General features: G+C 72.9%; 46 protein-coding genes, 1 tRNA gene, 2 pseudogenes and 1 riboswitch (1 of these 50 cut by a window edge). Of the genes and pseudogenes, 21 read left to right on the forward strand and 28 right to left on the reverse strand.

The genetic code is table 11. The features are described 5' to 3' along the window. A riboswitch (ZMP/ZTP riboswitch) is annotated at nt 1-72 on the forward strand; it begins 22 nt to the left of the window's first position. A 78-nt stretch (nt 73-150) separates the two neighbouring features. Beyond that, on the forward strand, nt 151-996 hold the full coding sequence (locus ACFYZL_RS08115) for a bifunctional 5,10-methylenetetrahydrofolate dehydrogenase/5,10-methenyltetrahydrofolate cyclohydrolase (protein WP_384755218.1): 846 nt from the start codon (nt 151-153) through the stop codon (nt 994-996). A gap of 142 nt (nt 997-1138) precedes the next feature. On the opposite strand, the gene ACFYZL_RS08120 is transcribed toward ACFYZL_RS08115, so the two are convergent. Next, entirely contained in the window at nt 1139-2563 is a 1425-nt protein-coding gene (locus ACFYZL_RS08120) for an NAD(P)/FAD-dependent oxidoreductase (protein ID WP_388677147.1), read from the reverse strand. 308 nt (nt 2564-2871) lie between these two features. Here ACFYZL_RS08120 and ACFYZL_RS08125 point away from each other — a divergent pair, with 308 nt between their 5' ends. Continuing rightward, a complete protein-coding gene (locus tag ACFYZL_RS08125; protein WP_388677150.1) occupies nt 2872-3288 on the forward strand; it encodes a hypothetical protein in 417 nt (138 codons plus the stop codon). Here ACFYZL_RS08125 and ACFYZL_RS08130 read toward each other — a convergent pair. Both ACFYZL_RS08130 and ACFYZL_RS08135 read right to left on the reverse strand, forming a co-directional pair. Next, nucleotides 3274-4068: a helix-turn-helix domain-containing protein gene (locus ACFYZL_RS08130; protein WP_384751528.1), complete on the reverse strand. Its 795-nt coding sequence runs from the start codon at nt 4066-4068 to the stop codon at nt 3274-3276. The two genes, ACFYZL_RS08125 and ACFYZL_RS08130, sit on opposite strands and share 15 nt — an antisense overlap. A 43-nt stretch (nt 4069-4111) precedes the next feature. Further along, on the reverse strand, nt 4112-5908 hold the full coding sequence (locus ACFYZL_RS08135; RefSeq protein WP_384751531.1) for an FAD-dependent oxidoreductase: 1797 nt from the start codon (nt 5906-5908) through the stop codon (nt 4112-4114). Nucleotides 5909-6117: 209 nt separating this feature from the next. Between ACFYZL_RS08135 and ACFYZL_RS08140 the strand changes: the two genes are divergently transcribed. Together ACFYZL_RS08140 and ACFYZL_RS08145 are read left to right on the forward strand one after the other, a co-directional pair. After that, entirely contained in the window at nt 6118-6423 is a 306-nt protein-coding gene (locus ACFYZL_RS08140) for a 4a-hydroxytetrahydrobiopterin dehydratase (protein WP_384735172.1), read from the forward strand. A gap of 29 nt (nt 6424-6452) precedes the next feature. Continuing rightward, a complete protein-coding gene (locus ACFYZL_RS08145) occupies nt 6453-7187 on the forward strand; it encodes a class I SAM-dependent methyltransferase (RefSeq protein ID WP_388677608.1) in 735 nt (244 codons plus the stop codon). Between the two features lie 16 nt (nt 7188-7203). Here the strand turns inward: ACFYZL_RS08145 and ACFYZL_RS08150 are convergent, their stop codons facing one another. From ACFYZL_RS08150 to ACFYZL_RS08180, 7 genes are all read right to left on the reverse strand, one after another. After that, entirely contained in the window at nt 7204-7629 is a 426-nt protein-coding gene (locus tag ACFYZL_RS08150) for an RICIN domain-containing protein (protein WP_384751533.1), read from the reverse strand. Between the two features lie 10 nt (nt 7630-7639). Next, entirely contained in the window at nt 7640-8488 is an 849-nt protein-coding gene (locus tag ACFYZL_RS08155) for an aldo/keto reductase (protein WP_384751536.1), read from the reverse strand. 113 nt (nt 8489-8601) lie between these two features. Further along, nucleotides 8602-9384, reverse strand: a complete 783-nt coding sequence (locus ACFYZL_RS08160; protein WP_388677156.1) for an ABC transporter ATP-binding protein — start codon at nt 9382-9384, stop codon at nt 8602-8604. Next, a complete protein-coding gene (locus ACFYZL_RS08165; protein ID WP_388677159.1) occupies nt 9381-12287 on the reverse strand; it encodes an ATP-binding cassette domain-containing protein in 2907 nt (968 codons plus the stop codon). The genes ACFYZL_RS08160 and ACFYZL_RS08165 overlap by 4 nt, the downstream gene beginning before the upstream one ends. 16 nt (nt 12288-12303) lie before the next feature. Beyond that, complete coding sequence (locus tag ACFYZL_RS08170; RefSeq protein ID WP_384751546.1) at nt 12304-13572, reverse strand: ABC transporter substrate-binding protein; 1269 nt, start codon at nt 13570-13572, stop codon at nt 12304-12306. 133 nt (nt 13573-13705) lie between these two features. Next, on the reverse strand, nt 13706-15529 hold the full coding sequence (locus tag ACFYZL_RS08175) for an AMP-dependent synthetase/ligase (protein WP_388677163.1): 1824 nt from the start codon (nt 15527-15529) through the stop codon (nt 13706-13708). Nucleotides 15530-15805: 276 nt separating this feature from the next. Then, nucleotides 15806-16657, reverse strand: coding sequence for a LysR family transcriptional regulator (locus ACFYZL_RS08180; protein ID WP_384751552.1), 852 nt, complete (start codon nt 16655-16657; stop codon nt 15806-15808). A 301-nt stretch (nt 16658-16958) separates the two neighbouring features. Here ACFYZL_RS08180 and ACFYZL_RS08185 point away from each other — a divergent pair. Further along, a pseudogene (locus ACFYZL_RS08185) lies at nt 16959-18003 on the forward strand (bile acid:sodium symporter family protein). A 9-nt stretch (nt 18004-18012) separates the two neighbouring features. Next, nucleotides 18013-18447: a (2Fe-2S) ferredoxin domain-containing protein gene (locus tag ACFYZL_RS08190; protein ID WP_384751557.1), complete on the forward strand. Its 435-nt coding sequence runs from the start codon at nt 18013-18015 to the stop codon at nt 18445-18447. Between the two features lie 35 nt (nt 18448-18482). Here the strand turns inward: ACFYZL_RS08190 and fdhD are convergent, their stop codons facing one another. Continuing rightward, complete coding sequence (gene fdhD, locus ACFYZL_RS08195) at nt 18483-19310, reverse strand: formate dehydrogenase accessory sulfurtransferase FdhD (protein WP_384751560.1); 828 nt, start codon at nt 19308-19310, stop codon at nt 18483-18485. A 206-nt stretch (nt 19311-19516) separates the two neighbouring features. Here fdhD and ACFYZL_RS08200 point away from each other — a divergent pair, with 206 nt between their 5' ends. Beyond that, entirely contained in the window at nt 19517-20458 is a 942-nt protein-coding gene (locus tag ACFYZL_RS08200) for a beta-ketoacyl-ACP synthase III (protein WP_384751563.1), read from the forward strand. On the opposite strand, the gene ACFYZL_RS08205 is transcribed toward ACFYZL_RS08200, so the two are convergent. After that, a complete protein-coding gene (locus tag ACFYZL_RS08205) occupies nt 20442-21611 on the reverse strand; it encodes a low temperature requirement protein A (protein WP_388677169.1) in 1170 nt (389 codons plus the stop codon). The genes ACFYZL_RS08200 and ACFYZL_RS08205 overlap by 17 nt on opposite strands. A 210-nt stretch (nt 21612-21821) precedes the next feature. On the opposite strand from ACFYZL_RS08205, the gene ACFYZL_RS08210 reads away from it, so the two are divergent. Beyond that, a tRNA-Leu gene (locus ACFYZL_RS08210) sits at nt 21822-21906 on the forward strand. Nucleotides 21907-22286: 380 nt separating this feature from the next. Here the strand turns inward: ACFYZL_RS08210 and ACFYZL_RS08215 are convergent. Then, nucleotides 22287-23033, reverse strand: a pseudogene (locus ACFYZL_RS08215) (IclR family transcriptional regulator C-terminal domain-containing protein); the annotation flags it as partial. Nucleotides 23034-23914: 881 nt separating this feature from the next. Next, the gene (locus tag ACFYZL_RS08220) at nt 23915-24490 is read right to left on the reverse strand and encodes a sigma factor-like helix-turn-helix DNA-binding protein (RefSeq protein WP_388677172.1); all 576 of its coding nucleotides are present in this window, start codon (nt 24488-24490) and stop codon (nt 23915-23917) included. A 344-nt stretch (nt 24491-24834) separates the two neighbouring features. Between ACFYZL_RS08220 and metG the strand changes: the two genes are divergently transcribed. Beyond that, nucleotides 24835-26550 (forward strand): methionine--tRNA ligase, encoded by a 1716-nt coding sequence (gene metG, locus ACFYZL_RS08225; RefSeq protein WP_384751571.1) that lies wholly within the window; start codon nt 24835-24837, stop codon nt 26548-26550. A 105-nt stretch (nt 26551-26655) separates the two neighbouring features. On the opposite strand, the gene ACFYZL_RS08230 is transcribed toward metG, so the two are convergent. The 4 genes from ACFYZL_RS08230 to ACFYZL_RS08245 form a co-directional block, all read right to left on the reverse strand. Continuing rightward, on the reverse strand, nt 26656-27489 hold the full coding sequence (locus ACFYZL_RS08230; RefSeq protein ID WP_388677176.1) for a hypothetical protein: 834 nt from the start codon (nt 27487-27489) through the stop codon (nt 26656-26658). A 195-nt stretch (nt 27490-27684) separates the two neighbouring features. Continuing rightward, a complete protein-coding gene (locus ACFYZL_RS08235) occupies nt 27685-29217 on the reverse strand; it encodes a YfcC family protein (protein WP_384747830.1) in 1533 nt (510 codons plus the stop codon). Then, nucleotides 29214-30572, reverse strand: a complete 1359-nt coding sequence (locus ACFYZL_RS08240) for a M20/M25/M40 family metallo-hydrolase (protein ID WP_384747827.1) — start codon at nt 30570-30572, stop codon at nt 29214-29216. The genes ACFYZL_RS08235 and ACFYZL_RS08240 overlap by 4 nt, the downstream gene beginning before the upstream one ends. Before the next feature lie 99 nt (nt 30573-30671). Next, entirely contained in the window at nt 30672-31607 is a 936-nt protein-coding gene (locus ACFYZL_RS08245; protein WP_388677179.1) for an alpha/beta hydrolase, read from the reverse strand. 416 nt (nt 31608-32023) lie between these two features. Between ACFYZL_RS08245 and ACFYZL_RS08250 the strand changes: the two genes are divergently transcribed. Both ACFYZL_RS08250 and ACFYZL_RS08255 read left to right on the forward strand, forming a co-directional pair. After that, complete coding sequence (locus tag ACFYZL_RS08250; RefSeq protein ID WP_388677182.1) at nt 32024-32593, forward strand: hypothetical protein; 570 nt, start codon at nt 32024-32026, stop codon at nt 32591-32593. 64 nt (nt 32594-32657) lie between these two features. Continuing rightward, nucleotides 32658-33434, forward strand: coding sequence for a hypothetical protein (locus ACFYZL_RS08255; protein WP_384747818.1), 777 nt, complete (start codon nt 32658-32660; stop codon nt 33432-33434). A gap of 12 nt (nt 33435-33446) precedes the next feature. Here the strand turns inward: ACFYZL_RS08255 and ACFYZL_RS08260 are convergent, their stop codons facing one another. From ACFYZL_RS08260 to ACFYZL_RS08270, 3 genes are all read right to left on the reverse strand, one after another. Next, entirely contained in the window at nt 33447-34625 is a 1179-nt protein-coding gene (locus ACFYZL_RS08260; RefSeq protein ID WP_384747815.1) for an MAB_1171c family putative transporter, read from the reverse strand. Continuing rightward, nucleotides 34622-35179 carry a toxin-antitoxin system, toxin component gene (locus ACFYZL_RS08265; protein ID WP_384590119.1) on the reverse strand — a complete coding sequence of 186 codons (558 nt, stop codon included), beginning with the start codon at nt 35177-35179 and terminating at the stop codon, nt 34622-34624. Before ACFYZL_RS08265 ends, ACFYZL_RS08260 begins: the two co-directional genes overlap by 4 nt. Before the next feature lie 64 nt (nt 35180-35243). Next, on the reverse strand, nt 35244-35912 hold the full coding sequence (locus ACFYZL_RS08270; RefSeq protein WP_384747812.1) for a helix-turn-helix domain-containing protein: 669 nt from the start codon (nt 35910-35912) through the stop codon (nt 35244-35246). Nucleotides 35913-36095: 183 nt separating this feature from the next. Between ACFYZL_RS08270 and ACFYZL_RS08275 the strand changes: the two genes are divergently transcribed. The 3 genes from ACFYZL_RS08275 (at nt 36096) to ACFYZL_RS08285 (ending at nt 40832) form a co-directional block, all read left to right on the forward strand. Then, nucleotides 36096-37118 carry a helix-turn-helix domain-containing protein gene (locus tag ACFYZL_RS08275; protein ID WP_384747809.1) on the forward strand — a complete coding sequence of 341 codons (1023 nt, stop codon included), beginning with the start codon at nt 36096-36098 and terminating at the stop codon, nt 37116-37118. Between the two features lie 225 nt (nt 37119-37343). Continuing rightward, nucleotides 37344-38699 (forward strand): 6-phospho-beta-glucosidase, encoded by a 1356-nt coding sequence (locus ACFYZL_RS08280; protein ID WP_388677187.1) that lies wholly within the window; start codon nt 37344-37346, stop codon nt 38697-38699. Between the two features lie 36 nt (nt 38700-38735). Next, entirely contained in the window at nt 38736-40832 is a 2097-nt protein-coding gene (locus ACFYZL_RS08285) for an MDR family MFS transporter (RefSeq protein WP_384747803.1), read from the forward strand. Nucleotides 40833-40896: 64 nt separating this feature from the next. Here the strand turns inward: ACFYZL_RS08285 and ACFYZL_RS08290 are convergent, their stop codons facing one another. Together ACFYZL_RS08290 and ACFYZL_RS08295 are read right to left on the reverse strand one after the other, a co-directional pair. After that, complete coding sequence (locus ACFYZL_RS08290; protein ID WP_384747800.1) at nt 40897-41412, reverse strand: NUDIX hydrolase; 516 nt, start codon at nt 41410-41412, stop codon at nt 40897-40899. Then, nucleotides 41409-42032 (reverse strand): helix-turn-helix domain-containing protein, encoded by a 624-nt coding sequence (locus tag ACFYZL_RS08295; protein ID WP_388677192.1) that lies wholly within the window; start codon nt 42030-42032, stop codon nt 41409-41411. The genes ACFYZL_RS08290 and ACFYZL_RS08295 overlap by 4 nt, the downstream gene beginning before the upstream one ends. Nucleotides 42033-42097: 65 nt before the next feature. On the opposite strand from ACFYZL_RS08295, the gene ACFYZL_RS08300 reads away from it, so the two are divergent. Both ACFYZL_RS08300 and ACFYZL_RS08305 read left to right on the forward strand, forming a co-directional pair. After that, complete coding sequence (locus ACFYZL_RS08300; RefSeq protein WP_388677195.1) at nt 42098-43081, forward strand: NAD(P)/FAD-dependent oxidoreductase; 984 nt, start codon at nt 42098-42100, stop codon at nt 43079-43081. 109 nt (nt 43082-43190) lie between these two features. Next, nucleotides 43191-44573 carry an NAD(P)/FAD-dependent oxidoreductase gene (locus ACFYZL_RS08305; RefSeq protein WP_384747791.1) on the forward strand — a complete coding sequence of 461 codons (1383 nt, stop codon included), beginning with the start codon at nt 43191-43193 and terminating at the stop codon, nt 44571-44573. A 17-nt stretch (nt 44574-44590) separates the two neighbouring features. On the opposite strand, the gene ACFYZL_RS08310 is transcribed toward ACFYZL_RS08305, so the two are convergent. The 3 genes from ACFYZL_RS08310 to ACFYZL_RS08320 form a co-directional block, all read right to left on the reverse strand. Beyond that, nucleotides 44591-46252, reverse strand: a complete 1662-nt coding sequence (locus ACFYZL_RS08310) for a TROVE domain-containing protein (RefSeq protein ID WP_388677198.1) — start codon at nt 46250-46252, stop codon at nt 44591-44593. 312 nt (nt 46253-46564) lie between these two features. Then, nucleotides 46565-47095, reverse strand: a complete 531-nt coding sequence (locus tag ACFYZL_RS08315) for a hypothetical protein (RefSeq protein ID WP_384747786.1) — start codon at nt 47093-47095, stop codon at nt 46565-46567. 179 nt (nt 47096-47274) lie between these two features. Further along, nucleotides 47275-48357, reverse strand: a complete 1083-nt coding sequence (locus ACFYZL_RS08320; protein WP_388677201.1) for an ATP-dependent DNA ligase — start codon at nt 48355-48357, stop codon at nt 47275-47277. A 75-nt stretch (nt 48358-48432) separates the two neighbouring features. Between ACFYZL_RS08320 and ligD the strand changes: the two genes are divergently transcribed. Beyond that, nucleotides 48433-49452: a non-homologous end-joining DNA ligase gene (gene ligD, locus ACFYZL_RS08325; RefSeq protein ID WP_384747780.1), complete on the forward strand. Its 1020-nt coding sequence runs from the start codon at nt 48433-48435 to the stop codon at nt 49450-49452. Nucleotides 49453-49515: 63 nt separating this feature from the next. On the opposite strand, the gene ACFYZL_RS08330 is transcribed toward ligD, so the two are convergent. Continuing rightward, entirely contained in the window at nt 49516-51012 is a 1497-nt protein-coding gene (locus tag ACFYZL_RS08330; protein ID WP_384747777.1) for a methyltransferase domain-containing protein, read from the reverse strand. 209 nt (nt 51013-51221) lie between these two features. Here ACFYZL_RS08330 and ACFYZL_RS08335 point away from each other — a divergent pair, with 209 nt between their 5' ends. Beyond that, nucleotides 51222-52106 carry an alpha/beta fold hydrolase gene (locus ACFYZL_RS08335; protein WP_384747774.1) on the forward strand — a complete coding sequence of 295 codons (885 nt, stop codon included), beginning with the start codon at nt 51222-51224 and terminating at the stop codon, nt 52104-52106. Beyond that, nucleotides 52103-53542, forward strand: a complete 1440-nt coding sequence (locus tag ACFYZL_RS08340; protein ID WP_388677206.1) for a DHA2 family efflux MFS transporter permease subunit — start codon at nt 52103-52105, stop codon at nt 53540-53542. The genes ACFYZL_RS08335 and ACFYZL_RS08340 overlap by 4 nt, the downstream gene beginning before the upstream one ends. On the opposite strand, the gene ACFYZL_RS08345 is transcribed toward ACFYZL_RS08340, so the two are convergent. After that, nucleotides 53514-54212 (reverse strand): TetR/AcrR family transcriptional regulator, encoded by a 699-nt coding sequence (locus tag ACFYZL_RS08345; RefSeq protein WP_384747769.1) that lies wholly within the window; start codon nt 54210-54212, stop codon nt 53514-53516. The two genes, ACFYZL_RS08340 and ACFYZL_RS08345, sit on opposite strands and share 29 nt — an antisense overlap. A gap of 147 nt (nt 54213-54359) precedes the next feature. Between ACFYZL_RS08345 and ACFYZL_RS08350 the strand changes: the two genes are divergently transcribed. Next, nucleotides 54360-55154 carry a VOC family protein gene (locus tag ACFYZL_RS08350; protein ID WP_388677209.1) on the forward strand — a complete coding sequence of 265 codons (795 nt, stop codon included), beginning with the start codon at nt 54360-54362 and terminating at the stop codon, nt 55152-55154. A gap of 57 nt (nt 55155-55211) precedes the next feature. Further along, nucleotides 55212-55490, forward strand: a complete 279-nt coding sequence (locus tag ACFYZL_RS08355; RefSeq protein WP_388677212.1) for a WhiB family transcriptional regulator — start codon at nt 55212-55214, stop codon at nt 55488-55490. Nucleotides 55491-55657 lie beyond the last annotated feature (167 nt).

A 55657-nucleotide genomic window follows, 5' to 3' on the forward strand; every position in this document is an offset into this window, starting at 1 on the left:
CGGGTGGATCACCACCGGGGAGCGGCCCGGCGTACTCCGGTACGTCGTCTGCCGCGCGCCTGGGCGAACCGCGATCCGCAGCGACGTTCAGGAGACCCCGTGACGACTGCCCAGACTGCCACCGACACCACCACCGCCACTGCCCGGCTGATGGACGGCACGGCCCTCGCCCGCCGCATCTCGGAGCAGACGGCCGCCCTCGCGGCGAAGATCACCGAGCGCACCGGCACCGCGCCCTGCCTCGCGACCGTGCTGGTCGGCGAGGACCCCGCCTCCGTGACCTACGTCCGCATGAAGCAGAACCGTTGCGCCAAGGCCGGGATCACCTCCCGCCACGTGGAGCTGCCGGCCGAGACCACCACCGAGGAACTCGTCGCCGCGATCACCGCGCTCTCCGAGGACCCGGAGATCAGCGGCATCCTGCTCCAGCACCCCGTCCCGCACCACATCGACGAGCGCGCCGCCTTCGAGGCCATCGCCCCCGGCAAGGACGTCGACGGGGTCACCATGCACTCCTTCGCCGCCATGGGCTTCGGACTGCCCGGCTTCGTCTCCTGCACCCCCGGCGGCATCATGCGGCTGCTGGAGGAGTACGACGTGGACCTGACCGGTAAGCACGCCGTGGTCGTCGGCCGCAGCGCGATCCTGGGCAAGCCGGCCGGGATGCTGCTGCTGGAGCAGAACGCCACCGTCACCTACTGCCACTCCCGCACCCGGGACCTCCCCTCGATCGTGCGCCAGGCGGACGTGCTGGTCGCCGCCGTCGGCAAGGCCGAGTTCATCCGGGGCGAGGACATCAAGCCGGGCGCGGTCGTCCTGGACGCCGGGTACAACGAGGGCAACGTCGGCGACGTCCACTTCGAGTCGGCCGCCGCCCGCGCCTCGCTGATCACCCCGGTCCCCGGCGGTGTCGGCCCGATGACCATCGCGGTCCTGCTGGAGCAGACCGTCCGGGCGGCCGCCGCCCAGGCCGGTCTGGACCTCGCGGAGCTCTGACCCTCCCCCCGGCCCCAGGGGCTGGGAGGTACCCCCTGCCGAGCGGGATGTCGTACGGCGTACTCCGTACGACGGACGCCCCGGGCCTTCGGGCCCGGGGCGTCGGCGTTTCCCGGGATCTTCGCCCGCCGCCCGAGGCTCGTCAGCGGCGCAGTCCGGGCGCCGGCTGCCCGAGCCCGGCGACGGCCAGTTCCGCGGGGCTGAGCGGGGGTGCCTGCGGTGCGCCGCGGTCCGAGGCGCGCAGGACGTGCCAGACGATCGCCGGAGTGAACCAGTGCGTGGGCGCGCTGCTCATGGTGATCACGTTGAACAGGGCCGCCGCGAGCGCCTCGTCGGTGGTGGCACCCCTCATCAGCCGGTCGACGTACCGGTCGATCGGGCCGGACCCGGCGGCCTCCTTCACCCCGGTGGAGGTGGCCCCGGGATACAGCATGTCCTGGGTGGTGGCGAGCTCCCAGGCGGTGCCCACCCGGGGGGCGATCGCGCGCTGCGCCGCACGGCCGAAGCCGGGGTGGTCCAGTCCCTTCCCGCGGAGCAGGGAGCGGACGGCCAGGATCCCCTGGGCGGCGACCGTCATGCCCTGCCCGTACAGCGGGTTGAAGGTGGCCACCGAGTCGCCGACGGCGAAGAAGCCGTCGGGCAGGGCGGCCTTCTCGAAGTAGATCCGGCGGTTGGCGGTCCCCTGGGTGACGGCGACGTCCGTCAGGGGCTTCCTGCCTTCGAGGAGTTCGCCGACGATCGGGTCCCTGACGCCCTTGGCGAAGGGGATGAACGCGTCGGGGTCCCCGGTGGGCTGGCCGCCGCGGGTCCCGGAGAGGGTGGCCTGCCACTGGCCGTTCTCGATGGGCACGACGGTGGCCGTCTGCCCGGGGACGGGCACCCGGGGGTCGGACTGCACGTTGACGATGGGGAAGCCCATCTCGTGGGCTCCGGCGGGGGCTTCGAAGATCCGGGTCGCGTAGACGAGACCGGAGTCGACCTCCGACTGCCGTATGCCGCTCACGCCCAGCGCGTCCAGCCAGGTCCGGGCGCGCGAGCCGCGCCCGCTCGCGTCGACCACGAGGTCGGCGGCCAGCAGCAGCCCCTCCTCCTCGGGGGTGTCGACCCGGACGCCGGTGACCCGGGACGCCGTACCCTCCAGGCCCCGGACCCGGCTCTGGAGGAGCGTGGTGACCCCCTTCAGGGCGGTGACCCGGGCGCGCACCACCGAGTCGAGGAGGTCGCGGCTGCAGGAGATGTTGAACTGCTTCTCCGGGACGCGGGGGATCCAGCCCTGCGCGGTCATGGTGACCAGATCGGTGGGCAGGCTGCGCCGGATGGCGCCCGCACGAGTCCAGTCGTCGGTGATGCCCGGCAGGATCTCCTCTATGGCACGGGCGCCGCCCGACCACAGGAGGTGGGTGTGCCTGCCCTGCGGGAGACCGCGCCGGGGCGCCGGGCCTTCGGGCAGCGGATCGGCGTCGATCACGGTGACCGCGGCGTGTTCGGCGAGGACGGCGGCCGCGAGCAGTCCGGCCAGGCTGCCGCCGATCACGACGGCGTGGCGGGGCGGGGAGGTACGGGTCATCGTGTCGCGCTCTCTGTCGGGCCGGTGGGTGACCCTCCACGCGCCGATTCTCCACAAGTCGACATAGCGCTCGTGTGGCCTGGGCCGGATGCAGCGTATCCGGCCGCACCCTGGCGAACCAGCGGCAACCCATTGGTTCTTGAGGTCCACGCGGGGTCGCGGTCGTCGCTCCGGCATGACCTCGGAGGTAATCGACCCGGCCGTGCCGGCGCGGCAAGGTTGGGGCATCGGGTTCCGGAGCTGCGCACTCAGAGCCGGAACCCGGTACCCCCAACCCGCCGTTCGACCTCGATGGAGGCTGATTCCCCATGTCCGCAACCCTGATCGGCACCCTCGCGCGCACCACCGAGCCGCAGACCGCGCTGCGCCGCTTCCTCGCCCTCGACTCCGTGGTCACCACCGGAAACGGGCTGGCGTACGTGGCCTTCTCCGCCCCGCTCGGGCGGCTCCTCGGGGTCGGGCAGGGGCTGCTGCTGGAACTGGGTCTCTTCCTGGCCGTCTTCGGCGCCGGGGTCGGCTGGCTCGCCTCGCGCCGTCGGCCGCACGCCTTCCCGGTCAGGTTCGTCATCGAGGCGAACTACGCCTGGGCCGTGCTCAGCCTGGTGTCCCTGCTCGTCTGGTTCACGCCCACCACCGCCGGCCTGGTGTGGATCCCGGCGCAGGCCCTCACCGTGGCCTCGTTCGCCCTGTTCCAGCAGCTCGCCCTGCGCTCAGTCGCCGAGTGAGCGCAGGTACTTCACCGTCGCCGGGTCGGCCGGGAGCATCGTCTCGATGGCCAGCTCGGCGACGGTCACGTCCATCGGCGTGTTGAAGGTCGCGATCGAGGAGACGAAGGACAGCAGGTGCCCGTCGTGTTCGATGACCAACGGCAGGGCGATGTAGGGGACGGCTTCCTCCGGTTCGGCGTCGCCCGGCCGCTCCGGCACGGGGTAGGCCGACACCTCCTCGTACAGCGCGCGCAGCGGTTCGGAGCGGGCCAGCGCGATCTGCCGCTCCATCTGGGCCAGCAGGTGGCCGCGCCATTCCTTCAGGTTGTGGATCCGCGGCGCCAGGCCCTCGGGATGCAGGGTGATCCGCATGGCGTTCAGCGGCGGAGTCAGCAGGTGCTCCGGCAGCCCCTCCATCAGCATCATGATGCCCCGGTTGGCGGCGATCACGTTGTACGTGGCGTCCACGACCAGCGCCGGATACGGCTCGTAGCCGGTCAGCAGCCGCTGCATGCCCTCGCGCAGCGTCTCCATCGACGGGTCGTCCAGGGCCGTCTGCGCGTAGTGCGGGGCGTACCCCGCCGCCAGGAGCAGCGCGTTGCGCTCCCGTACGGGCACGTCGAGGCGGTCGGCGAGCCTCAGGACCATCTCCTCGCTCGGCCGGGACCGTCCGGTCTCGATGAAGCTGATGTGCCGGGACGAGGAGTCGGCGCGGCCCGCCAGCTCCAGCTGACTGATTCCGCGCCGCTCCCGCCAGGTTCGGAGCAGGGCGCCGACCGTGGGTGTCATCGTGGTCATGTTCACGACGTTAGCCGAGAAGTTCGCCCCGAGTCGGGCCGGTTCAGCCCACGTCGAGGACGTTCCGCAGGCCGAGACGGTAGCGCCACAGGTCGTGCCGCTTGGCGGACTCGACCTCCGGAGCCCGGTACAGGGGCCGGATCGTGCACCGTGCGCTCGGGGAGCCGTCGCGGTCCAGGAGCGAGTTGACGGCCGCCCGGGCCGAGGCGTTCGCGCCCTCCATCGTCGCGAGGTCGATGTCCACCGCCACGTAGTCCCCGCTGAGGAAGAAGTTCGGTACGCGGGTGGCGGCGCTCGGCCGGTTGTGGAGGGTGCCGACCGGATGGATCAGCAGCTGGTCCTGGTTGGTGGGGTTGGGGGTGCCGAGCCCGTCCACCCCCGGATCCAGGTGCCAGGAGTGCAGCCTGGAGTCGCTGAGGAGGGTCTTGCCGGTGTCGTTGAGGGAGGCCTTCAGCTGGGCCCACACCTCGCGGGCCACCTCCTCGCGCGTGCACTGTTTGGCCGTCTTCCCGTACAGGATCCCGGGCTTGTCCCACTCCGAGATGTCCACCGACAGGCAGTCCACCGCCGACCCGTCGCCGTAGTCGGCGGGGAAGTCGCGCGAGGGCCAGTGCTCCGCCTGTTGGATCGCCGTCAACGACCAAGGGGAGTCGATGCAGTTGAGATGGCCGTGCACCAGCGCGGCGCGTTCGGTGAGGTAGAACTGGATGCCGGTCATCCAGTCGGTCTCCAGCTTGTCGCAGCGCCCCAGCATCGGGTCGGCCGCCCGCAGTTCGGCGCTCCAGGTGCGGCGGGCGTGCTCCACGGGCAGTGCGCTGACGTAGTGGTCGGCGGTGACGGTCCGCCGGGCGCCGTCCGGGCCCTCGACGACGACCCCGCTCACCCCGCCGCCCCCGTACCGGACCTCGCGCACGGTCCAGCCGATCCTGAACTCCACGCCGAGGGAACGCAGATGGGCCTCCCAGGGGTCGATCCACGCCTCGTTGGTCGGCAGGTTCAGGATCCGGTCCGGCGGGCCGTCGGCGCCGCGCCCCAGCAGGTTGAAGACGAAGGCCTCGCCGAGGGTGCCGACCGTACGGGTGGAGGCCTCCTCGGCCTTGGTCGCCACGATGTTGCGGGTGATGCCGACGGCGAGGATGCGCTGGTACTCGCTCGACATCTGCTCCGCGCGCACGAACTCCCACCAGGGGGTCCGCTCCCAGACGTCGCCCCGGCGCTCGTCGCAGCTGGTCAGGAAGACGAGCACGCGGTTCACGAAGTAGGCCGTCTCGTGCAGGGGCAGCCGGACCAGGGACTGCAGGATCCCGGTGAGGGCCCGGCGCAGCTCGTCGGGCGTGAGCTCGGCGGGGGAGTGCTCCGGCCACGGGATGGGCCCGCGCAGGTCCTCGCGGCCGCCCGACCGGGCGAACATCATCTCGCGCGGGGCGACGAGGTTGTCCCAGACGCCGTTCGCGTTCCCGGGGAAGGGGATGCGCCGCATGGTGTCGGGCAGGTTGTGGTAGATGCCGGGGATGAAGCGGAAGCCGTGCTCGGCGGGGAGCGGCCGGCGGCCACCGCGCGCGCTGTCCGGTACGTCCATGCTGCGGGCCTTGCCGCCGAGCGCCCGGCGCTCGTACACGGTGACGGCGTAGCCCCGCTCGGCGAGTTCGTGCGCGGCGGTCAGTCCGGCCACCCCGCCGCCCAGTACGGCGACCCTGCGGCCGGTGGCCGCCGCCCGGGCCGGGGAGGCCGTGGCGGCCGCCGCGGGAGTCGCGCCCGCGGCGGTGGACAGGGCCCCCGCGGTGGCCGCCGCGCCCGCGCCCGCGATGAACGTACGCCTGGAACTTCCTGTGCCGGTCATGTCGATGCCGCCCCTTCGTCCCGTGCCGCCGTATGGCTCTCGACACGACTGTTACCGGTGGTAACAGCTGTGTCGGCGCAGGAGCATATGGGGGGCGGGGCGGGCGGGGAAGGCGCAGGAGCACCCGAGCGCACTATGGCGCGAAAGGATTGCCCGGGCGTGCGCTGTGGGAACCTTGACTACACGTCACGGGGAAAAGGAGCCGGTGCATGCCGAGTGAGCCGCTGTCGCAGAAGGAGATCGAGGACCGGTTGCGGGAACTTCCCGGCTGGGCCTTCGAGGACGACCACATCCTCCGTACCTACCGGCTGGACACGCACTTCGCGGCGAGCGCCCTCGTCGCCCACATCGCCTCGGTGCAACAGGAGTTGAACCACCACTCCGACCTGACCCTCGGCTACAACACGGTCCGGCTCTCCGTGAACAGCCACGACGCCGGCGGCGTGGTGACGGCCACCGACTTCGCGCTCGCCGAGCGCGTGGAAGCCCTCGCCCCGGCACACGGCGCCAACTGATGACCACGCACATACCGGATCTGAAGCCGCTGCTCGACTACGACGCGGAGGCCGAACTCTACGACGCCACCCGCGGCGGCGCCCCGCGCGCCGAGGCCGCCGCCGCGGCGGTACTCGACCTGCTCCCCGCCGACACGCGCACGCTGCTCGACCTCGGCTGCGGCACCGGCATCGTCACCACCCGGCTGAAGCGCCCCGGCCTGCGCGTCCTGGGCGCGGACGCCTCCCACGGCATGGCCGGAGTCGCCCTGCGGCGCGGGGTGCCCGTGGCCCTCGCCGACGCGGCCAGGCTGCCCGTCCGCTCCGGCTCCCTCGACGCCGTCAGCGCGGTGTGGCTGCTGCACCTGCTGCGCGCCCCCGGCCTGGTGCCGGCCGTGATCGCCGAGGCCGCGCGGGTCCTGCGGCCCGGCGGGGTCTTCGTCACCACCGTGGACAAGGACTCCGCCCACGACGTGGGCAGCGACATCGACGCCGTCTTCGCCGCGCACCTGACCCCGACCCCGGCGGACTCCTCCGGGGAGGTCGAGGGCCACGCGGCGCGCGCGGGCCTGCGCCCCGCCGGAGAGGCCCTCTTCCGGGGCCACGGCCAGGGCCGCAGCCCCCGCGCCTCCGCCGAGGCACTGCTGGCGGGCCGGTACGCCTCACGCGTGGTCCCCCGCGGCATCACCGCGGCGGACCTCGCCGCCCGGCTGGAACTGCTGCCCGACCAGGACGTGCCGCGCGCGGAGCCGACGTACCGGCTGCGCAGTTTCGTACGACTCTGAGCCCGGTGGAACCGGGTCAGACGGGTTCCAGCCGCCACCACTGGGCCGGCGAGTCGGTGTCCTCGCCCTGACGGGCGCGGCCCTCCTCGTCGGCCTCCAGCAGCAGGTCGCTGATGCACGCCACCAACGAGACCACCCCCGGATCGTCCAGGTGCCGCTCGACGAGCCACTCCTGGGCGCCGAAGGCGTTGGCCCGCCACACCTGCACGCGGGCGCCGCTCTCCGTCGAGGCGTTCGCGACGTCCAGACGCCGCTCGTTGTCCTCGCTCACCACGTGGAAGACCCCGCCGCCCCTGTGCACCGGCGCGATCCGCCAGCGGCGGGCCGCCTCCGGAGCGGGCGGCCCGTCCGGACCCACCCGCACCCGGGAGGCGCCCTCCAGCTGGAGCACCAGCCCGCTCTCCACGTTGCGGATCCGGTACAGCCCCTCGGGAAGATTCACCCGACCGGCCTCACACGTCGAATTCGGCCGGGTCCGGACCGATCCGCCGGCCCGCCGGGCCCGCCCCCAGCGCCTCCAGCGCGGCGACGTCGCCGTCCTCCAGCTCGAAGCCGAAGACGTCCAGGTTCTCCCGAATGCGCGACGGGGTCACGGACTTCGGGATCACGATGTTCCCGAGCTGCAGGTGCCAGCGCAGCACGATCTGCGCGGCGCTGCGCCCGTACTTCTCGGCGAGCGCGGTCACGGCCGGCAGCGTGAGCAGCTCCTGGCCCTGGCCCAGCGGGGACCAGGCCTCGGTGGCGATCCCGCGCCGCGCGTGCTCGGCACGCAGCTCGGCCTGCGGGAACAGCGGGTGCAGCTCGATCTGGTTCACCGCCGGGACCAGCGGGCTCTCGGCGGCGAGCCGTTCCAGGTCCTCGGCGCGGAAGTTCGACACGCCGACGGCCTTGGCGCGGCCGCTCGCGGCGATCTCCTCGAAGGTCTTCCAGATGGTGACGAAGTCGTCGCGCATCGGGCGCGGCCAGTGGATCAGGTACAGGTCCAGGTGGTCGAGGCCCAGCCGGGTGAGGGACTCGTCGAAGGCGCGCAGCACCGCGTCCCGGTCCCACGTCTGCGAAGGCCCGTTCCACAGCTTGGTGGTGACGAACAGCTCCTCGCGCGGGATCCCGGAAGCGGCGATGCCCTTGCCCGTGCCGGCCTCGTTGCCGTAGATGGAGGCGGTGTCGACGCTGCGGTAGCCCGCCTCCAGCGCGGTGCCGACGGCCCGCTCCGCCTCCGCGTCCGCGACCTGCCAGACGCCGTAACCGAGCTGGGGCATGAGCGTGCCGTTGTTGAGCTTGATGGTGGGGACCTGGTTCACGTGTCCTGATTCCTCGCGTTGGCGGTACGTCCTCGTACGAGGGGCGACAACCGGCCCTCCATACGACGTATTCCCCCCCACCCCGCCCGGGCCCGCCCCACCACCCGGTCGGGTCACCGAGTCCCCAGGTAGGCCTCCCGCACGGACGGATCGGCCCGCACCTCGGCCGGGGTGCCCTCCGCGAGCACCGAGCCGAGGTCCAGTACGACCACACGAGCGCAGAGGTCCATCACGAAGGCCACGTTGTGCTCGACCAGCAGCACCGCGCAGCCCTCCTCCTCGGCCAGCCTCCGCACCACCCGCGCGAGCTGCTCCCGCTCGGGCGCCGACATGCCCGACGCCGGTTCGTCCAGCAGGAGCACGCGCGGCGGATCGGCCACCGCGCGGGCCAGCTCCACCATCCGGGCCTGCCCGACCGGCAGACCGCCGGCGTACGAGGCGCCGAGCGCGCCGATCCCGCAGTCCGCCAGCACCCGCTCGCCGCGGGCCCGGCGCTCGCGCTCCCGGCGGCGCCGGGAGGGAGCGGCCAGCAGATCGGCGGCCGGCCCGCCCCCGCCGCCCCGCCACTCCTGCGCGACCAGCACGTTGTCGGCCACGCTGAGCTGCCCGAAGAGCTGCTGTCGCTGGAAGGTCCGGCGCATGCCGTGCCGGGCCCGCCAGACGGGGGAGCGGCGGGTGATGTCGGCCCCGTCGAGGAGCAGCCTGCCCTGGTCGGGGCGTCGGATGCCGGACAGGACGTCGAACAGGGTGGTCTTCCCGGCCCCGTTCGGCCCGATCAGCCCGCACACCTCGCCCGCCCGGATCCCGAGGTCCACCCCGGCCAGGGCCTTGACCCCGCCGAAGCGCACGCCGACGCCGCGGGCCCGGAGCACGTATCCGTCGCTGTCGCCGTTCATGTCCCCATCCCCAGGTAGGCCTCGGCGAGCCGGTCCGCCTCCACCTCGGTGCGCGGACCGCACCAGGAGACCCGGCCCTGCGAGAGGTAGGCCACGGTGTCGGCGATCCCGAGGATCTCGGCGGCCTTCTCCTCCACCAGCAGCAGTGCCGTACCGGCGTCGCGGAGCTCGGCGAGCAGCGCGTACACCTCGTCCACGACGCGGGGAGCGAGGCCGAGCGAGGGCTCGTCGGCGATGAGCACCCGTGGTGGCCGCTGCAACAGCGGCGCCAGCGCCAGCATCTGCTGCTCCCCGCCGGACAGCGCCCCGGCGGGCACCCCGCGCCGCTCGCCGAGCCGCGGGAAGCGGTCGTACACGGCGGCGCGGGCGTCCGGCTCCCGGAGGTACAGGGCCAGGTTCTCCTCGATGCTGAGCGCGGGGAAGATCCCCCGGCCCTCGGGGGCGAGGAGCACGCCGGCGCGGGCCCGGAGCACGGGGCCGTCGCGGGTGGCGTCGCGGCCGTCCGCGTACACCGTGCCCGTGGTGACGGGCAGGGCGCCGGCCGCCACCCGGCAGGCGGTGCTCTTGCCGGCCCCGTTGGGCCCCAGCACGGCGAGGATCTCCCCGGCCCGGACGCTCAGGTCCACCCCGTGGAGCGCCAGCCCCCCGTCATACCCGGCCGTGACGCCGCGCAGCTCCAGGGCGGGGCTGGTGTCCCCTGCGGGGGGCTTGTCCCCCACCCCGCCCCTTCCCGAACTGGGGCTCCGCCCCAGACCCCGCTCCTCAATCGCCGGAGGGGCTTGATCGTGGCTGCTGTCGTCCGCCAGGCGCAGCCGGTTTGCCCGCAGGGCACCCCCAGACTCGACGGAGGCAGATCCAGCCTCGCCGGCGTTTGAGGCGCGGGGGTCCGGGGGCGGAGCCCCCGTCGGGGCGGAGCCCCGGGGCGGGGGTCCGGGGGCGGAGCCCACGGTTTCGGGAAGGGGCGGGGTGGGGGAGAGCCCCGCAGGGACCAGGGCGGCCGCCCGACGCTTCGCCAGCCGCACCGGGACCGCCGCGCAGTACCCGTCGGGATCATTGGCGAGGGCCAGCCCAGCGAGGCCGAACAGGATCACCGGTAGGTGCGCCGACGAGGTCACGTAATCCGCCAGCACCCGCGGAGCAACGGCGAAGACCAGCCCCGCCACCACCGCGTACACCGGCCGCCGAACCCCCGCCGCCACCACCACCGCGAGCCACACCAGCCCCGTCATCGCCGTGAAGTCCGTCGCCGTGATCCTGGTGTTGTACGAGGCGTACAGGACGCCCCCGAAGCCCGCCAACCCCGCCGACAGCGTGAACAGCAGCAGCTTCGTGCGCAGGACGGACACCCCCGAGGCCGCCGCCGCCGCGGGGGCCGAGCGGACCGCCAGCATGGCCCGCCCCGACGGGGAGTTCCGCAGAGCGCTCAGCCCCGCCGCCACCAGCGCGACCAGTACCACCAGGGCCACCCCCAGCGCCCGGTCGTCCGACAGGTCCACCGGACCGAACACCGGCCGCGGGATCGACCAGCCCGAGTCGCCGTTGCGCAGCCACCGCAGCTGGAACAGCACCTGGTCCGCGAGGAACGCCAGGGCGAGCGTGGCCAGTGCCAGCGACCTGCCGCCGAGCCGCAGCGCCGGCAGCGCGACCAGGGCGCCCAGCAGCGCGGCCACGCACGTGCCGACCGCCAGCGCCGCCGCGAACGGCCAGCCCCGGCTCATCAGCAGCCCGGCCACCAGCGCGGCCGCCGTCACGAACGTGCCCTGCGCGAGCGAGACCATCGCCCCGAGCCCGGTCACCACGGTGAAGGACATGAACACGAGCCCGATGGCCAGTCCCTGCGCCAGCAGCCCGCTCCAGAACGGCGTGGTGACGGTGTAGAACGCCACGCAGAGCAGCCCCGCGCCCACCGCCCACACCCCCCACCGGCGCCCCCACGAGGCACCGGCGAGGTGGTCCACCGGCGGCGGGTCCACGGCCGCGACCCCCGCCGCCCGCGCCCGGCGGGTGAGCACCAGCAGCCCGCCGAAGAGGATGAGGAAGGGCACGGCCGTCCGGAAGCCGGTGATGGACTCGGTGAAGGAGGCGTACCCGGCGACCAGGTTCTGCAGGACGCCCAGCCCGAGTCCGCCGGCGAAGGCGAGCGGCACGGACGCGAACCGCCCGATGACCGCGGCCGTCGCCGACACGAAGAGGAAGAGCGTGAAGTCGTGCGCGGACAGCCCCAGCAGCGGGGTGGCCAGCACGCCCGCCAGCCCGGCCAGCCCCGACGCGATCATCCACGCCACCGACGACAGCCGGTCGGCACTGATCCCGCGCAGCTCGGTCAGCGAGCGGTTGTCGACGGCCGCCCGCAAGCGCAGTCCCAGCCTGGTGTGCCGCATCAGCACCCACAGGACCACCGCCACCACCGCCGTCACCGTCCAGGTGATCAGCTGGTCGGAGTCGACGCCGACCCCGTCGGCGAGCTGCCAGGACGTCGCGGGGCTCGGACCCACCCCCGGCAGCCCGAACTGGTTCTCGGCGGGCTTCACGGGCGCGCCCGCGTCGGAGAGCAGCTCCACCGCCCACAGCCCGGCGGCGGGCAGGGCCACCAGCAGTCCGATGGTGGCCACGATCTGCGCCGTCTCGCCGACCCGCGCGAGCCGTCGGAACATCAGCCGGTCCAGCGCCCATCCGAGGCCGGGGGCCAGTACGAACACCACCAGCAGCGCCGAGGGCACTGCGGGCAGGCCCAGGCCCGAGTGCACCTCGTAGAAGGTCAGGGCGCACAGGTAGGCGGTGGCCCCGTGCGCGAAGTTGAAGAGCCCCGACGCCGAGTACGACAGCACCAGCCCCGTGGCGAGCAGGGCGTACAGGGCCCCGGAGACCAGGCCGGTCAGTACGAAGACGAGCAGATCACCCATGGCCTTGCCCCCGCCCCTACTTGAAGGGGACGGGCTCGTGGCACTTGAACGGCACGGAGACCTCGTACGCGCCGTTCTTCAGCTGTACGAGCGCTCCGCAGCCGAAGCTGTCCTTCTGGCCCTTGGGCTCGACCCGGTCGCCGACGAGCGTGCCCTTGTCGGAGAAGCCCTGCGCGGCGGCCTGGAAGGATTCGACGGTCAGGTCCTTGCCGGCCTTCTTCGCGATGGACACGAACAGGTCGGCCGACATGTAGCCGGTCAGCATGTGCATGTTGAGCGGCACGTCCTGACCGCCCGCCGCGGCCTTGATGTCGGCCTTGAACTGCGCCATCTGCGGGTCGGTCGACTCGAACGGCTGGAACTGGAGCAGGACGTGCACCCCGTCGAGGGCCTGCTTGGTGGCGTCCTTGGCGAGCAGACCGGGGTCGTAGTCGGTCGGGTCGGACAGCACGCCCTTGTACCCGGCGCGCTTGAGGGCGGTGAACAGCCCGATGTTGTTGGGGGTCTGCATGACGGAGACGACGGCGTCCGGCGCCTTGCCGCCCTCGCCCTCCAGGATGTCCTTCACGTACGCCGACCAGTCGCTCGGCACGGCCGTCGAGGGCACGGAGGCCTTGGCGTAGGAGACCTTGAACCCGGCGCCGGCGAAGCCCTGCTGGAAGGTGCGGATGCCGAACTTCCCGGCGTCGCTGTCGTTGGCGATGATCGCGACCGACTTGCCCTGGGCGCCGCCGAGGATCTGGCCGATCCCCTCGGGCCAGGTCTGGTTGAGGGTGCCGCCGGGGGAGGGGACCAGGCAGCCGTTGAACCCGTAGATGTACTTGGGCCCGCAGAAGGAGGGCAGGGTGCCCCAGCCGAAGGTGGGGACCTTCTCCTGCTCCAGGAAGTCCGCGCCGGAGAAGGTCACCGAGCTCATGGGCGCGACGGCGAAGACCTTGTCCTGCTGGACGAGTTTGCGGGCGGCGCCGAGGTTCTTCGCCGGGTCCTGTCCGTCGTCCTCCGCCCCGAGGTACTCGATCTTGCGGCCGTTGACCCCGCCCTCGGCGTTGGCTCTCATGTAGCGGGCCTTGGCGCCGAGGTCGGTGTCCTTCTTGCTGTAGCCGCTGGCACTGGTCATCGACACGATGCCGCCGACCTTGATCGACTCTGCGGTCACCCCGCGGCGGTCACCGGCGGCGCCGCTGGACCCGCCCTTGTCGTTGCCGTTGGTGGAGGCGGAATTGCAGGCGGATACGAGCGCGAGGGCCGCTGCCGCGGCGGCCAGGGTGCGGATCGGACGCAACATGTCGGGGATCCCCTCCGGTCGGAATCCCCGCATTCTGTGCGTGACCTGACGGTCCGTCAATATCAATCACAAGGTGAAGTGACGAACCGTCAGGTGGGGTTACAGGCCCCGTGAGGAATGGTGGCGAGGCAGGTCAGGACTCGTAGAGCGCCGCGACTTCCTTCGCGTACGCCTTCTCGATCGCCCGCCGCTTGAGCTTCAACGAGGGCGTCAGCAGCCCCCGCTCCTCCGTGAACTGCCCGGCCAGCACCCGGAAGGTGCGGATCGCCTCCGCCTGGGAGACCAGGGTGTTCGCGGCGACCACCGCCCGCCGGACCTCCGCCGTCAGCTCCGCGTCGCGCACCAGCTCGTCCGCCGGCCGCTGCGGCCGGCCGCGCATCGACAGCCAGTGCGCGATCCCCTCCATGTCCAGGGTGACCAGGGCGGCGATGTACGGCCGGTCGTTGCCCACGAGCACGCACTGCGAGACCAGCGGGTGGGAACGGACCCGCTCCTCCAGCGCGGTCGGTGCCACGCTCTTGCCGTTGGAGGTCACCAGGATCTCCTTCTTGCGCCCGGTGATCGTGAGGTAGCCGTCCCCGTCCAGACGACCCAGGTCCCCCGTGGCCAGCCAGCCGCCGCGCAGCACCTCCTCCGTCGCCTTGGGATCGCCCAGGTACCCGGAGAAGACGTGCCCGCCGTGCAGCCAGATCTCACCGTCGTCCGCGATGTGCACGGTGCTGCCCGGGATCGGCCGGCCGACCGTGCCGTACTTCGTCGCACCGGGGGGATTCGCGGTGGCCGCCGCGCACGACTCCGTCAGGCCGTACCCCTCGAAAACCGTGATCCCCGCGCCGTCGAAGAAGAGCCCGAGGCGGCGCGACATCGCCGACCCGCCCGACATGGCGTGCCGCACCCGGCCGCCCAGCGCCTCGCGGACCTTCCCGTAGACGAGCTTCTCGAAGAGCTGGTGCTCCATCCGCAGCCCGGCCGACGGGCCGGGCCCGGTGCCGAAGGCCTTCTGCTCGCGCGCCTCCGCGTACCGCACGGCCGTTTCCACCGCCCGGTCGAAGGGCCCCGTGCGGCCCTCCGCCTCCGCCTTGCGGCGGGCCGCCGCGAAGACCTTCTCGAAGACGTACGGAACCCCGAGCACGAACGTCGGCCGGAACGCCGCCAGGTCCGGCAGCAGTTCGGCCGCCGCCAGCACCGGCTGGTGCCCCAGCTTGACCCGCGCCCGGACCGCGGCCACCTCCACCATCCGCCCGAAGACGTGCGCCAGCGGAAGGAAGAGCAGCGTCGACGGCTGCTCGCCCTGCCTGGCCTGGAACACGGACTCCCAGCGACTGACCAGCGTGTCGGTCTCGTACATGAAGTTCGCGTGCGTGAGCACGCACCCCTTGGGCCGGCCCGTGGTCCCGGAGGTGTAGATGACGGTGGCGGTCGCATCGGGGGTGACCGCGCGGCGGTGCCGGTGCACCACGTCCTCGGCGACCCCGGCCCCGTCCGCGACGAGTTCCCCGACCGCGCCGGCGTCGAGCTGCCAGAGCCTGCGGAGCATGGGGAGCCCGTCGATGACCGAGCCCACCGTCATCGCCTGGTCCTCGTTCTCCACGACGCAGGCCGTGCACGCGGAGTCGTACAGGATCCACTGCACCTGCTCGGCGGAGGCCGTCGGATAGACGGGGACGGGCTGGGCGCCGACCGCCCACAACGCGAAGTCGAAGAGCGTCCACTCGTACCGGGTACGGGACATGATCGCGACCCGGTCCCCGAACCGCACCCCTTGCGCCAACAGTCCCTTGGCGAGCGCCAGCACTTCGGCGGCCAGCTCCCCGGACGTCACGTCCTGCCAGTTGCCGCCGGTCTTGCGGCCCAGGACCACTCGGTCGGGCTCCTGCCGCGCGTACTGGAACACGACGTCCGCCAGCCCGCCGACGGGCGTGCCCGTGACGACGGGTGGGACGCTGATCTCCTTCAAGCCCCCGCTCCTCTCCGCGCGCCGCGGTGAACGTACCGCTCGGTACAACGGAGGTTGATCACCTCGCGGATACCTCCACAAGACCTCCCCAGACCTGCGGTTACCGCTGCGCGGGGGGTTCTTCCCCCACCCCGCCCCTTCCCGAAACCGGGGCCCCGCCCCCGGGCCCCGCTCCCGGGGGCGGAGCCCCCACGCGGCGGAGCCACATGTTCGGTACGGAGGGGAGGGGCGGGGCGGGGGGAAGGCCCCGTGCAGCGGTGGGCGCGGAGGCGACCGTCAGGCCGGGCGGCTCAGACGGTCGCCTCCGGCGAGGACGGCCGCCGCCAACGCCTCCGCGGCAGCAGAGGCCCGCGCCCCGCGCAGCAGCGCGAAGTCCACCGGCCCGAGCTCCGGCAGCCCGCCGACCCGCACCAGCCCGGGCGGGATCAGCCCCCGCGTGTGGGCCATCACGCCCAGACCGGCCCGGGCCGCCGCGATCAGTCCGCTCAGGCTGCCGCTCGTGCACGCGATCCGCCACGCCCGCCCCTCCCGCTCCAGCACCTCCATCGCTCGGGCCCGGGTGATCCCCGGCGGCGGGAACACGATCAGCGGGACCGGCCGCTCGGGGTCCACCCGCAGCCCCTCCGCCCCGATCCACACCATCCGGTCCCGCCACACGAGCCGCCCCCGCTCGTCCCCGGGCCCGCGCCGCTTGGCCAGCACCAGGTCGAGGCGCCCGGCGTCCAGCCGCTCGTGGAGGGTGCCCGAGAGCTCCACCGACAGCTCCAGGTCGACTTCGGGGTGCTCGTGCCGGAAGCCCTCCAGGATCTCCGGCAGTCGGGTCAGCACGAAGTCCTCCGAGGCCCCGAAGCGCAGCCGCCCCCGCAGTCGCGTCCCGGTGAAGAAGGCCGCGGCCCGCTCGTGGGCCTCCAGGATGGTGCGCGCGAAGCCGAGCATCGCCTCGCCGTCCTCGGTCAGCTCCACGCTGTGCGTGTCCCGGACGAACAGGGGTCGGCCCGTCGCCTCCTCCAGCCGCCGCACGTGCTGACTGACGGTGGACTGCCGCACGCCGAGCCGTCCGGCGGCCTGCGTGAAGCTCAGCGTCTGGGCCACGGTGAGGAAGGTGCGCAACTGGACGGGGTCGTACATACCGCCCAGGCTACGCCGGTCATCACGCTCCACGATGGCAGTGAGCACGGTGTACGGGTTTCCCGATCACCGCTCACCCCCGGAGGATGGAGGCGGGCATCCGCGCGCGCGGACCTGCCGGCCCGGGCGCCCGGCGTGCGGCGCCATCCGAAGCGGCGCCCACCCCGGCACCGCCCACCGGGCAGGGCGCCCGCGCCCACCTGCCCGCCCCGCCCCGCGCCCCCAAGGCAACGGCACCCGCCCCCGACCCCGCCCCGCCGCAAGGCGCCGGCACCCGCCCCGACAGCAAAAGGCACCGCACATGCGCCGCCCGCACCTCCCCGCCTGGCTGCCCCTGGATGCGTACATCCTGGCCCTCCTCGGCACCGTCGGCCTCGCCGCCCTGTTCCCCGCGCGCGGAACGGCCGCCACCGTCGCCGAGGGAGCCTCCACCGCCGCCGTGGCCCTGCTCTTCTTCCTCTACGGCGCCCGCCTCTCCACCCGAGAGGCCCTGGACGGACTGCGTCACTGGCGGCTGCACCTCACCGTGCTCGCCTGCACCTTCGTCCTCTTCCCCCTCCTCGGCCTGGCGGCCCGCGGCCTCGTCCCCACCCTGCTCACGCCCCCGCTCTACAGCGGCCTGCTCTTCCTCTGCCTGGTCCCCTCGACCATCCAGTCCTCCATCGCCTTCACCTCGATCGCCCGGGGCAACGTCCCCGCCGCTATCTGTGCCGGCTCCTTCTCCAGCCTCGCCGGGATCGTGCTCACCCCGGCTCCTGGCCGCCGGCCTGCTCGGCGGGGACGCGGGCGGTTTCTCCCCGGACTCCCTCGTCAAGATCGTCCTCCAGCTTCTGCTGCCCTTCCTCCTCGGCCAGGCGCTGCGCCCCTGGGTCGGCGGGTTCCTCGTACGCAACAAGAAGGTGCTCGGCTACGTCGACCGCGGCTCGATCCTGCTCGTCGTCTACGCGGCCTTCAGCGCGGGCATGGCCGCCGGGATCTGGCACCAGGTCAGCCTCCCGCGCCTCGGCGCCCTGATGGCGGTGGAAGCCGTACTCCTCGCCGTGATGCTCCTCGTCACCTGGTACGGGGCCGCGCGGCTCGGGTTCGGCCGCGCGGACCGCGTCGCCATCCAGTTCGCCGGGTCGAAGAAGAGCCTCGCCGCCGGACTCCCCATGGCCAGCGTCCTGTTCGGTGCCCAGGCGAGCCTCGCGGTGCTCCCGCTGATGCTCTTCCACCAGATGCAGCTGATGGTGTGCGCCGTCCTCGCCCGCCGCCGCGCCCAGGACCCGGAGGAGCCCGGCTCCGGCGCCGACCGTGTGGCGGAGGTCTCCCTCCCGTCCGGACAGCGCACGGGCCAGGCCCGATAACGTTCGGTGGTGACCTGGATACGCCCGCTCGCCGCCCATGCCGAACGCCCCTGCACCCTGGTCGTCTGCCGCGGCTGCTGCTGCGGCGACCCCGGCAAGAACCCCGGTACCGACCACGCCGGACAGCTCGCCAGGCTGCGCGAGGCCGCCGCGGCCTCCGGGGGCCGGCTGGCCGTCCGCACGAGCGACTGCCTCGGCCCCTGCGCCCAGGCCAACGTCATCGTGGTCCAGCCCACCAGCGAGGCCCGTCGCCGCGGGGCGCGCGCGGCCTGGTTCGGCTGGGCCCTGGACGACACCGCCACCGACGAGATCATCGCCTGGGCCGAATCCGGGGGCCCCGGCACCGCCCCGGTCCCGGCCACCCTGGACCTCCACCGCATCGAGCCCCCGGAGCCGGCCCCGGCCCCGAACTCCACCCGCCGCGGCCGGCGCGGCCGCCGCTGAGACGGGCCTTCGGGGCCTGTCTCTCGGATCAGGCCCTACCGGACGATCCGCTCGTCGCCCGCGTAGATGTTCATGTCCGGTCCCCGCAGGAACCCGACGAGCGTCATGCCCGACTCCAGCGCCAGGTCCACGGCGAGGGAAGACGGCGCGGAGACCGCCGCGAGGACCGGTATGCCCGCCATCACGGCCTTCTGGACCAGCTCGAAGGAGGCCCGGCCCGACACCAGCAGGACCGCCCCCGCCAGGGGGAGCCGTCCGGCCTGAAGGGCCCGGCCGATTATCTTGTCCACCGCGTTGTGCCGGCCCACGTCCTCCCGCAGGTCCAGCAACTCGCCCCGCGCCGTGAACAGCCCGGCCGCGTGCAGCCCGCCCGTGCGGTCGAAGACCTTCTGGGCGGCGCGCAGCTCGTCCGGGAGCCCGGCGAGGACCTCCACCGGCACCCGGACCGGATCGGCAGCGGCCCCCGGGAACCGGGTCGCGGTACGGACGGCGTCCAGGCTCGCCTTACCGCACAGGCCGCAGGAGGAGGTGGTGTAGACGTTCCGCTCCAGCGTGATGTCCGGCACCGCGACCCCGGCGGCCAGCTGCACGTTGACCACGTTGTAGGTGTTGGAGCCGTCCTCGGTCGCACCCTCGCAGTAGGTGACGGCCTGGACGTCCGAGGCCGCCCCCAGCACGCCCTCGCTCACGAGGAAACCCACCGCCAGCGCGAAGTCGTCACCCGGCGTCCGCATGGTGATGGCCAGCGGCTTTCCGTTCAGGCGGATCTCCAGGGGCTCCTCGGCCACCAGCGTGTCCGGGCGCACACCCGCCACTCCGCCCCGGATCCGGACGACGCGACGGCGCTCGGTGACCCGTCCCATGGTGATCAGTCCAACCTTCTGTTCCTCGTCCGCAACCGACGGACTCATTGTCCCGGTTCCGCTTCGGGCGCGGCTCCCGGCAGGTGGATCCTCGGGAATCTCCAAAATGCAGCCCCGGAATCCTGTCGGGTCACACGCACACGTACCCATCAGTAGCAGGCAAAGCTGGGTGATCCTGACTTCCGTACGTAGGGGGGACCCCGCCCATGACCGGTTCACGAGTGGTGGCGCTAGGGCACTACCAGCCCGCGAAAGTGCTCACCAACGAGGACCTCGCGGCCATGGTCGACACCACCGACGAGTGGATCCGTTCCCGCGTCGGCATCCGCACCCGCCACGTCGCGGGCCCGGAAGAGCCCGTCGACGAGCTGGCCTTCCAGGCCGCGGGCAAGGCACTGGCCGGCGCCGGCCTGACCCCGGACGACATCGACCTCGTCCTCGTCGCCACCTCCACCGCGATCGACCGCTCGCCCAACATGGCCGCCCGTGTGGCCGCCAAGCTGGGCATGGGCGGCGGCCCCGCCGTGATGGACATCAACGTCGTCTGCTCGGGCTTCACCCACGCCCTGGCCACCGCCGACCACGCCATCCGGGCCGGCTCCGCCACCCGCGCGCTGGTGATCGGGGCGGACAAGATGACCGAGATCACCGACTGGAGCGACCGCACCACCTGCGTGCTCACCGGCGACGGCGCCGGCGCGGCCGTCGTCGAGGCCTGCGACGAGCCCGGCATCGGCCCCGTGCTGTGGGGCTCCGTCCCGGAGATGGGCAACGCCGTCCGCATCGAGGGCTCGCCGCCGGTCTTCGCGCAGGAGGGCCAGTCCGTCTACCGCTGGACCACCAGCCAGCTCCCGCCGCTCGCCCGCAAGGTCTGCGAGAAGGCCGGGATCCTGCCGGAGGACCTGGCCGCGGTCGTCCTGCACCAGGCCAACCTGCGGATCATCGAGCCCCTCGCCGCCAAGATCGGGGCCGTCAACGCCGTCGTCGCCCGCGACGTCGTCGACTCCGGCAACACCTCGGCCGGCAGCATCCCGATGGCCCTGTCCAAGCTGGTCCAGCGCGGAGAGATCCCCTCCGGAGCCCCCGTCCTCCTCTTCGGCTTCGGCGGCAACCTCTCCTACGCGGGCCAGGTCATCCGCTGCCCCTGATCCCGGACGTCCGTACGGCGCGCCCCTCCACGGCCAGCGCGCCGACGAGCACCAGTACGAGCGCCACCAGCTGCCACGCGCCGCCCAGCCGCATCCCGGCGGCGGCCGTGGCCAGGACCGGTACGACGGCCCCGGCGCGGAAGCGGACGGGCCGTATGCCGAGCACCAACCGGAAGGCGACGTCCCCGGCCAGGTAGCAGGCCACCCCGCCCGCGAGGGCGAAGGCCGGGCCCGCGGCGAGGTGCTCCCCGAGGTGCCCGATGCTCTTCTTCACACCCGCCGAGAAGCCGGCGATGCCCAGCAGCATCGGAATGAACGCGTAGTAGTACGCGCGCAGCGCCAACTTGAAACGGCCCTCCGGCGGCGTCCCCGCGAACACCTCTTCGGCCCGGCCCTCGTCGCGCACGAAGTACATCCACCACAGGGCCGCCCCGACGGCGAGCGTCAGGAACGCGCCCGTGACGATCCCGAGGGTCGGCGGCACCGAACCGACACCGATGCCGATCGCGATCACGGACTCGCCGAACACGATGATCAGCAGCAGCCCGTGCCGCTCCACGAAGTGCGGGGCGCTGATCGCACCGTGCCGGTCCCCGTCCCCGTCCTCGGCCCCCGGCCCCCTGGCGGCCAGTCGGCGCACGATGAAGGCCGTCACGAACTGGAGTACCAGCGCCTGCACCCACAGCCCCCACGCGACCGGCCCGTCGAACAGCCCGGCCGCCGTGACCGACAGCGCGGACAGCGCGTTCGGCAGCGCGAACCAGACCACCCCGCGCCCGTGGGCCTCCGTGAACAGCGCGGCGTGCACCAGCACGACCATCAGATAGCCCAGCCCGAAGGCCACACCACCGTCCCCGAACGCGGTCGGCACGGCCAGCGCGCAGACCAGGAACGCCCCCATGGCCAGCAGGAGCAGCACCCTGCGCACGGGCCGGTCCGGCGGTACCTGGTTGGTCAGGTAGGCGTAGCCCCCGTACATCCAGAACAACACCGTGAAGATCAGCAGCACCTGGCCCGCGCTCCGCAGGCCGATGTCGTCCGCCAGCAGCACCGTCAGCTGGGTGATCGTGAAGACGAAGACGAGGTCGAAGAAGAGCTCCAACGTACTGACGCGGTGCTCGGTTTGCTGCTCGCTTCGGTGCTCGGTTTCCATGCGCGGCTCCCCCCGGATGTGTGCGCCCACATCCGACCGCCCGGGGCACCCCGCTGTCCACCCGATCTCGGCATCCGGGAGCCGCTCTCCGCATGCCCGCAGGTCAGCACGGCGTGGCGGAACACGGGCCGCGCGGATAAGTGGTCCGAGCCCCCTCAATCCTTTGCTATTGTTGTCCATGTCGCCGCGGGAAACCGGGGCGGTCACCTGGTCCGGGTGGCGGAATGGCAGACGCGCTAGCTTGAGGTGCTAGTGCCCTTTATCGGGCGTGGGGGTTCAAGTCCCCCCTCGGACACAAAAAGAAGAACCCCACTCCGGTGGGGTTCTTCTGCGTTTGCGGACGGTTCTCCCGTCCGGGTACGTCCCTCAGGTGCGCAGCACCACCAGACCGCCCGGTGTCGTCAGGCTCCCCGGGGCGACCGGGGTGAAGGTGTGGGGGAGGGCCAGGTCGGGCCCGCCGGTCGCGGCGGCGTCGAAGAGGTACGCCGCGCCGGCTTCGGAGTCACTGACCAGGTGGGGGCCGTCGGCCGGAGCGGAGGCGCCCGTCAGCGGGGTCCGGAACAGCCGCCGCAGATGGCGCAGGGTCTCCGCGGTGACCGGGGCCTTCGCCTGCCGGGGCGGCGCCGGGCCCGGATCCCCGGAAGTCGCGGGGGCGTCCGGCGGGATCGCCCCCGACAGGAGGAGCGCCAACAGGACCGGGACGGCCTTGCGGCGAAGGGCTTCGGTGGCCGGGCGCAGCCGATGGGCGTGGGTCGCGGGCAGGGAGAGCGCGAGGCTCCCGGCGGCGTCGCCGGTGGCGATCGGGACAGCCGAGCAGACGACCCCCGGAGCGTATTCGCGCAGGTCGAAGACGGGCGCACCGGGAGCGACCGCGTCCAGGGCGGTGAACAGGGCCCGGCTGTCGGTGATCGTCCGCGCGGTGAGCCGGGCCGGCCGGTGGCGGGCCACGTGGTCGGCCCGCCGGTCGTGGTCGAGCTGGGTCAGCAGACACTTGCCGACCGCGCTGGCGTGCGCGGCGTCCCGGAAGTCCACCCACTCCCGCACCGGCGGGGCCCCCGGCCCGTCCGCCATCTGCGTGATGCGGACCTCGCCCCCGGCGTAGCGGCTCAGGTAGACGGCGGCGCCCGCGCTGTCCCGGGCCAGGGCCAGGGTCCGCTGGAGCTGGCCCGCCAGGCCGTGGCCGCCGGGAGCCGCGAGCCGGTCGAGGGCGGGCCCGCGCCCGTACACCCCCGCGCCGGGCCGGTACGCGTACTCCTCCTCGCACAGCATGGACAGCAGTCGGCGCAGCTCGGCCTCGGCCAGACCGGTCTCCCGCCCCAGCTGGGCGGTCCGCACACCGAGCGGATGCCGTTCGAGGACCCGTACGACGGCCAGCGCGCGCCGTGCCTCCGCCAGGGCCTCGCCGGCCCCCGCCTGGACCACCGTGCTGCGCGCGGCGGCCGTCAGCGCCGGGTGGCGCAGCGGACCGACGGCCGACCGGGAGGCGGCCGGAGCCGCGGCCCCGGCGGGCTCCGTCACCGTGACGAGGGGCACCGGCAGCAGCGGCCGGAATGCGGCCAGCACCCCCGACAGCCCGGGCTTCGGCAGCGGCACCGGCCCCAGATCGGGGTCGTCGAGCTGCTCCACGTACCGCAGTACGGCGGCCTGCGCGCACAGCCGCACCTCCCGCAGGTCCCGGCGGCCGCCCGGCCGGAAGCCCCGCCGGCCCAGCTCGCGCGCCCAGTGCCGGGCGTCGTGGTGCTCGCCGCGCCGGGAGTGGTCGAGGAAGAGGCAGTAGGCGGCGGCCGTGGTCCGCGCGCTGCCCCAGCCGGCGGCGAACTGCCACCAGAAGAGGGCGCCCTCGCGCAGCCCCGCCAGGTGCAGCACGCAGCCGAAGACGGTGGCACCGGCCAGGTCGGTGCGCCCGCCCATGACGAAGGAGTCCAGCTGCCGGGCGGCCTTGGGCGCGCACACGGCGGCCAGACAGGCGGCCTTGAGGTCGCGCCGGGCCCGTTCGGCGTCCAGCGGACAGTCCCGCGTGGGGTCGCTCCACCCGAAGGCGGCGCGGCGCCGGGCGCGGTGTCCGGGGACGGGGGTGTGCGGGGTGGCGCGCAGCAGCCGGGCCTCGGCCGCGCCGAGGTCGTAGTGCGGGTAGCGGTCCCGGACGCCCGCCCGGGCCAGGAAGCGGGCCAGGGCGCGGGTGGCCTCGTCGCCGCCCCGCCCGTCGCGTGGGTCCCGCCCGTCGCGTGGGTCCCGCCCGTCGCGTGGGTCCCGCGCGTTCCGCGGGTCGTGAGGGTCCTGGGGGTCCTGCCGTTCGTTTCGCTTCATGATCCGGCTGATTCCGCGGAGTCGGCGCCGGCGGGACGGCCGGCCGGATCCGCTGACGTGTCGAGCAGGCGGGCGAGCCGCCGGTGGGCCTGCCCGAGGTAGGAGCGGACGGTGGCCTCGTCCACGCCCATCACGGAGGCGGCCTCGCCGGGCGAGCACCGCAGGCCGTACCGCAGGAGCACGGCGTCGCGCTGGCGCTCGGCCAGCCGGGAGACCGCGGAGTAGAAGCGGATGGTGTCGGTCAGCACCTCGTACCGATCGGCCTGCGCCTCCTTGAGCGCCGCCTCGAAGGCGCTGATGTCCATCGGCTCCGGACGCCGCCGCCAGGGGTTGAGGAGGTGCTGCCGGCCGACTATGCACTGTTTGAGGACGGTCCAGGCGTAGGCGTCGAGGCGGTCCATGTGGAGCATCCGGAGCCACTCGCCCATGATCGAGTCGAAGGCGGCGTCCACCGCTTCCTCCGCCGCCGCGTCCGATCCCAGCTGCAGGTACGCGAAACGCATGTACGCGGGCCGCCTGTTCGCGTGGAACGCCCAGTACGAGACGCGCGCAGCCGGATCCCACTGGCTCATGGGTGTCGGCCGTCGCCGTCGGCTCGGCAGTCCCACGGCCCCACCGGACTCCTCCGGTCCGCCATCGCTCACCGTTCCACCTCATCCCCTGTGCGGGAACAGGAAATCAGCGCGGGCGCACTCAGGGGGCGCAGAGCGGAAACCTGGAAATATTACGTTCGGTGATGATCGTGTCGTGATCGAAGTCGATCGCGCGGGTGCTCCGCGGGACGCTTGCGCACATGCCCCTCACTCGTCCCTGCCCGTCGCCGGGGACCCGGCCGCCTGTAGCATGGGCCCCCTATCCGGATCGTCACGTCACGTAGCACCGCACGTACCGTACAAATGAAATGGAGCATCCGAGGATGGCTCGACACCTGGTCACCAGCGCGCTTCCCTACATCAACGGGATCAAGCACCTGGGCAACATGGTCGGGTCGATGCTTCCGGCGGATGTGTACTCCCGGTACCTCCGCCAGCGCGGCCACGACGTCCTGTACATCTGCGCCACCGACGAGCACGGCACCCCGGCCGAGCTCGCCGCCAAGGAGGCCGGCCTCTCGGTCGCCGAGTTCTGCGCGCAGGCCCACGACGCCCAGAAGGCGGTCTACGACGGCTTCGAGCTGTCCTTCGACTACTTCGGCCGCAGCTCCTCCGCGCAGAACCGCGAGATCACCCAGCACTTCGCGCGCAGGCTCCAGGAGAACGGCTTCATCGAGGAGCGCGCGATCCGGCAGGTCTACTCGCCGGTCGACGGCCGCTTCCTGCCGGACCGCTACGTCGAGGGCACCTGCCCGCACTGCGGCTACGACAAGGCCCGCGGCGACCAGTGCGAGAACTGCACCCGCGTCCTGGACCCCACGGACCTGATCGAGCCCCGCTCGGCCATCTCCGGCTCCACCGAGCTCGAGGTCCGCGAGACCAAGCACCTCTTCCTGCTGCAGTCCAAGCTCCAGCACGAGGTCGAGGCATGGGTCTCGGAGCACGAGGAGGAGTGGCCGCAGCTCGCCTCCTCCATCGCCCGCAAGTGGCTGACCGAGGGCCTGCACGACCGCGCCATCACCCGCGACCTCGACTGGGGCGTCCCGGTCCCGGCCGACACCTGGCCGGAGCTCGCCGCCGAGGGCAAGGTCTTCTACGTGTGGTTCGACGCGCCGATCGAGTACATCGGCTCGACGAAGGAGTGGGCCGACCTCGACCCGGCCGGCCGCGACTACAAGTCGTGGTGGTACGAGGCCGAGGACGTCCGCTACACCCAGTTCATGGCCAAGGACAACGTCCCGTTCCACACGGTGATGTTCCCCGCCACCGAGCTGGCCACCCGCGAGCCGTGGAAGAAGGTCGACTACGTCAAGGCCTTCAACTGGCTGACGTACTACGGCGGCAAGTTCTCCACCTCGCAGAAGCGCGGCGTCTTCACCGACCAGGCGCTGGAGATCCTGCCCGCCGACTTCTGGCGCTACTTCCTCATCGCCAACGCGCCCGAGTCCGACGACTCGTCCTTCACGTGGGAGCACTTCGCCGCCACGGTCAACAAGGACCTCGGCGGCACCCTCGGCAACTTCGTCAACCGCGTGCTCACCTTCTCCCGAAAGAAGTTCGGCGACGAGGTCCCCGCCGGCAGCCCGGCGGGCGAGGCGGAGGCGAAGCTCGGCGAGCAGATCGCCGAGCTGCTGGCCGAGTACGAGGGCCACATGGATGCGCTCCAGTACCGCAAGGCCGCGGCCGCGCTGCGCGCCCTGTGGTCGGCGGGCAACGCGTACCTGGACGAGAAGGCCCCCTGGCTGGAGGTCAAGACCGACCTGGAGGCCGCCGCGCTCACCCTGCGCACCGCGATGAACCTCATCCACCTGTACTCGGTGGTCTCCGAGCCCTTCATCCCGGCCTCGGCCCGCGCCATGCGCTCTTCCTTCGCACTGGCCGACGACACCGCCACCTGGATCACCCCGGAGCAGGCCAAGGCCCTGGACGCGGTCCCGGCCGGAACCCCGTTCACGGTGCCGCCGGTGCTCTTCGCACGGGTGACCGAGGAGGACCTGGAGTCCTACCGCGAGCGGTTCGGCGGCTCCCCGGAGGCCTGAGCCCCCGGCGCACGCACGACGCACCGCGCAAGCGTGAGGGCGCGCCCCCTCCCGGCCACGGCCGGGAGGGGGCGCGCCCCTTTCGCGTGCCCGCACGGGCGGGCGTCAGCGAGCGTTCTCGTACCGGCCCACCTTGTCGGAGACCGCGCGCTGCAACGGCTGCATGAGGTCGACCAGTTGCCGGTAGTCGGCGACCCGGCCGTCGGACCACTGGCCCAGCGCGACCACCATCGCCCGGCCTTCGCCCGTGAAGGACTGCACCATGCCGCTGTCGGGAGCCAGGGTCGGCAGGCCGGATCCGCGCGGCGGGGCCTGCGCGCCCACCTGGTAGTCGTCGAAGGCCATCGCCAGCTCGGTCACCAGCCTCAGCGTGTCCTGGGGGTCCTTCATGGTGAAGACGGCCAGGTTGTACTGGTTGTTCCGGGCGTCCTTGTAGAGCGCGATCTGCTCGCCCACGCAGCCCTTGCTCTCCTTGATCATGGCGATCAGGCGGGGACCGACCGAGTCCGCCTCCGTACAGGTCTGCAGTACGACCGAACCGACCCGGGTGAAAGTGCCTCCGGAGCCGTCCGGGACCTGGGCCGGGAAGGCGTCCGCCAACGGGACCATCGGCCGGGCGGCGGCGCCGGCGGCCGGAGACGCCGAGGAGGTGGGCGAGGGCGACGCCGAGGGCGCGGCGGTGGCGTCGTTCCCGGACGGCGACGAGCTCAGCGTGATCTTCAGCGCGACGACGGCGGCCGCCGCGAGCAGGGCCAGAGCGAGCTGCGGGCCCGGCCCGAATCGCCGGGGCCCCACCCGCTTGCCGGGCCCGGGCCGCGCGGCGGGTTCGCGTATCGAGGCGGCCTGGACGAACGCCTCGTTGAGGGGCACGTTCCACTTGTCCTCGTCCGGACCGTCCTGACCGCCCTGACCTGCCGGTATCCCATCGTTCTTTCGCATGGTGCGACCCTAATGATCAACGCCCTCCAGCTGAACCGGGGAAGGTCACATCCCCATCACTATGCGGACGGAGTCGCTCCGCGAGCGCGAGGGCGAGGGCGAAGGCGAGGGCGAGCGCGAGGGCGAAGGCGAGGGCGAGCGCGCGCCGCGAGCGCGCGGGCGCCGGGGCGGGCCCGGCGCCGGCCTCACGGACCGTCACATCGCCGCCCCCACCGCGACGAACCCGCAGATCAGTACGAAGAGGACGGCGAGCAGCGGCCAGACGAAGCGCAGGTACTTGTCGTAGCCGACCTTGGCGAGGGCCACACCGCCGATGATCACGGCGCTGGTGGGGACCCACAGGTTCATCCAGCCGCTGGCCGACTGCCACGCCGTGACCACCAACGCCCGCGAGACGCCCGCGAAGTCGGCGAGCGGGGCAAGGATCGGCATGGCGAGGGTGGCGTGGCCGGACGTGGAGGGGATCAGGAAGGCCAGCGGCAGGTTGACGAGGAACACGCTCACCGCGAAGACGCCCGACGAGGTCCCCTTCACCACGCCCTCGATGGAGTGCAACACGGTGTCCGTGATCTTCGAGTTGTTCATGATGACGGTGACCCCGCGCGCCAACATGATCACCAGGGCGGGGGAGATGAAGTCGGCCGCGCCCTGGATGATCGTGGAGCTGAGCTTCGCCTCTCCCATCCGTGCCACCAGCCCCACCAGCACCGCCGCGACCAGGAAGAGCGCCGAGAGCTCGGCGAAGGACCAGTCCAGCTCCCAGGAGTACGGGGCCGCGTCCGCCTCGCCCGTCAGCGCACTGGCCCAGGGCACCACCGAGAAGATCATGAAGCCGAAGACCAGCACCACCACGGCCAGCACCGCCTTGTGCAGGCGGGTCAGTTCCGGTTCCTCCTCCGCGTTCGCCGCGGTCCGCTGTTCCCGATCGCCGGGCAGGAAACCGCACACGGATTTCGACGGGTCCCTCTGGACGCGTCGCGCGTATCGGATGACGTAGAGGACCGTCACGGTGGTCAGCACCACCCACATCACGAAGCGCAGCACGATCCCGTCGCCCAGCGAGATGCCGGCGGCCGAGGAGGCCACGCCGGTCGCGAACGGGTTCACGGTGGAGCACAGGACGCCGATGCCCGCGCCCAGGATCGCCGCGCCCACGGCGACCATCCGGTCGTAGCCGAGCGCGAGCATCATCGGCACCAGCAACCCGTAGAAGCCGAGGGTCTCCTCCGCGAAGCCCTCCACCGTGCCGAGCACCGAGAAGACCACCATCACGGCGGCGATCAGCAGGGCGCCGCGGTCGCGCAGCCGGTGGGCCAGGCGGGCGATGCCGCGGTCGAGGGCGCCGGTGGCGAAGACGACCGTGATGAAGGCGCCGATGGCGAGGACGAAGAGGAACACCCCCGCGCTGCCGTACAGGTGGCCGGCGAACGTCGGGCCGACCTCGCCCGTCTTCGGGTCCTGGATGCCGTACAGGCCGTTGACGGGGGAGAGGAAGAGGTCCTTCAGGCGTTCGGTGAAGCTCTGCGTCCCGGCGACCCGGTGGTAGGTGCCGGAGACGGGCGAGCCGTCGGCGTCGCGGTCGTACAGCCCGGCCGGGACGAGGAAGGCCAGCAGCCAGACCGCCACGGTGACGATGGCCAGGATCGTCAGAGCGCTCGGGAAGGCGAACTTCTTCGCCGGGGGCGGCGGTTCGGATTCGGGCGGGGTCCGAGGCGGCGCCGTGCTCACCGCGCGCCGCCCGCCGCCCGGTGGTCCGCCGCGTACTCCCGTACGAACGCGGCCATCGCCACGACCGTGTTGCGCAGCTCGGAGAGGAGCACGCGTTCGTTGGGGGCGTGCAGGTTGCACATGCTGTCCTGTGCGCCGAACAGCAGCACCTCGGCGCCCGGCGCCGCCTTCGAGAGACCGTTCACCAGGGGGATGGAGCCGCCCGTCGCCACGTACGAGGCCTCCGTGCCCCAGGCCTCCTTGAGCGCGGTGAGCGCCGCGCGGTACGCGGGACCGCCCGTGCGGGCCTCGAAGCCGGGGCCCGTGTCGCCCGGGGTGACCTTGAGCGTGACGCCGAACGGGCGCTGCGCGCGCAGGTGGGCCACCAGCGCGGCCCGTGCCTCGATCGGATCCTGGTGCGGGTGGAAGCGCAGGTTCAGCTTGGCCCGGGCGTACGGGACCACCGCCGAGGCGGCGTGCTCCACGGACGGCGCGTCGAGACCGATGACGGTGATGGCCGGACCGCTCCAGAGCCGTTCGCCGAGGGAGCCGGTGCCGATGAGGGGGACGTCGTCCAGGACGGCGGCGAGCTCGCGGAACTCCTCCTCGGTGTAGGTGGTCCCGTCCCAGGGATCGCGGCGCAGGACCGGCACGGCCACGTCGCCGTTCGCGTCGTGCAGGGTGGCGAGGGCCCGCAGCAGCACCAGCAGCGCGTCGGGGGCGGCGCCGCCGAACTCCCCGCTGTGGCGCGGCTCGGCGAGGGTGCGCACCTCGACCGTCACCTCGCAGGCTCCGCGCAGGCCGGTGGTCAGCGTGGGGGTGCCCGGGCGCAGGTTGCCGAGGTCGGCGATGACCATGGCGTCGCAGGCGAAGCGCCCCGGGTCGGAGGGAGGGTAGTCGTCGAAGGCGCTGCCGTACTCCTCCTGACCTTCGATCACCAGCTTGATCCCGACGGGCGGACGGCCGCCGTACAGGCGCAGCATCCCGAGCAGGGCGATCACGTTCGACTTGTCGTCGGCGATGCCGCGGGCCCGCAGGCCGCCGGAGACGGGGGTGGGCTCGAAGGGCGGGGAGAGCCAGAGGGTGGGGGCGCCGGGCGGCTGGACGTCGTAGTGCGCGTAGAGCAGGACGGTGGGCGCACCGGGCTCCGGGGGCGGGATCTCGCCGTAGATCACCGGGGCCGTGTCGGGGAGGTCGATCCGCTCGATGGTGGGCACCCCGGCCTCGCGCAGCAGGGAGGCGATCAGGTCGTGCGCCTCCTCCACCGGCTCCGGGTCGTAGCCGGGGAAGGCGATGGAGGGTATCGCCGCCAGCCGTTCGAGGTCGGCCCGCAGGTCGTCCATCAGGGCGTCGGCCCGGGATTCCAGGGATTCCATGCTCCGAGCATGGGGCGGGGTGCGGGAGGGTGCCGTGGCGTACTGGTCCGGACGAGTGAGCGAAATCGGGGAGCGGCGGGGGTGCGCGGGGGCGGCGGCCTACGCCTCGCACGGCCCCGGACCGGTGGTCACCCGTTCGGCGCTCACGACCGGCCGGGCCGCGGAGTCGGCGGGCAGCAGACAGTCCTCGAGGAAGCCGAGACAGCGCAGGTGGTAGGAGCGGGCCGCGTATCCCAGGCTGATGTTGTGGCCCGCGCCGGGCTGCCGGTCCAGGCACAGCCGGGGCGCCGCGGACAGCCGTGAACGCAGCTCCGCGAGGGCCTCCGGGTCGTGCCGCCACCAGGTCTCGTGCTCGGCGAAGGTGAAGCGCACGGGCACGCGGACGTGGCCCGCGACGTCCTTGAACAGCACCGGCCAGCGGCCCATGTCCGCCTGTTCCCGGGCCGGGACGGGGGCGATGATCGAGCCGCTCGTGACGAAGGTGGTCGGCGGGTAGAGGTTCAGCGGCCCCCAGCTCCGCCTGCCCCCGCGGGCGGCCTCGGCGCCCGAGGGCGCGTCCGGCGCGTACCGGTGGCCGCAGCCGGAGACCTCCACGCCGAGCAGGTCGGGCGTGGCGTGGCGGGCCGCCGTGAGCAGGGCGACCTTCCCGCCGAAGGAGTGGGCCAGCAGGAAGACCCCCGCACCCGTGCGGAAGCGGGAGCGGTAGTCGTGCAGCGCCGCGGCGAGGGTGGCCGCCTGCTCGGTGAGCCCCTGCCCCTCGGGGAGCGGGCCGGTGGACTGCCCGTATCCGGGCCGGTCGACGGCCAGCACGGTGAAGCCGAGCCGGGCCCCCAGGGTGAGCAGGGAGAGGTCGGGCAGGGCCTGGCCGTCGAAGTAGCCCGCGCTCATGCCGGCCCCGTGCACGGCGACCACGGTGGCCCGCGGGGCGCCGTCCCCCGTCCGGGCCTCGCAGAGAAGAGCGGACAGCCGGATGCCCGCGGCGTCCAGGCTGATCCGGCGCACTCCCCTGGACGGGCCGGCGGGTGCGGGGGTCATGGCGCCGTCGCCTTGCTGAGCGCCTTGCGGCGTGCGGCGGGGGTGAAGGGGTCCGTGTCCACGGGGATCATCCTGGGCTCGGATTTTCGCGTCCGTCGGTTGGCGCGCCGAACGGGCGGGCCCGGGCCCGGGAAGCGGTGGGCCGGGGCGGGCGGGGATCTTGGCCGTCACTTCCGGTTCTTGCCTGACCCGCGCCGCCCCGGCACCGCACCTCGGCGCCTCGGCGGAGCACCCGAGTACGTCCAGTACGAGGGCGCCCCGCCGAGGCGCCGATGCGCGGCACCGGACGACGCGGGACTGACCGGCAAGATCCGAAAGAGACGACCCGGGGCCGTCCGGCGCGTATCGAACCCCCGCCGTGATCGTTTCTTCAGACGTAACCCCTACATCTGCTGCGGAACTCGGGAGGACGCGCGGTGACCGCTTGGCAGTACTTCGCCGGGGCCGGTCTGGTGGCGGTGCTCTGCCCCCTGCACGGCCATGTGGCGGTCGCGGGCGACGGCGACGGGCGCGGCGCCCGGGTCGACGTGTGCGTACCCGGCGGCAAGCCCGGGCGGCCCGTCGTACGGCCTTCCGTGACGCCACCGGTACGGGTACCCCTGCCCGGGGTCGACCGGCCGACCGTGCACCACCCGGGGGCGGGCCCCGCCCCGGCGGGATCGCCCCGAGCGGCGGACCCGGGTCGCCCGGCGCCCGCCGTGCCCGCGGCTGAGGCAGGGCCGGGGGACGCGAAGCCGCGGCCACCCGCGCCGGAGCCCGCGCCGGCAGCGGGTGACGCCCCGGAGGACGCGGCCGCTCCGGCTCCGGCTCGGGCGAAGGCCGCCGCCGGGCCCGTGAGCGCCTTCCACGTGCGTCCGTACCGCTCGGTGGCGCTGGAGCGGCGCGGGCCGGGCGGGATGTCCACCGTGATGCTCATGGTGGTCGTCACCACCCCGGCCGTACTCGCCGCCGCCGCCCTGCGTCCGCGCTCCAAGAGCCGCGGCTGACCGGCGCCGCGGCCGCGCACCCCGTCAACCCCACCCATCCCACCCACACCACGGGAGAACCCACGTGTCCGAATGGCTGGTCCTGGCCGTCGCCATGGCGCTCGTCTGCGCCCTCGTCCTCGCCATCACCCTGATCCGGCACCGCCGGGCCGCGGCGGACGAGGACACCAGCGAAACCCCCGACGTCATCGAGTACATGACGATGATGGTGGGCGTGGTCTACGCGATCGTGCTGGGCCTGGCCATCGCGGGCGTCTGGGAGGCGCGCGGCGCCGCCGAGGACAGCGTCCGCCGGGAAGCGCAGGCCCTGTACGAGGTCACCCAGCGCGCCGACGTCTACCCGGCCGCCGTACGCGACCGGATCCGCGGCGAGGTCGACGCGTACGTCACCCACACCGTCGCCGTGGACTGGCCGCGGCTGACCTCGGGCGAGGCGGCCTCCGCCGAGGGCGCCCGGCTGCTGGGCAAGCTGCGCAGCGACGTCACGCACCAGAGCCCGGGCACCGAACTCCAGGCGCAGGCCTACCAGCCGCTGCTGGACCAGATCGCCACCGCCGACGACGCCCGCCACGCGCGGACGCAGAGCTCGGAGTCCACGCTGCCGAGCGTGGTGTGGTTCGGGCTGCTGGTGGGCGGGGTGGTCACCGTGGGCCTGATCTTCACCCTGCAGATCAGGCGCTCGGGGCGGGAGCTGCTGCTGGCCGGGCTGTTCAGTGCGCTGATCGTGTTCCTGCTGTTCATGGTGTGGAGCTTCGACGCGCCGTTCGGGCGGGACGGGATCGACTCGGCCGCGCCCTTCCAGGACCTGTTCCCGGCGATGGCGATCGCCGACGCCGGGTGACGCGGCCGGACTTCAGAAGGGCCTGCTCCGGGAGAGGGCCGCGCGCTGCCTGACCGCCTGGACCACCGGCGAGTGCCGCAGGGCGTGCGAGATCCGCAGCAGGTCGCGCGGCCCTTCGACCGCGTTCTCCTCGCCGGCCTCGATGACCCGGCCCTCGGGATCCGCGGAGCGGGCCTGCACGGCGGCCGCGACCATCGCGGCGTCGGCGACCGTGCGGGCGGTCTCCTCGCCGGCCCCCTGCGCGACGGCGTGCTCGTAGGTGTCGTCGCGCAGCCGGCGGTCGAAGTACGGGCCCAGGTGCAGGAACCCGTCGTGGATGTCCGACTCGCGCTGGATCACCCGCAGTTCGGCGGCGGACCACCAGGCCATGTGCACCGCGGGGGAGCCGCTGGGCGCGGAGATCTGCACCTCCTGCCAGAGCCAGCCGAGCCTGCGGTACGTCGTCCAGAAATCCCAGTTGTCCGACAGCTTCTGGCAGACCAGGGGGAGTACGAATCCGATCGCGCTGACCAGCGCTCCGGCCGAGGCCAGCGGCGGGGCGGCGAACGTGCTGAGGTAGTCCAGGTCGTGACCGGTCCAGCGGGCGACGACCGCGGTCATCTTGGTCGCGTCGTAGCTGAGGTTGAACATGTAGCCCGCGACGATGATCATCAGACCCGCCCGCAGCCAACCGCGCACCTGGAGCGACCAGCGCCAGCACATGGCGACCATGACCAGCGCGGCCACGTTGTGCGCCACCAGGTAGAGGGCGATCATCTCGCGGATGTACGGGGTGTTCGCGTAGTAGGTGTCCAGATCGCGCAGCCGCTCGACCGGGGCGTCGCCCAGGGCGAAGAGCACGATCAGGACCACGCTGACGACGCTGTAGCCGAGGATCCACCGCCGCGAGGTGCGGCGGGTCTTCTCGGGCGGGCCGCCCCGCCAGTTGACGACCAGGACCAGGCAGGAGGCGCTGAACCCGGTGATCAGGGAGTACACCAGCGGCGCCGAGAAGTTCGGCACCCCGGTCCAGCGGTTGACCGCCTCGATGGTGGGCGGGGCGGCGAAGGCGAACACGAGGCCCGCCATGGTCAGCAGGGCCACTACCGAACGCAGCAGCGGATCGCGCCAGTTGTGGCGCAAGGCCGGCAGCTTCAAAGCGAGCGCGACCGCCATCGCGATCGCGGGTATGTAGTAGTCCTGGCCTTTCAACGGTCGTTCCTGTGCCCCCGGTAGCCGAGCGAGGCCTCGATCCGGCCCGCCAGGTGGTCGCGCTGTGCCGGGGCGCGGTGACTCGACGATCCGGCCAGCCAGGTGCGGCACCGGCTGCCCAGCAGCAGGCCGAAGGTCTCGGCCTCGGTCTCCTCCCGGACGTCGGCGCGGGTGCGCGCCGCGACGCTGCGGACGGTCTCGCCGATGTCCGCACCGTCGGACAGCAGCCGGGCGGCGACGGCGGCGCCGTCGACGTGGTGGCTGCAGTGACCGGCCTTCATGTGCCACAGCTCGTGCCCGAGGATCACCAACTGGTGGTCGGGTGGGGTGCGTTCCTCGACGACCACGAGATCGCGGTCCGCCATGTCGAGCCACAGGCCGCTGGCCGTCCCCGGCGGGAACGCGGCCATCCGGAACTCCACCGGGCGGCCCCGGTGCCTGCTCATGCCCTCGCACAGGGCGGCGTAGAGGTCCACGGGTTCCACGGGTGCGGTCAGCCGGATGCCGGCCACCAGCTCCCCGCACAACCGCCGCTGCTCTCTGCCTATGCTCACCGTTCTCCCCGTCGGAATGGATCCGGATCAGGACTCAAGGATCAGACCCAGACTGTCGACTGGGTCAGGATTCATTCGGTTTGACGCTCTCGAGGAGCATGTCCAGCCATTCGGTGACCTTGTCCCGGTGCTTGTCGCTGGGCAGTTGGGCGGCCCGCCAGGCGATGCCCCGTACGCCGTGGTTCTGCAGGAGTCTTGCCAGGGGATCGCCCGTCGAAGCGGCCGCGGCCGGTACGGTTTCCCGCGCCCGGCCGGCGAAGTCCTGGAGCAGCTGCTGCTCGGTCCGTTGGAGGGCGTCGGTGAGGGCGTCGGCGTCGTGGGCGGTGAGGAACCCGGCGTGCACGCCGAAGAAGCGCTGGATGGCGTCACAGTGCTCCATGGTGGGCCGCCGGTCGCCGTTGATCAAGGCGCCCGCCTGCTGCCGGGACATGCCCGCGCCGTCGGCGATCTCCTGTTGGGTGTAGCGGCGGCCGTTGGGCTTGACCCGGGTTCGCCGGAGCAGGTCCAGGCGCTGGAGGAAGCGGGCCTGTAGATCGGGTTCGCCGGCCGGTCTGCCGTCGAGCAGGATCCTGATCACGTCCGTGGGCACGCCGGAAGCCTCGGAGAGGCGTCGCAGGTCGAAGACCTGGCTCCGATCGCGGCTCATCTTGGCCGCGAGTTCGGCAACGCGCGCGACGGTGGCCGCCAGGGGTGCGTGGGCCACCGCGACGGGAGCCGGGAAGCCGTCTGTCACCAGTGGTTCTCCTAGATCGCGCGAAGTCGGTTCGGACACGTGGTCGGCTTCTGGAATCTAGCCGTTCCGGCCTCGAAGGGCTAGAACGTGCCACAGCTGTGGCGTGAATGAGCTGTCAAGAGGCTAGAATTGCCACAATAGTTGACACTCGAATGAAGTCGGTAGCAGGATCGCCACACGGAAATGAAGATCCAGACCGTGAGGGAGGGGGAGCTCTCGGTGCCACATCTCGCAGCGGTGGGCCCGTCCGATGGCCTCGCCCGAGCCGGTGAAGAGCGCCTGGCGGCCGATGAGTCCGCACACGGCGCCGTACGGGCGGAGCGACGCAAGGAGATTTTGCGCCAGCGTCGTGAGGAACTGGGCCTGAGCCAGGAGGACCTCGCCGCCCGTCTGCGCATCAGCGTGCGTGCGTACGGGAACTGGGAGCGCGGCCTGGTCAAGGAGTGGACGGACCGCAAACTGCTCGCCCTGGCCGAGGCCCTGGAGATGAGCGAGCGGCAGTGCTTCTGGCTGTTCCGCGTCATGGTCGACCGCGATCCGCCGCCCACGTGGCGGGCCGCGGAGGACAACCGGCTGCCCCAGGACCCGGCGCAGCGCGACTACCTGTGCGACTACGCCGCCCTCATGGAGGCCGTGCCCTATCCGAGCTTCCTGGTGGACCACCGCTGGGACGTAGCGCTCACCAATTCGGCCTTTGACCAGCTCTTCCAGTCCGTACGGCCGCATCCGACGGCCCTGCCGGACGACAACTTCCTGCGCTTCGTGCTGTTCCACCCGGACGCCGCGGGCGTACTGGAGGACCACGAGCCGGCCTGGTGCGTACCGCTGCTCGCGCAGCTGGCCACCGCGCTGGCCGAGGCGCCGGAGGACGAGGGGCTGAGCAGCATCCGCCAGGAGGTGGCCCGCGACCCGTTCATGGAGGCGGCCTACCGCTACGGCGTGCCGCACTGGCTGAGCAAGCGCGGGGCCGAGGCCGCCGAGCAGGACGGGGCGGTGCGGACCGTGCGCCACCCCGACCCGAGCCGGGGCCTCGTGCGCTGCCGGATGGTGGCCGAATCCAGCCGGATGCTGGACGCGATGGGGCTGACCCGGATCACCCTGATCCTGTCGGCGCCGCAGGGAGGATCCCTGGGGCCCGTCCGCGGTGGCGGGCTCGTGCACCAGCAGGGCGCGAGACTGCGCGCCGTGCCGCCGTTGGGGGAGTGACCCGGCGGGGGAGACTGGTGTCCGGCAAGGTCGTGCGCCGGGGTCGGTGCGCCACGGACCCGGTCGGGAATCCGGTGCCGTGTCACCGATCGTGGCACTGATCGTGGCACCGGATCCGGATCGGAGTCGGGATCGGACTTCGGTGCGGGCCGCGGCTGCGGCCGCGGGCCGTGTGCCACGGTCTCGGCCACGAGCAGGGCTTCTTCGGCGAAGGGCGGTAAGGGCGTGCGGCTGACGATCCTCGGCGGGGGCGGCTTCCGCGTACCGCTCGTCTACGGGGCCCTGCTCGGCGACCACGCCGAGGGCCGGGTGTCCCACGTGACCCTGTACGACGAGGATCCGGCGCGGCTCGCCGCCATGGCCCGCGTGCTCGTCGACCAGGCCGCGGCCGCCGGGGTGCCCGACGCCCCCGCCGTCGCGGCGACGGGGGACCTCGACGAAGCCCTGCGCGGAGCCGACTTCGTCTTCTCCGCCATCAGGGTCGGCGGCCTGGAGGGCCGCGCCGCCGACGAGCGGATCGCCCTGGCGGAGGGAGTGCTGGGCCAGGAGACGGTGGGCGCGGGCGGGATCGCGTACGGCCTGCGGACCGTTCCGGTGGCCCGTGAGCTCGCCCGCAGGATCGCCCTCGTCGCCCCCGAGGCGTGGGTCATCAACTTCACCAACCCGGCCGGACTGGTCACCGAGGCGATGGCCGAGGAGCTCGGCTCGCGCGTGATCGGCATCTGCGATTCCCCCGTGGGCCTCGGGCGGCGCATCGCCCGGCTGCTCGGCGCCCGCCCGCAGGAGGCCTGGATCGACTACGTCGGCCTCAACCACCTGGGGTGGGTGCGCGGGCTGCGGATCGGCGGCCGCGACGAACTGCCCCGGCTGCTGGCCGACACCGAGGCCCTGGAGTCCTTCGAGGAGGGCCGGCTCTTCGGGGCCGAGTGGCTGCGCTCGCTCGGCGCGATCCCGAACGAGTACCTGCACTACTACTACTTCAACCGCGACACCGTACGGGCGTACCAGGAGGCCAAGCAGACGCGCGGGGCCTTCCTGCGCGACCAGCAGCGCGGCTTCTACGCCGAGGCCGGCCGGGCCGGGCAGCCGCCCGGGGCGGCCCTCGCCGCCTGGGACCGGACCCGGGCCGAGCGCGAAGCCACGTACATGGCCGAGAACCGTGAGGCGGCCGGCGTCGGCGAGCGCGACGAGAGCGACCTGGAATCCGGCGGGTACGAGAAGGTCGCGCTCGCCCTGATGCGGGCCATCGCCCGCGACGAGCGGGCCACGCTGATCCTGAACGTCCCCAACGGCTCCACGCTCCGCGTCCTCGACGCCGAGGCCGTCATCGAGGTGCCCTGCCTGGTCGACGCCAACGGAGCCCACCCGCTGGGCGTCGAGCAGCTGCCGCTGCACGCGGTGGGGCTGGTGACGGCGGTGAAGGCGGTCGAGCGTGAGGTCTTGGCGGCCGCGGCGAGCGGTTCGCGGGCCGATGCGGTGAAGGCCTTCGCGCTGCACCCGCTCGTGGACTCGGTCGCAGTGGCGCGACGGCTGCTGGACGGCTACGCGGCGGCCCATCCCGGCCTGGCCCACCTGCGCTGACACCGTACTCCCCTCGCCCGTACGGCCGTACGCCGCATGCGTGCGGCCGGGTGCGCTGTGAGAGTGCGAGATGTGACCACAGCCCCCGCAGCGACTTCGGCGTCCCCCGCCCTCGACCGGCGGCGGCGCAACGTCATCTTCGGCACGATCATGCTGGGCGTGCTCCTGGCCGCCCTCGACCAGACGATCGTGGGCAGCGCCCTGCCCACGATCGTGGCGGACCTCGGCGGCGCGGCCCACATGTCGTGGGTGGTCACCTCCTACCTGCTCGCCGAGACCGTGGCGACGGTGCTGGTCGGCAAGTTCGGTGACCTCTTCGGCCGGAAACCGATCTTCCAGATCTCCGCCGTCGTCTTCATCACCGGCTCCTTCCTCTGCGGTCTCGCGAGCAACATGACCCTGCTCATCGTGTGGCGGGGCGTGCAGGGCATCGGGGCGGGCGGCCTCATGGTCACCTCGATGGCGCTGATCGCCGACGTGGTCCCCCTGCGCGAACGCGGCAAGTACCAGGGCGCGATCGGCGCGGTCTTCGGCGTCGCGACGGTGATCGGCCCGCTGCTGGGCGGGTTCTTCACCGACAGCCTGAGCTGGCGCTGGTGCTTCTACGTGAACGTCCCGATCGCCATCCTGGTGGTCATCGCGGCGGCCCGGACGATCCCCACCCTGCGCGCGGCGGCCCGGCCCGTGATCGACTACCTGGGCATCGCGCTCGTCACCGCCGGTGCCAGTGCGCTGATCCTGGCCACGAGCCTGGGCGGGAACGAACTGGCGTGGAGTTCGTCGACGATCATCGGCCTCTTCGCCGGCGGGGTCGTGGCCCTGGTGCTCTTCTGCCTGGTCGAAGCCCGGGCCGCGGAACCGATGCTGCCGATGCGACTGTTCCGCAATCCCGTCTTCGCGGTCTGCTCGGTGCTCAGCTTCGTGGTCGGCTTCGCGATGCTGGGCGCGATGACGTTCCTGCCGACCTATCTGCAGTACGTGGACGGGGATTCGGCCACGGTCTCGGGCGTCCGGACGCTGCCGCTGGTCATCGGCCTGCTGATCTGCTCCGTCTTCAGCGGCAACGTCACCGGCAAGACGGGGCGCTACCGGATCTTCCCGATCGTGGGCAGCGCCGTCATGGCCCTCGGCCTCTACCTGCTGTCCCTGATGGGGCCGGGTACCAACGCCTGGCTGGAATCGCTGTACATGTTCGTCCTCGGCGCCGGCATCGGCCTGTGCATGCAGGTCCTGACGATCGCCGTGCAGAACACCGTCGACTACGCCGACCTCGGCACGGCCACGTCCGGTGTCACCTTCTTCCGCACGCTCGGCAGCAGCTTCGGGACCGCGGTGTTCGGCACGATCTACGCCAACAGCCTGGAGCCCGCGCTCACGGCGGGCGTGGCGCAGGCGGCCCGGGCCACCGGCGGGGACCCGGCTCAGCTCGGCAAGGCGGCGATGAGCCCGGACGGGGTGCACGGACTCGATCCGGCGGCCGCGGGCCCCATCATCGACGCGTACGCGCACGCCCTGCACACGGTGTTCCTGTGGACGGTGCCGGTGGCGCTGGTCGGCTTCGTGGTCTCCCTCTTCCTCAAGCAGGTCCGGCTGCGCGACTCCGCCCGGGCCGCCTCCACGGACATGGGCGAGGGCTTCGCCTCGCCGGCCACGGCCTCGGGGGACTCGGCCAAGCTGCTGGAGCTGGCGGTCGGCAAGCTCGTACGGACCATGGGGCCGGAGGAAGCGCGCGCGATCGTCGACGCCTCCGACACCCGGCTGGACATGGCGGGCGCGTGGGCCGTGATGCAGGTGGACCTGATGACGCGGACGGTCGGTCACGCCGGCCTGGGGCTGATCGCGGGCCGGCGCTCCCTGCCGCCGGAGGTTCTGCTGCCGGTCTTCGAGCGGATGGTCGACGAGGGGTACCTGACGCGGCAGAACGGGTTCTTCTCCCTGACCCCGGCCGGTGAACGGGAGGCCGGGGTCATCTCGGCGGCGTGGGCGGAGTGGCTGAAGGACCGGCTGGAGCAGGACCGCGGGCGGCCGCGGAGCGCCGAACTGCGGGTGGCGGCGGACGCCATCGCGAAGCGGCTGCTGGCGGAGGACCTGGGCGAGGGGAACTTCGCGCCGCGCGTGGTCATGCGGGGGTAGCCGGGCGGGGGCGGTCGGAGGTCCTCGTACGGGGGTCGTCGCGCGGGGTGGTGGACCGGTGGGGTCAGCCGGCGTCGTCCACCCTGGCGAGCGGATAGTCGTACGAGACCGCCTGCGGCAGCGCCTCCAGGTCCGGGCGCCAGGTGCGCAGCACGCCCGCCGACGGTGCGTAGAGGGCGGCGGGGATCGACTCCGGGGCGAACCACTCCCACCGGACGATCTTGTGCGGCTCCGTGACGGCGGGCACGCCCGTCGCCGTGGTGGTGACGGCGGCCGCGGTCAGCCGGGTCACCCCGGACTTCGCGTCGATCCGGACGCCGAGCACACGGATGCCCCCGGGCTCGGCGCGCAGGTCCGTCTCCTCGGCCAGCTCCCGGGCGGCCGCCTGCTCGAAGCCCTCTCCGGGGTCGACCTTCCCGCCGGGCAGCTCCCAGCGGCCGTCATGCGCCTGGCCCAGCAATACCCGGCCGTCCGGGTCCACGACCACGAGCCCGACGCCGACGACGCCGTTGGGCCGGGGCGCGGCGCGTTCGGGGCGCTCGGGCTGCTCGGGGTGCCGGTCGGTGGCGGCGGCGTTCATCGGCGTCCTTCCGGTGGTGTGGTGGGCCGGGCCCGCACGTGCATCCTCTCGCCCTGCGGGCCGAAGAGGCTCAGGAACTCGGCGGGACGCGGCCCCGCGTTGGAAAAGGCGTGGGGCGTGCGCGTGTCGAACTCGGCGGCCTCCCCGGGGCCGAGCACCAGATCGTGCTCGCCGAGCAGCAGCCTCACCTGCCCGGACAGCACGTACAGCCACTCGTAACCCTCGTGGACCTGTAGCTCGGGCTCGGGATCGACCGTCGCGCTCCCGGCGGGCGGCAGGATCGTCTTGTACGCGTGCAGGCCGCCGAAATCGCGGGTCAGCGGCACGTAGGTGCGGCCGTGCCGGACGAAGGGCCGCGGCCGGATCCGGGGGTCCCCGGTCTCCGGCGCGCCGACCAGCTCGTCGAGGGCGACCCGGTGCGCCCGGGCGAGCGGAAGCAGCAGCTCCAGCGTCGGCCGGCGCTGCCCCGACTCCAGCCGGGAAAGCGTGGAGAGCGAGATCCCGGTGGCCTCGCTGAGCTGCGCCAGCGTGGTGCCGCGCTGTTGGCGCAGGGCGCGCAGCCGCGGGCCCACGGCGGTCAGCACGCCCGCGAGTTCCTCGTCCCGTTCGTCGGTGGCCATGTTTCCATTTGCCACTTCGGCAAGGACATTTGTCAAACGTGCATGGCGGGGCGGACGCTCACGGCATGGACGACGCAGAGGGAACGATGGACGACTCGTACGACGTGGTGGTCGTGGGCGGCGGGGCCGCCGGGCTCGCCGGGGCCCTGACCCTGGTCCGGGCCCGCCGCTCGGTCCTCGTCATCGACGCGGGCAGCCCGCGCAACGCCCCCGCCACGCACATGCACGGATACCTCGGCCACGACGGGCGGAGCCCGGCCGAACTGCTGGAACGGGGCCGGGCGGAGGTGACCGGCTACGGCGGGCTGATCCGGCGGGGCACGGCCATCGCCGCGGACCCGCTGTCCGGCGGCGGATTCCTGGTGCGCTGCGGGGACGGCTCCACCGTCCGGGCGCGGCGGCTGCTGGTCACCACCGGGCTGGTGGACGAGCTGCCCGCGGTGGAGGGGCTCGCGGAGCGCTGGGGGCGGGACGTGCTGCACTGCCCGTACTGCCACGGCTGGGAGGTCCGGGACGAGCCCGTCGCGGTGCTGGCCACGGGCCCCGTATCCGTGCACCAGGCGCAGATGTGGCGGCAGTGGAGCGACCGTACGACCCTGCTCGCGCACACCTGGGAGCTCACCGAGGAGGACCGCGAGCTCCTGGCGGCCCTCGGGGTCGCGGTGGTAGAGGGGGAGGTGACCGGCCTCGCGGTCGGCGCGGACGACCGGCTGACCGGGGTGACCCTGGCGGGCGGGGGCGCGGTGGAGTGCCGGGCGCTGGTGGTGGCCCCCCGGTTCACCGCCCGCTCCGGGGTGCTGACCGGCCTGGGACTGCCGATGACCGCCCTGGAGCGGGACGGCCGGGTGATCGGCACGTGCGTGGAGTCGGACGCGGCGACCGGGGCCACCGCACTGTCCGGGGTGTGGGTGGCGGGCAACGTGACGGCGCCGATGGCGCAGGTCGCGGGCGCCGCCGCGCAGGGCGTACAGGCGGCCGTCGCCATCAACGCGGACCTGATCGAGGAACAGGGCCGCCGGGCCGTCGAGGCGTACCGGGCGGCCGGCTGAGCGGGCGGACGTCCGGCCATCGGACGACTGTACGAGTTTCGGCCAGGTCCCGTCCGCGCAGGCTCTGGGCGGTCTGATCGTCGTACCGTTCTTCGGCTCAGGGGGCGCAATGGCACATGTGCTGGTCATCGGCGGAGGCATCGGAGGCCTGGCAACCGCCCTGCTCGCGGCACGGCACGGGCACACCGCCGAACTGTTCGAGCGCGACACCCGGGCCCCGGGCACCGCGCTCGACCGCGACTTCTTCGGCTGGCACCGCCCCTCCGTACCGCAGGCGAGCCAGCCGCACGCGCTGCTCGGCGCCGCTCGGGCCGTCCTGCGCGAGGAACTGCCCGACGTGTACGAGGAGATGCTCCGGCTCGGCGCGCGCGAGCGGCACGAACTGGACTGGTTCGACGTACGTCCCCCCGAGCGCCCCGGCGACGACGACATCGTCATGATCCAGGCCCGCCGGATCCTGCTGGAGAGCGCACTGGCCACCGCCCTGCGCGGTGAGCCGGGCGTCGTCTCGCGGTACGGGGAGCCGGTCACCGGGCTGACCACGGTCCCGGGAATCAGGGTGACGGGGGTGACGACCGGCGAGGGGAGCCACGAAGGGGACCTCGTGGTGGACGCGGGCGGGCGTCGGGGCGGCACCGAACGCTGGCTGGCCGCGGCCGGCTGCCGCCCGGCCGCCGTGGAACGGCACCGCACCGGACTGGCGTACTTCTGCCGCTGGTACCGGCTGCCCGAGGGCATGGAGGAGGGTCCGCGCCGGCCCTGGGCGGTCACCGGCGGGGCCTTCGCGGGGTGCGCCGTCTTCCCCGCCGACAACCGGGTGTTCGCGATCACCCTGTTCGTGCACACCACCGACACCACGCGCTCGGCGCTGCGCGATCCGGCGGTCTTCGAGGCCGCGGCCCGGTCCTTCGCGCCCGGCGAGGCATGGCTGGCACTGGGCGCGCGGCCGCTGTCGGACGTACTGGCCACCGCGAGCCTGGACAACCGGTGGAGCCCGCAGGCCGACGAGCGGGGCCCGGTGGTGAGCGGACTCGTGCCGGTGGGCGACGCGATCACGCACACCAACCCGACGCTCGGGCAGGGCGCTTCGCTCGCGCTGTGGGCGGCCCGCCGAGTGGCCCGTACGGCGCACCAGGACCCGGGATCGGAGCGGTACGCCGCCGACTACCACGACTGGGCGGTGCGCACCCTGAAGCCCTGGTTCGACTTCCAGGTGGTCGCGGACTCGGCCATCGGCGAGCGGTTCGCGACCCGGGCCGTGCGCTCCGGGCCGCCTCGGGAGGTGGCGGCCCTGTTCGAGTGCGCGCTGGAGGATCCGGAGGTGATGCGGGCCCGGGCGAGGGTGCGGCACCTCGCCGAGCCCCCGGAGCGCGCGTACGCCGATCCGAAGATCCGGGCCCGGGTGGCGCGCTGGCTGGAGGTCCGGCCGGACTACGCGCCGAAGCCGGCGGGGCCGGAGCGGGGGGAATGGGAGAAGCTGACGAAGGGCTGAGCGCGGTCCTGCCCGGATCAAGCCCGCTCGGCGGCCTCGGCGGCCTCGGCGGCCTCGGCGGCCCCGGCCGTCCCGGTGGTCCACGGCCAAGCGGCCTCGCGTCCGGCCTCGATGAGGCCGACCATCCGGAACCCGGCGTCCGTCAGGCCCCCGAAGGTGTGCCGGTTCGGGCCCGAGGGGCCGTGGGCGGGCCGGTAGCCGGCCAGGTTCCACGTGTAGACCGGGACGTCGGCCGGGACCGGTTCGGCCGGCCCGCCGCGGCGGGCGCGGCGGTCGGGTCCGGCCGCGGCCTGCTCGTCGGTGACGATCAGGACCCGGTCGTGCTCCCGGTAGTGCTTGCGCACCGCCGTCGTGGTCTCCGTGCCGCCCAGACTGTGGAACCGTTTCAGCACGTCGAGCACCGGCTCGCCCCGCTCGAACGGCACCGTTCGGCTGCCCCAGCCGAACTCCACCAGATCCGCCCGGTCGGCGCGCATGGCCAGCGCGGTGCCGAAAACGGCCGCCGCGTCCGCCCGGGTCAGCTTGGACCGCTCCGAGGCGGTGTCCCAGAACATGGAGTCGGAGCGGTCCACGAGGATCAGGGTCCGGCCGGGCAGGGACGGCACGTTGGCCAGCGAGTGGCCCAGCGCCCGTTCCAGCGCGGCAGCCCAGCGCTGCGACGGCGCGTGCTGATGGGCCGCCAGGTAGCGGAAGGGGAACTGCCGCGACCGGGCGACCTCGGAGGGATCCGAAAGGCGTGCGGCGACGAGGGCGGCGACCTCGTCCGAGACCCCCGCCTCGTCGAAGTTCCGCAGGTTCCGCAGGAGTGCCATCGGCCCCATCGTCGGGATCACGGCCTCCCAGACGGCGGCGTCCATCGGCCCGTGGAGCCGGCCTGCGAGGGCCTCCCAGGTCATGCCCGCCGAGGCCAGGCGCTCGGAGCCGCCCGGCCCGGTCACCACCGCCCGCCACTCGTCCGCGGCCGACGCCGTCAGAGCCCGGTGGGCGGTCAGCATGCGGTCCGAGGCGGGCGGAACCGCCGTCTCCGGGTGGTGGCGGCGGTCCAGGGCGTACCGGAAGAGCGCGCCCTGCCAGGGCTTGTCCGGGTCGGGGGAGGGGTGCACCAGGTTGAGCACGTCGCCGAAGCGGATGGCCTTGGACGCGGTGTCGTACTTGAGCAGGGAGCGGGACGTGTACAGCCGGCGCACGGCGTCGGCGATGCCCCGTTTCACGGGCGTCGGCACCTTCCGCCCGTAGGCCGAGATCCAGTGGGCGAGCAGCTCACCGGGCTCGTCGGCGCGCTGGAGCACCGAGTCGATCACGGACCGGTTGGACGGTCCCGTGGACGCCCCGGCCTCCAGCCGGGCCCGTACGTACACGGCGGCGCCCACCAGGGAGGCGGTGCGCATGTTGCCCTCGCCGCGGAGCCAGCGCAGCAGCCCGGCCGTCCACACCGGGTCCTGGACGGCGAGTTCGGCGACGAGGCGGGAGTACCGGTCGTCGCGCTCGCCACCGCTCTCGTGGAAGGTCTGCTGGGTGACGAAGTTGCCGACCGCGAGGAGGAAGAGCTCCTCGCGCGGCTCCCGGACGAAGCCCGGGCCACCGTTGTGGGTGCGGAGGTCCGTTCGGGCGGGCCGGTGGTGGAGCGCCGGAGCGGGCAAGGAGCGTGCGGCCGCCGAGACGTGCGGGGCCACGAGCATCTCGGACCAGACCTTGGAGACGCGCGGGGTGTGACGAGGCAGTGAATCCCCCGGATTCAAAGGACGGGACGCCCCGGACGAAGCGTGCGACGGGGCGAAGGCGCGCCCGCGCCCACCGAGATCAAAAGGGGCGGCGGCGTCACTTGGTTGTCAGAAGGAAGTAGCCGCAGCCGGGCGCATCGGAGGCGCGGTCGCGCTGCGAACCTACAAGGCCGCCCGGGTCGCACACCACCGATTAAACGCGGGCGGGCATTCGGGCCCGCCCGGGGCGGCCCGACCCGCCGCGGCAGGCCGGGCCGCTGGTACGTCGGCTCAGTGGAACAGCACGGACGCGTCCCCGGCCGCCGTGGTGACCGAGCCCGGGCACAGGAAGCTGCCCGAGGTCTTGGCGGCGGTGAAGGCCCGGTTGACGTACTTCCGGGTCGTCCCGTCGCGGTCCCACACGATGTTCGTCGCCTTGTAGCGGCAGGAGATGAAGCTCTGCCTGCCGGTGATGTCGATCAGATCGGTCCGCGCGGTGCCGGCGGCGTCATCGAAGGTGAAGGCGGGGTTGTTGTTGAGGGTGGCGGCGATGCCGCCGCCGCAGGCCAGATTTCCTCCCGGCGCGTTGATGGTGCCGCGGTCGACGGTGAGGGCCGCGGGGGCGGCCGCGCTCGTGGTCGCGTTGGTCCAGGTGCAGGTGCTGCCGGCGACCACGATCACACCGTCGGCCTTCAGGTCGGCGGCCGAACCGCGTGCGAGGGCGGTGCCGGTACCGGCGAAGACCGCGGCGACCGCCAGCATCGTGATCCCGGCCGTTCCGGTGATGCGCGATAAGCGGGTCCTGTGCGTGAAGTGCCTCATGATTCGCTCCTCCATGCCGTACTGGTGGGGGTGGGCGAGGCGCTGGGCCTCTCAGAGGGTGCGGAGTGCGTGCCGGAGCGTCCCACAGCTGCCATGAACTGTCAGGAGCATGTCAGGCGTTCGCGCGGGATTGGCTGGAATTACCACCCGGTAGGGAATGAGGGGCCAGGCACGGACGTCTAGGCGGAAGCCGGGTCCGGGCCGAGTCCGAGCACCTCGGCCAGGTCGTAGCCGACGACTTCCTCCAACTGGGCGTACGTACAGCTCTCCGGCGCCCGGTCGGGACGCCACCGGCGGAACTGGGCCGTGTGTCGGAAGCGGTCCCCCTCCATGTGGTCGTAGGCCACCTCGACGACCTGCTCCGGGCGCAGCGGCACCCAGGACAGGTCCTTCTTGCCGGTCCAGCGGCTCGTCGCGCCGGGCAGTCGGGCGCTCTCGTGCGCGGACTCCTCGGCCCAGGCGGCCCACGGGTGACCGGTCGGGTCCTCCAGTCGCAGCGGTTCGAGCTCCTCCACCAGTTCGGCGCGGCGCTTCATCGAGAAGGCCGCGCAGACGCCCACGTGCTGGAGCGCGCCTTGGCCGTCGTACAACCCCAACAGCAGCGATCCGATGATCGGACCGCTCTTGTGGAAACGGAAACCCGCGACGACGGCGTCGGCGGTACGTTCGTGCTTGATCTTGAACATGAGGCGGGCATCGGGCCGGTAGGGGAGATCGAGCGGTTTGGCGATCACTCCGTCGAGCCCGGCGCCTTCGAATCGCTCGAACCACTCCTGCGCGAGCGCGGGGTCGGTGGTCGCGGGCGCGAGATGGACGGGGGGCCGGGCGGTGGAAAGGGAATCGGCGAGGGCGGCACGGCGCTCGTTGAGCGGGGTGTCGAGGAGCGCCTCGTCGCCGAGGGCGAGCAGGTCGAAGGCGACGAAGGCGGCGGGGGTCGTCTCGGCGAGCAGTTTCACGCGGGAGGCCGCGGGATGGATCCGCTCCGTCAGCCGGTCGAAGTCGAGACGCCCGCCCTGGATGATCACGATCTCGCCGTCCATGACGCACCGGTCGGGGAGATTGCCCTTCAGGGACGCCGCCAGCTCCGGGAAATACCTCGTCAGGGACTTGCCCGTCCGGCTGCCGATCTCGATCTCGTCGCCGTCGCGATGGACGATCGCCCTGAAGCCGTCCCACTTGGCCTCGTACTGCATGCCGGGCGGGATCCGGGCCACGGACTTGGCGAGCATCGGTTTCACGGGGGGCATCACCGGCAGATCCATGCTGTCGATTCTGCGACGGTACGTCCGGCCCCGCCCGGTATGCGCGACCGGCTGGGCCCGCCTAACGTGGCCCACATGGGTGCTGCCGGTAACGCGATCGAGCTGGAGGCGGGCGGCCGTACGGTCCGCCTGTCCAACCCGGACAAGGTGTACTTCCCGGAGCGGGGCCTCACCAAGAGGAACGTGGCGGAGTACTACCTGTCGGTCGCGGAGGGCATCACGCGCGCCCTGCGCGACAGGCCCACGACCCTGGAGCGCTACCCGGACGGCGTGGAGGGGGAGTCCTTCTTCCAGAAGCGCGCCCCCAAGAACCTGCCCGACTGGATCCCCACCGCCCACATCTCCTTCCCCAGCGGCCGTTCGGCGGACGAGATCTGCCCCACCGAGCCCGCGGCCGTCCTGTGGGCCGCCAACCTTGGCTGCCTCACCTTCCACCCGTGGCCGGTGCGGCGCGAGGACACCGACCGGCCCGACGAACTGCGCATCGACCTGGACCCGCAGCCGGGCACCGACTACCACCATGCGGTGGCGGCGGCCCACGAACTGCGGGGCCTGCTGGACGAACTGGGCCTGCGCGGCTGGCCCAAGACCTCCGGAGGCCGCGGCCTGCACGTGTTCGTGCCCATCGCCCCGCGCTGGACCTTCACGGAGGTCCGTCGCTGTGCGATCGCCATCGGCCGGGAGCTGGAGCGCCGGATGCCGGGCAAGGTCACGACGGCGTGGTGGAAGGAGGAGCGCGGCGAGCGGATCTTCTTCGACTACAACCAGACGGCCCGCGACCGCACGATCGCCTCCGCCTACTCCGTCCGCCCCCGCCCGCACGCCCCGGTGTCGGCCCCGCTGCGCTGGGACGAAGTGGACGACGTGGAGCCGCGCGACTTCGACATCGTGACGATGCCGGCCCGCTTCGCCGAAGTGGGCGACCTGCACGCGGAGATGGACGACCACGCCTTCACGCTGGACGCCGCACTGGAGCTCGCGTCCCGCGACGAACACGAGCACGGCCTGGGCGACATGCCGTACCCGCCGGACTACCCGAAGATGCCGGGCGAACCCAAACGCGTCCAGCCGAGCCGCGCCAAACACGAGTCCTGACGGGGCACCGTCGGCCGCCTCCCGGCGCCGGTCAGGCGGTGAGGGGCTCCGGCGGCCACCGGCTCAGGCGGTGAGGGGGCGGCGGGGCCGGGCGAGGAGCATGACGGCATCGTCGTTGAAGCGATCGGTTCCCGAGGCGAAGTGTTCGCGCAGGGCGGGCAGCAGGGCCTCGCGCAGCCGGTCGAGCCGGGGGTGCCCGGTGTTCCAGAAGTCGGCCAGCACCCCGGCGGCGGCCTGCGCCTTGGCCTCGGGGCCCGCTTCGGGAAAGACCACGTCGACGCGCGCCCGGTGGAAGGACACGTCCTCGAAGCCGCGCGAGGCGAGGAGACGGGCGGCGCGGGTGAGGAGGTGCCCCTGGTGGTCGGGGGCCTCGCCGAGGAGAGGGGCGCAGGCGCGGTTCCACAGGGCGATGAGTTCGTTGTCGGGCGCGCCCTGGACGAGCACGACCTTGGCCTCGGGGTGGGCGCGGTCGACGGTGCGGGCCATTTCGGTGACGGCCGCGTCGGGGTCGTCGGTGTAGTGGAGGACCCAGGTGGCCAGGGCCGCGTCGAACTCCCCGTCCGAGAGCGGGAGGTGCTCGGCGCGTCCCGCGAGGACGCGCACCCCGTCCGAGGTGAGCGGCCGCAGACTCGCCTCACGGGCGGCGTGCGGCTCCACCGTCGTCACGCTCCCGAGGCGGCCGGCGATCTCCCGGACGACCGCGCCGGTGCCGCCGCCGACGTCGAGGACGTTCCGGTTGCCGGTGAGTGCGTCGGCGACCAAGGCGATGTCGTGGCGCTCGAAGCGGGCCTCCATGCCCAACCAACCCTGCTCGCTGAGCTCGTGCGGGCCGCGGTAGGTCTCGGGCAGCGGGTAGGGCCCGGCCAGGAGGTGCGCCGGCGCGGGCGCGCCGCCGGGCTTGACCGCGTACAGGAACAGGTGCTCCTCGGGCCCCATGCCGGGGAAGTCGGGGTGGAAGACGCTGAGTTCTTCGTGCACCACTTCCAGACCGGCCGCGCGCAGCAGCTGCCCGTAGGTCCGTGCCGGGTGGCTGGTGCAGCGGACGGTCTGGCCCATCCACTGGATCTCCTCGTCCTCGGCGTCGAAGGGCACCGTGGCGAAGACGAACATCCCGCCCGGCGCGAGCCAGTCGGCGATGCGGGCGAGGGTGGTGTCCAGGTCGGCGCGCGGCATCTGCAGCAACGGGAAGAACGCAGTGATCGCGTCCCACCGGCCCGCGGTGTCCGCGAGCGCGCGTACGTCGGCGAGTTCGAAACGCGCGGCGGGTACCTGTGTGCGGGCCAGGTCCACCATGACCTTCGAGACGTCGTACCCGGTCACGGCGTGCCCCTGGGCGGCAATGCGCTCGGCGGTGGGACGGCCCGTGCCGGAACCGATGTCCATCACCCGCGCCCCCTGGGGCAGTCGGGCCAGCAGCCAGTCGATCGCGGCGAGTCGCTCGGGCAGGTGCGCGTACGCGTCCTCGTACGTCTTGCCCAGTGCGTCGAAGGGGCGCGCCGCGCCTTCGGCCGTACCCGACGCGGCTTCGGCAGGGGAAGAGGACGTTGATTCCGCGCTCATCGAAGGAGTGCTCCTTGATCCGGGTGCGGTGATCACCACACCCGACCGGAGATTACAGTGCGGAACCATTCCGTTGCTCACAGTCGGACAAAAAACAACACGAACGATCGTGCTAATATCTCCCCGTCATCCTGCCCCTGCCCTGGCATCTGGCCTTGTCCTTGCCATCTGGCCATCCCGCGGAGATCCGGAGAACCGGCATGCATCCCATGGCTTCACTCCTGCGCACCACCCTCGACGTCGGCGCCCGGCTGGCGCCCGGCCTGGCCGGACCCCGCGTCTTCGCGTTGTTCGTCCGCCCGCTCGGCCGCGCACGGCTGCGGCCCGACGAGGCGGAGGTGATGGCGCGGGCCGAGACCGGGCGGCTGCTCGTGCGGGGCATACCCGTCACCACCTACCGCTGGGGGGACGGAGAGCGGCCCGTCCTCGTGGTGCACGGCTGGTCCTCGCGCGCCTCGCGGTTCGCCGGCTTCATCGAGGCGCTTCGCGCCCAGGGCCGCACCGTGATCGCCTTCGACTCCCCGGGGCACGGAGAATCCGGCGGCCGGGCCGCCACCGTCCGCGACCACCGCGAGATCATCCGCCTGCTGCACGCCGAGCACGGGGACTTCTCGGCCGTCCTCGCCCACTCGATCGGGGTACTCTCCAGCCTCTTCACCCTGCGGGACACGGTCCGCGCGGACCGGGTGGTCGCCATCGGGGGAATCGCCGACTTCGGCTACCTCCTGGAGCAGTTCCGCGCCCGGCTCGGCGTGGGCGACGGGGTCGAGAAGGTCCTGCGCCGGCACGTCGAGACGGTTCTGTTCCCCGGAGAAGCCGACATCTGGCAGCGCCTCGACGCCCGTTGGCGGCCGGCTGACGTCCCGGTGCCGATGCTCCTCCTCCACGACACGGACGACGACACCGCGACCCCGGCCCAGTCCCGCGCCATCGCGGCCGCCCACGGCGACCGGGCCCGCCTGATCGAGACCGCGGGCCTCGGCCACCGCCGCATCCTCGCCGACCCCGAGGTCGTCGCGGCCGCCGTCCGGTTCATCACCACCCCGTACGTCCCCGCCGAAGGCCCCGTCGAGAGCCCGGCGGTCGCCCGATGAGCACCGTCCCCGTCCGGACCGGGGCCACCGGGGCCACCGGGGCCACGCGCACGGACCCGGCCGACGGAGGCGCCGCCCCCGGCCGGATCCTGCTCCTCGCCTGCGCCGTCACCTTCCTCGCCTTCCTCGACGCCACCGTCGTCAACGTGGCGTTCGCCGATCTGCGGCGGGCCTTCCCCGAGGTGTCCCTGGCCCGGCTGACCTGGGTGGTCAGCGGCTACGCCGTCCTGTTCGCCGCGCTGTTGGCCGCCGCCGGACGCCTCGCCGACACCCTGGGACGACGCGCCCTCTTCCTCGGCTCGGCCCTCGCCTTCACCCTCACCTCGCTCGCCGCGAGCGCGGCCCCCACCGCCGACCTGCTCATCGTGGCCCGCGCCCTCCAGGGAGCCGCGGCCGCCGGGATGATCCCGGCCGCGCTGGGGCTCGTACTGACCCACACGCCGCCCGGCCGCCGGGCCGCGGCACTCGGCGCCTGGGGCGCCGCGGGCGGGCTCGCCGCCGCGGTCGGCCCGAGCCTCGGCGGTCTGCTCGTCGAGGCGTGGGACTGGCGGGCGATCTTCCTGGTCAACGTGCCCCTCGGCCTGGTCGTCTGCGGGGCCGCCGCCCGCGCCGTGCCCCGGGACGCGCGCACGGCGAGCCGGCTCCCGGACCCCGTCGGCACCGTAGCCCTCGCACTCGGCATCGGGGGCGTGGTGGCCGGACTCTCCCAGGGCGCCGACCGGGGCTGGACCGACGCGGCGGTCCTGGGACTCGTGGGCGGCGGCGTCCTGTCGACGGCCACCGCGCTGTACCGCTCACGCCGTCATCCCGCCCCGGCCGTCGACCGGGACCTGTGGCGCGACCGGGTCTTCGCCCGCGCCAACCTGGCGGCCCTGCTCTTCGGGGCGGCCATGTACGCGTGGCTGCTGACCGGGCCCTCGTACCTGATCGCCCGCTGGAACCACTCGGTCCTGGAGGCGGGTTTCGGCGTCACCCCGGGCGCCGTGCTCGCGATGGTCGGCGCACTGGTCGTCGGTCGCCGGGTGCCGGCGCGGCTGCAATGGGTCGCGGTGGTCGTCGGCTCCCTGCTGTTCGCCGTCAACGCCCTGCTGCTGTGGGGCTGGGTCGCCGACTCGACCTCGTACGCCCAGGTCTTCCTCCCGGCGGGCCTGCTGGGAGGTCTCGGCATCGGGGTGGCCCTGACCGCGCTCTCCACCGCCGCCTCCGCCGGCCTCCCGCCGCAGCGGTTCGCTGCGGGCACCGGGCTGCTGATGACGGCCCGCCAACTGGGCGGCGCGCTCGGCATCGCGGCCACCGCGGCCCTGCTGACCGGGCCGGGCGACCGCTGGCCCGGGGTCTTCCTCATGGTCGCGATCGCGGCGGTGGGCGCGGCGGTCGCGGGCTGGTCGATGCGCCCGGGCGCCCGGGTCAGCCTGCCTGCCCGACAGCCGGACTGACAGCCGGACTGACACCCGGGCCGATCGCCGGGGGCCGCTCCGGAAGCTCCTCCGGGGCGGCCGCCGCCGCCCGCAGCCGGCCGAGGATCCCCCGGCCGGCACGTTCGTACGCGAGCGGGTCCTCGTGCAGTACGGAATGCGCGTTGGCCAGCTCCATCAGCGCGATCGCCTCGAACGCGAGCTGCGGCACGTCCGCCGGGTCGAAGTCCTCCCGGAACCCGCCCGCCTGCCGGGCCTCGTCCAGGAGGCGCTCGATGTAACGCGTCCAGTCGGACCGTGCCTTGGCGATCTCGTCCCGCACGGGGCCCGGGCGCGAGTCGAACTCCGCGGAGACCGAGTAGAAGAAGCACCCTCCGGGGAAGATCCGGCGCCCGGAGTAGCCCAGCCACAGCTCGCACACCCGCCACACCTTGGCGAGACCGGCCGGCTCCGCGCGCACGGGCCGGACGACCTGCTCGACGAACACGTCCACGGCGGCGCGGACGGTGGCGAGCTGCAGGTCCTCCTTGGAACCGAAGAGGGCGAAGACACCGCTCTTGCTCAGACCGAGATCCGCGGCGATCTTCCCCAGGGACAGACCCTCCAGCCCGTCGACGGAAGCGATGCTCATCGTCCGGTCGAGGACGGTGCGCCGCGTCTGATTGCCTCGTTCCACGCGTCCGTCTGCCATGTCGCCATCTTACCGAACGCACGGTCGTTCACCCTGGGGGACCGATCGGGCCGGGTCCACTGTCAGTGGGGGATGCCATGCTCGAAGGGAGAGGACGAACGGTCATGGGCGTCGCAGGCGCGGCAGCGACCGGAAGGAGTGCTGACCATGCTCACCACGGACTACAAAGACGGCTCTCCGAACTGGGTGGACCTCGGGACGCCTGACCTCGACGCCGCCGCCGGGTTCTACGGGGAACTCCTCGGCTGGGACTTCCGGGCGGGCGGCGAGGAGGTCGGTGGCTACGGCATGTTCCACCTCGGCGGCAAGACGGTGGCCGGTGGCATGACGGTCCCGGCGGTCGAGGGCCCGTCCGCCTGGCAGGCGTACTTCCAGACCTCCGACACGGACGCGACGGCGGCGGCCGTGACCAAGGCGGGCGGCACGGTCACCGTCGAGCCGATGGACGTCATGGACCTCGGGCGCACGGCGGTCTTCGCCGACCCGGAGGGCGTGGGCTTCGGCGTGTGGCAGCCGAGGGGACACACGGGCCTGGGCGCGGTGACGGAGCCGGGTTCCCTGTGCTGGACGGAGCTGTACACGGGTGACGTGGCCGCGGCGGCCCGGTTCTACGGCGCGGTGTTGGGGTGGGAGATCCGCGAGATGCCGTACGAGGGCGGCGCGTACACGATGGCCATACCGGCCGGCGGTACGGACGAGGAGTCCTTCGCGGGGCTCGTCCCGATCTCGATGGACCCGATCGAGGACACCGAACGACCGTACTGGTCCCTGTACTTCGAGGTCGTCGACTGCGACGCGACGGCCGCGAAGGCGGAGGAGTCGGGCGGCAAGGTGAGGCTCACTCCGGTGTTCATGGAGGGGGTCGGCCGCTTCGCGAAGTTGGCGGATCCGTTCGGAGCGAGGTTCACGGTCATCGCCAGTGCGCCGGCGTCCGGTCCGTGACGTGTTGTTGATCAGGCGTTGATCGGACGTCCATCGAGGGCGGTGAGTATCACCGGCATGTCGATGAACACCACCGCTACCGCTACCGCTACCACTTCCACGTCCGCTTCGGCCACCGCCGACACCGCCTGGTACGACCTCGCCCTCTGCGCCCAGACGGGCCCGGGCTTCTTCTTCCCGGAACCCGGCTCGTCACTGCGCGACGCGAAGCGGCTGTGCGGGGCGTGCGAGGGGCGGGTGGCGTGCCTGGAGTACGCCCTGGCGAATGACGAACGCTTCGGCGTCTGGGGCGGCCTGTCGGAAGCGGAACGCTCGGCGCTGCGGCCGCGCCGCTGATCAGGTACGGGTGCCTTTGCCGCTCGCGCGGGCCAGCCCAGTCCTACGGGCGAGCCGGTCGTCCCCGTCAGCCGCCGCCCATCCCTCTAGGGGTGCTCTGTCCGACACCACACGCACCAGGCCCTGGCCGCCGACCCTGGAGGCGACACCGCCATACCGAGGGTCGC

The organism is Streptomyces sp. NPDC001717 (assembly GCF_042892775.1).
Taxonomy (GTDB): domain Bacteria; phylum Actinomycetota; class Actinomycetes; order Streptomycetales; family Streptomycetaceae; genus Streptomyces.

Excerpts from the sequence above, each read along its gene's own strand:
- fdhD (WP_384751560.1), bottom strand. The coding sequence starts at position 19,310 with ATGGGACGGGTCACCGAGCGCCGTCGCGTCGTCCGGATCCGGGGCGGA.
- ACFYZL_RS08330 (WP_384747777.1), bottom strand. The coding sequence starts at position 51,012 with ATGAGCGCGGAATCAACGTCCTCTTCCCCTGCCGAAGCCGCGTCGGGT.
- ACFYZL_RS08245 (WP_388677179.1), bottom strand. The coding sequence starts at position 31,607 with ATGACCCCCGCACCCGCCGGCCCGTCCAGGGGAGTGCGCCGGATCAGC.
- ACFYZL_RS08205 (WP_388677169.1), bottom strand. The coding sequence starts at position 21,611 with ATGGAAACCGAGCACCGAAGCGAGCAGCAAACCGAGCACCGCGTCAGT.
- ACFYZL_RS08335 (WP_384747774.1), top strand. The coding sequence starts at position 51,222 with ATGGCTTCACTCCTGCGCACCACCCTCGACGTCGGCGCCCGGCTGGCG.
- ACFYZL_RS08240 (WP_384747827.1), bottom strand. The coding sequence starts at position 30,572 with ATGGAATCCCTGGAATCCCGGGCCGACGCCCTGATGGACGACCTGCGG.
- ACFYZL_RS08275 (WP_384747809.1), top strand. The coding sequence starts at position 36,096 with ATGAAGATCCAGACCGTGAGGGAGGGGGAGCTCTCGGTGCCACATCTC.
- ACFYZL_RS08315 (WP_384747786.1), bottom strand. The coding sequence starts at position 47,095 with ATGAGGCACTTCACGCACAGGACCCGCTTATCGCGCATCACCGGAACG.
- ACFYZL_RS08135 (WP_384751531.1), bottom strand. The coding sequence starts at position 5,908 with ATGACCGGCACAGGAAGTTCCAGGCGTACGTTCATCGCGGGCGCGGGC.
- ACFYZL_RS08340 (WP_388677206.1), top strand. The coding sequence starts at position 52,103 with ATGAGCACCGTCCCCGTCCGGACCGGGGCCACCGGGGCCACCGGGGCC.
- ACFYZL_RS08120 (WP_388677147.1), bottom strand. The coding sequence starts at position 2,563 with ATGACCCGTACCTCCCCGCCCCGCCACGCCGTCGTGATCGGCGGCAGC.
- ACFYZL_RS08115 (WP_384755218.1), top strand. The coding sequence starts at position 151 with ATGGACGGCACGGCCCTCGCCCGCCGCATCTCGGAGCAGACGGCCGCC.
- ACFYZL_RS08170 (WP_384751546.1), bottom strand. The coding sequence starts at position 13,572 with ATGTTGCGTCCGATCCGCACCCTGGCCGCCGCGGCAGCGGCCCTCGCG.
- ACFYZL_RS08345 (WP_384747769.1), bottom strand. The coding sequence starts at position 54,212 with ATGGCAGACGGACGCGTGGAACGAGGCAATCAGACGCGGCGCACCGTC.
- ACFYZL_RS08180 (WP_384751552.1), bottom strand. The coding sequence starts at position 16,657 with ATGTACGACCCCGTCCAGTTGCGCACCTTCCTCACCGTGGCCCAGACG.
- ACFYZL_RS08350 (WP_388677209.1), top strand. The coding sequence starts at position 54,360 with ATGCTCACCACGGACTACAAAGACGGCTCTCCGAACTGGGTGGACCTC.
- ACFYZL_RS08140 (WP_384735172.1), top strand. The coding sequence starts at position 6,118 with ATGCCGAGTGAGCCGCTGTCGCAGAAGGAGATCGAGGACCGGTTGCGG.
- ligD (WP_384747780.1), top strand. The coding sequence starts at position 48,433 with ATGGGTGCTGCCGGTAACGCGATCGAGCTGGAGGCGGGCGGCCGTACG.
- ACFYZL_RS08285 (WP_384747803.1), top strand. The coding sequence starts at position 38,736 with ATGCGTGCGGCCGGGTGCGCTGTGAGAGTGCGAGATGTGACCACAGCC.
- ACFYZL_RS08160 (WP_388677156.1), bottom strand. The coding sequence starts at position 9,384 with ATGAACGGCGACAGCGACGGATACGTGCTCCGGGCCCGCGGCGTCGGC.
- ACFYZL_RS08165 (WP_388677159.1), bottom strand. The coding sequence starts at position 12,287 with ATGGGTGATCTGCTCGTCTTCGTACTGACCGGCCTGGTCTCCGGGGCC.
- ACFYZL_RS08305 (WP_384747791.1), top strand. The coding sequence starts at position 43,191 with ATGGCACATGTGCTGGTCATCGGCGGAGGCATCGGAGGCCTGGCAACC.
- ACFYZL_RS08125 (WP_388677150.1), top strand. The coding sequence starts at position 2,872 with ATGTCCGCAACCCTGATCGGCACCCTCGCGCGCACCACCGAGCCGCAG.
- ACFYZL_RS08355 (WP_388677212.1), top strand. The coding sequence starts at position 55,212 with ATGTCGATGAACACCACCGCTACCGCTACCGCTACCACTTCCACGTCC.
- ACFYZL_RS08300 (WP_388677195.1), top strand. The coding sequence starts at position 42,098 with ATGGACGACGCAGAGGGAACGATGGACGACTCGTACGACGTGGTGGTC.
- ACFYZL_RS08310 (WP_388677198.1), bottom strand. The coding sequence starts at position 46,252 with ATGCTCGTGGCCCCGCACGTCTCGGCGGCCGCACGCTCCTTGCCCGCT.
- ACFYZL_RS08230 (WP_388677176.1), bottom strand. The coding sequence starts at position 27,489 with ATGCGAAAGAACGATGGGATACCGGCAGGTCAGGGCGGTCAGGACGGT.
- ACFYZL_RS08220 (WP_388677172.1), bottom strand. The coding sequence starts at position 24,490 with ATGAGCCAGTGGGATCCGGCTGCGCGCGTCTCGTACTGGGCGTTCCAC.
- ACFYZL_RS08130 (WP_384751528.1), bottom strand. The coding sequence starts at position 4,068 with ATGACCACGATGACACCCACGGTCGGCGCCCTGCTCCGAACCTGGCGG.
- ACFYZL_RS08290 (WP_384747800.1), bottom strand. The coding sequence starts at position 41,412 with ATGAACGCCGCCGCCACCGACCGGCACCCCGAGCAGCCCGAGCGCCCC.
- ACFYZL_RS08200 (WP_384751563.1), top strand. The coding sequence starts at position 19,517 with ATGACCGGTTCACGAGTGGTGGCGCTAGGGCACTACCAGCCCGCGAAA.
- ACFYZL_RS08295 (WP_388677192.1), bottom strand. The coding sequence starts at position 42,032 with ATGGCCACCGACGAACGGGACGAGGAACTCGCGGGCGTGCTGACCGCC.
- ACFYZL_RS08320 (WP_388677201.1), bottom strand. The coding sequence starts at position 48,357 with ATGGATCTGCCGGTGATGCCCCCCGTGAAACCGATGCTCGCCAAGTCC.
- metG (WP_384751571.1), top strand. The coding sequence starts at position 24,835 with ATGGCTCGACACCTGGTCACCAGCGCGCTTCCCTACATCAACGGGATC.